This window comes from Cellulomonas sp. WB94, assembly GCF_003115775.1.
Taxonomy (GTDB): Bacteria; Actinomycetota; Actinomycetes; order Actinomycetales; family Cellulomonadaceae; genus Cellulomonas_A.
On sequence record NZ_QEES01000004.1, the window covers coordinates 57,672 to 114,097 of the forward strand.

Below are 56,426 nucleotides of genomic sequence, written 5' to 3' on the forward strand. Positions count from 1 at the left end.
GTGAGCACGACGACCAGCACGACCAGTCGACGACGCGGACCGCTCCGCCCCGGGGCAACGGTCAACTCATCTGCTGGCATGGACGACATCGGAGAAGAGTCTACGGGCGCGTCAGCGACGCTCTTCACGCTGCTTGCACTCCACGCACAGGATCGCGCGCGGGAACGCCTGGACACGCGCCTTGCCGATCGCCTTGCCGCACGACTCGCAGGCACCGAACGTCCCCGCGGCGATGCGGGTCAGCGCGTGCTCGGACTGCACGAGCAGGTCCCGCGTGTTGTTGACGAGCGTGAGCTCCTGCTCGCGCTCGAGCGCGCTCGACCCCGAGTCGGCCTGGTCGTCGCCTGCACCGTCCCCGGAGTTGCGCAGGAGCTCGGAGAGGTCGGCGTCGGCCGACGCCAGCTCCGACCGGAGCCGACGCACATGCCCGATCAGCTCGTCCGCGATCGCCCGGACCTCCCGGGCAGTCCATGGCTTCTCGCCGTCACGGACCGGGAACTGGCGGACCGTCTTGGCGAGGTCCGGCAGGTCGAAGGCGCCGGGCTCGGCGCTGAGCGATTCGTTGATGGTCACGAGCACCCTCTCTGTGGGAGTCACGTGAGGGTAGGTGACCCCGTGAAATGACACAACACACCACGCAGGAAGAACCTGCGTGGTGTGTCGTGAGGTGACTGCTGGTAACGCTGTCGGTCAGATCCGAGCGCCGTCGCCGGACGGCTGCGCGTTCTGCCCGCTGCGGGGCGGGAGCGCACTGCCGCGGTTGTCGAGGTCGCCGAGAAGGTTCTCGAGGTAGCTCTTCAGGCGCGTCCGGTAGTCACGCTCGAAGACGCGCAGCTCGTCGATCTTGCGCTCGAGGAGCGACCGCTCCTGCTCGAGCTGACCGAGCGTGCGTGCCGACGTCTCCTCGGCCTCCCGGACGATGCGCGCACCCTGCGACTTCGCCTCGGAGATGAGCCGGTCGCTCTCCTCCTGGCCGCTGCGCACGTAGTCGTCGTGCAGCTTCTGCGCCAGGGCCAGCATCCCCGTGGCCGACTCCGGCTCGTTGGTCCGCTGCGGGGCGACGGGGGCCACGACGACGGGCGCCGGTGCGACGACCGCCGGCGACACCACGCGCTCGGGCTCGTGGACGGGCTCCGGCTTCGGGGCGGGAGCAGCCTGCTGGGCACCCGCCCGGCTGAGCTCGGCGATGCGCCGCTCGGCGGCGGCGAGCTTCGTCTTGAGGTCGTCGTTCTCGCCCTGGACGGATCGCAGAGTGTTGACGACCTCGTCGAGGAAGTCGTCGACCTCGTCCTGGTCGTAACCCTCGCGGAACTTCGTCGCCTGGAACTTCTTGTTCAGGACGTCGTCTGCGGTCAGCAGTGCCATCGTCGTCACCTCTTCGGTCGAGCTTGGTCAAGCCGGTGGGCAGTCACCGACCGCCACGGCTCACGGTAGCGGACATTGGCGGTCTCGCATGCGACCCGCCAGGACATTCGCGCCTCCCGGACCTGCTCCGCGCGCACCACCGAGCTCACGCCTCGGGGTGCATTCGGGGCGAATCAGGCGAGAACGGACAGCAGGATCGAGCACGTCAGCATCAGGACAAGAAACGCCAGATCGAGACGTACGTTGCCGATCGCGAGCGGCGGCAACAGCCTGCGCAGGAACCGCAGCGGAGGGTCTGTGACCGTGTAGGTGGCCTCGGCGACGACCAGGACAGGTCCGCTCGGCCGCCAGTCGCGGACGAAGAACTGCACCCAGTCCAGCACGAGCCGCACGAGCAGCAGCAGGAAGAACGCCAGGACGACCAGGCGCAGGATCTCCGTGATCAGGCGCACGCGTCAGCTCTGGTTGAAGAATCCGGGGCGTGCCGGCTCGGCAGCCGGCGGGGGCTCCTCGCCGATGATCTCGACGTGCGACGGCGACAGGAGGAACACCTTGTTGGTGACCCGCTCGATCGCGCCGTGCAGACCGAAGATCAGGCCCGCAGAGAAGTCGACGAGCCGCTTGGCGTCCGCGTCGTCCATGTCCGACAGGTTCATGATCACGGGCGTGCCCTCGCGGAACGCCTCACCGATCTTGCGCGCGTCGTTGTACGAGCGCGGGTGGATCGTGGTGATGCGTCGCAGCTCGCCCGTCAGGGGTGCCGGGTTCGCGACCCGTGCGACCGGCCGGTGCAGCGGTGTGACCTGAGCCTCGTACTCGTGCGGCACCGTTGCCTCCTGGTCGTCGTACTCGTCGACGTACTCGTCGTGCTCGCCCCGGTCGTCGGCAAGGCCGAGGTACAGCATCGTCTTGCGCAGTGCTCCGGCCATCGCGGTCTCCCCATCCCGTACAGATATTCCCAGCGAAATCACGCTAGCAACGCCGATCGGCACTCCCGGCGCGACACGCGCGGGCTGCCCGGATTGCGTCGAGTTCACCCTTCGAGGCGAATGACCCCGGCGAACCGGCCCGTCGTGCCACCGTGGCGTGCGGCCAGGCGGTGAGAGTAGAACCTCTCGTCCGTCGTCGTGCAGATGCCCACGGTCCGAACGTCCCGCACCCCGGCGCGCGCCAGTACGGCCGCCACGCCGGCCGGGAGGTCGAGCGCAGGCGTCCCCCAGGCCGTCGTCGCCCACGTCTCGGGCAGCGCGGCCGCGACCTCGTCCCGCATCGCTGCGGGCACCTCGTAGGCGGCGCCGCTGATCGACGGACCAACGACGGCACGCAGCCGGTCACGGTACGCCCCAGCGGCCTCGAGCGCGTCCACCGCAGCCTGGACGACCCCCGCCACGAGCCCGCGTCGCCCTGCGTGGACCGCGCCGACGACGCCCGCCTCGACGTCGGCCAGCAGGACCGGCACGCAGTCGGCCACCAGGACCGCCACGGCAACCGACGGCGAGGTCGAGACGAGGGCGTCGTAGAGCCCGACGGAGGTGGCCGAGCTCGCGGGCGGGCCCGACAGCACCCGGACGCCGGTGCCGTGCACCTGGGAGGCGAACGCGACGCGGGCCCCGACCCAGCGCTCGACGACCTGTCGGTTGGCGAGCACGCGCGCCGCCGTGTCGCCGACCTCGAGCCCGAGGTTCAGCGCATCCCACGGTGGGACGCTCACACCGCCCGACCGGGTCGTGAATCCCGCGCGGACCCCGGGGCCGAGGTCGGCCTCGACGACGGGCACCACGCCAGGGCCGACCGGCACGGCTACTTGAGGAAGTCGGGGATGTCCAGGTCGTCGCTCGCGCGACGCGCGGACGGGTCCTCGTCGAAGACTCGCGGCACCTCGAGCTGACCCGTCTCCGGGGCCGCCTCCGGGTCGCTCGACAGGAATGCCGGCACGCCGCCGCTGTACCCGGTGTGCGACGAGGTGCCGTTCGGCGCGGCGGTGCCGACCCGCACGAGGTCGTCGTCGGGGTCGACCGGGCGCGGCTGGGAGATCGCGTGCGACGGGATCGACGGCGCCGTGGCCTGACGCGGGACCGACGTCGAACCGCTGACCTGGCCGAGGCCACGTCCCTCGCGGCGGGTGAGCGGCGCGCCGCCGTCGAACCCCGCGGCGATGACCGTGACACGGACCTCGTCGCCGAGCGCGTCGTCGATGACCGCACCGAAGATGATGTTGGCCTCGGGGTGCGCGGCCTCCTGGACCAGGCGCGCGGCCTCGTTGATCTCGAACAGGCCGAGGTCCGAGCCACCCTGGATCGAGAGCAGCACGCCGTGCGCGCCGTCGATGCTCGCCTCGAGGAGCGGCGAGGAGATCGCCAGCTCGGCGGCCTGGACCGCACGGTCCTCGCCGCGGGCGGAGCCGATGCCCATGAGTGCCGATCCGGCGCCCTGCATGACGGACTTGACGTCCGCGAAGTCGAGGTTGATCAGGCCGGGGGTCGTGATGAGGTCCGTGATGCCCTGCACACCCGACAGGAGCACCTGGTCGGCCGAGTGGAACGCGTCGAGGACGGACACGGACCGGTCGGAGATCGACAGGAGCCGGTCGTTCGGGATCACGATGAGCGTGTCGACCTCGGCCCGCAGCGACTCGATGCCGGTGTCGGCCTGGACCGACCGGCGTCGGCCCTCGAACGTGAACGGACGCGTGACGACACCGATGGTGAGCGCGCCGAGCGAGCGCGCGATCCGCGCGACGACGGGTGCGCCGCCGGTCCCGGTGCCACCGCCCTCTCCGGCCGTGACGAAGACCATGTCGGCCCCGCGCAGGACGTCCTCGATCTCGTCGGTGTGGTCCTCGGCGGCGCGCTTGCCGACCTCGGGGTCGGCGCCCGCACCGAGCCCGCGCGTCAGCTCGCGGCCGACGTCGAGCTTCACGTCCGCGTCGGACATGAGGAGCGCCTGGGCGTCGGTGTTGATCGCGATGAACTCGACACCCTTGAGCCCGACCTCGATCATCCGGTTGACGGCGTTGACCCCGCCACCGCCGATGCCGACGACCTTGATGACCGCCAAGTAGTTCTGCGGAGCTGCCACGATGGGTGCCTCTCGTTCTTCGCCAGGTGCTGCCGGGGCCGTGCTCGACACGCCGTGCCGGCCGGTGAAACCTTCACCCTCAACTAGAGGGTTATAGTTATGTCAGATGGTGTCACTGCGTGACGCTAGGTGCGGCGAGCCCCCGGAGCAACGACCGCGCCGCGCGTGTCGGCGAGATCCTTGCGTGGCGGGCGTGTCGCGAGACCCCTGCGCGCCGGTTCGTGTCACTTCGTGACCGGGAGCGTCGGCGCCGACACGTCGTACACCTGCGCCCCAGCGCTCGACGGAGCCTTGCGCAGAGCCTGGAGCACCGCGATCTTCAGGGGAGCCTGCTGGGCGCTCCCCCACTCGACGCGCGCACCGTCCCGCAGCTGCATCGTGACGGTGTCCTGGGTCTGCGCCGAGACCTGCCCGACCTCCGCGAGGAGATCGGCCGGCAGCGCCTGGAGGACGGAGAGCACCGCGGCAAGCGTGCGCTTGTCCCCCACCGGCACCTCGACGACCGGCAGGCCGTCGGGCGCGGCGTCGACGCGACCGACCTGCACCCCGTCCATGTCGAGCAGCGCGAAGCCCGCCGCGGGTGCCGTCGGGTCGGCCGGCGCAGTCTCCGGGACGGCCGCGACCGGCTCACGCGCGACCAGCTCGACGACGATCCCGTGCGGCCAGTCGCGCGTCACCCGCGCCTCACGCACGCCGGGGACCTCGAGAATCGCATCGCGCAGACCGACCGTGTCCAGGCGCGGCAGCGGCGTGCTCGCGCGCGCGGCCACCACAGCAGCGACCTGGTCGACGGCCACGACCGTGCCCGCGCCCGTCACCGTCACGTCCAGCGGGTCCAGCGCCAGCACCGGCGAGACGAAGAGGAGCCAGCCGACCGCCGCGAGGCCGACCAGACCGCCGCCGACGCCGAGGACCTGGCGGCGCGCGATGGTGCGCCGCGCCCGCGCCCGTTCCGCGAACCGGGCCGCGGAACCGGTCGACACCACGGACGGACGCACCGGGACGACACCGCCGCCGCGTCCGGCCGCATACGTCGTGACCGACGGCTCGAGCAGAGCGGCGATGTCGCGCCCGGGACCTGCCCCGCGCCCGGCGCCGCGGGCGTTCCCGACCGACTTGCGATGCCCGGCGGCAGGCGTACCGCGCCCGGCCGACGGAGTGGCTCCCGTCCTCGGCGCCGATCCGGCACCGCCCGGCGGGGTGCGCAGCGGCGTCACAGCGGGCGGCGGGACGCGTCCAGGCGTCGCAGGTGTCGGCGCTGTGCGGGGCGCGTCGGGGGCCGGAGGTGCGGCGCGTGGTGGCGCCGGCCGCGGCCGCGCAGGGCGTCCCGGCAGCGGCTGCCGGGGGCGTGACGGACTCACGCCCGGCCTCTCCCGCGCGCGGCCAGGGCCGCCAGGATCTCGGGTGCGAGCTCCGTCACGTCGCCGGCACCGACCGTCAGGAGCAGGTCGCCCGGCCGCGCGGCGGCGGCGACCACTGCGGCTGCTGCGTGCCGGTCACCGACGAGCTGCGCCTTGCCGGGCGTCGGGACCTGGTCGACGATCAGCGCGCCCGTGACCGTGGGGTCCGGGTCCTCGCGTGCCGCGTACACGTCGGTCACCACGACCGAGTCGGCAAGGTCCAGCGCCGCACCGAACTCGGTCGCGAACGTCCGCGTGCGCGAGAAGAGGTGCGGCTGGAAGAGCACGAGCACGTTCCCGGTTCCGGCGACGCTCCGAGCGGCACGCAGGAGCGCGGCGACCTCCGTCGGATGGTGCGCGTAGTCGTCGACGACACGGACACCGTCCGCCGTGCCGCGCGCCTCGAACCGTCGCCCGGTTCCTCGGAACGCCGCGAGGCCCGCCGTCGCCGCATCGATCGACAGGCCCACGTGGCGCGCCGCGACGTAGGCCGCGGCCGCGTCGAGCGCGTTGTGAGCGCCGGGCACCGCCAGCCGCAGCACGGTGCCGCCGATCTCCGCCAGGGTCGTCGTGAGCCGCACGACCCACGCACCGTCGGTGGCTTCGAGCGGCCCGACGACCACGTCGGCGTCGTCGCGGGTGCCGTACGTGACGACCTGCACCGATCGGGCGGCCAGGTCGGTGCGCGTGCGCACCACGAGCCGGCAGGCGCCGTCGTCGTCCGCGCACACGACGAGGAGGCCGCCGGCGCGGATGCGTCCGGCGAACGCCACGAACGCGTCGTCGAACGCTGCGCGCGTCCCGTAGTGGTCCAGATGGTCGGGCTCGACGTTGGTCACGACGGCGACCGTCGGTGCGTAGTTGAGGAACGAGCCGTCCGACTCGTCCGCCTCGGCGACGAAGGCCCGCCCGGCGCCGCTGCGGCTGCCGCCCAGAGGACCGTCGTCGGACAGGACCGTGCCGCCGATCGCGAACGACGGGTCCGTTCCCGCCTGCACCAGCGCTGTCGCGATCATGGCCGACGTCGTGGTCTTGCCGTGCGCGCCCGCGACAGCGATCGCGTCGTAGCCGACCATGAGCGCCGCGAGCGCCTGCGAGCGGTGCAGGACGCGCAGACCGGTCGCCCGGGCCCGTGCGAGCTCCGGGTTGGACTCACGGACCGCGGTCGACACGACGACCGTGTCGACGCCGTCGACGTGCGCCGCGTCGTGACCGACCCACACACGGACCCCGGCGGACCGCAGCTGGCCGAGCACCACCGAGTCCTTGGCGTCCGACCCGCTGACCGGGACGCCGCGCGCCGCGAGCAGGCCCGCGATGGCCGACATCCCGGCTCCCCCGACGCCGATCAGGTGCGTGCGCCCGAGATCGGCGATCGCCGGGATCACGGCGGTCATGAGCCGACCTTCGCCGCGGGCGGCAGGTGGGCCTCGACGAGATCGGCCAGGCGTGCCGCCGCATCGCGCACGCCGACCGACGCCGCCGCAGCGCCCATGCGGTCGCGCAGCCCGGCCGCGTCGGGGCCGACGAGCAGCGGGAGCAGGTGCGTGCGCAGCCAGGCTGCGGTCAGGTCGTCGTCCGCCACGAGGAGGCCTCCGCCGGCCGCCACGGCCGGTGCGGCGTTGAGACGCTGCTCGCCGTTGCCGACCGGCAGCGGGACGTACACGGCCGGCAGCCCGAGCGCGGTGAGCTCGCACACGGTCCCGGCACCCGAGCGTCCGAGCACGACGTCTGCGCACGCGAGCGCGAGCTGCATCTCGCTGAGGTACTCCCGCACGTGGTAGGTCGTGGCGCCCGGGAGCTTGTCCACGACCGCGCGTACGGCGGCGGCCTTGCCCGCACCCGTCAGGTGCAGGACCTGCACCCCCGCTGCGACCAGGTCGGCCGCGGCGGACGCCACCGCGGTGTTGACGCTCACCGCGCCCAGCGAGCCACCGGTGACGACCAGCGTGGGCAGCGTGGGGTCCAGACCGAGCTGCGCTGCTGCCGCCGCCCGCGTCCCCGGCCGGTCACGCGCCAGGTCCGCGAGGAGCGTGGCGATCTCCGGCCGCAGCGGGAGCCCGATCAGCTGGGCGCCGCGCAGCCGAGTACCGGCGAACGTCACGGTGACGTCGGCCGCCCAGCGGGCGCCGAGACGGTTCGCCAGCCCGGCGCGCGCGTTCTGCTCGTGCACGACCACGGGGATCCCCCGCCGGCGTGCCGCGAGGTAGGCGGGCGTCGAGACGTACCCGCCGAAGCCGACCACGACCTGCGCCCCGGACGCGTCCAGGGCGCTCCCGGCCGCACGCACGGCCGCCCGCAGCCTGCCGGGCAGGCGCAGCAGGTCAGCAGAGGGCCGTCGTGGCAGCGGCACGCGGGGCACGGGCGCGAGCGTGAAGCCGCGCTCGGGCACGAGGCGCGCCTCGAGCCCCTCCGCGGTGCCGAGCACCGTGATGCGCAGCTCAGGGTCGCGGCTCCGCAGCTCCTCGGCGAGCGCGAGGAGCGGGTTGACGTGCCCGGCGGTCCCGCCGCCTGCGAGGAGGACGGACCGTCGCACCGGGTCGGCTCCGTTGCCCGGGTCAGCCACGCGTGCGACCGATCACCGCGAGCGACCGGCGCACCACACTGGCGCGTGCGGACAGAGCCTCGGCCGCACCAGGTTCTGTCCGGGCGAACGAGACGACGACCCCGAGGGCTGTCATCGTCGTGATGAGCGCCGACCCCCCGGCGGACACGAGCGGGAGCGGCACGCCGATGACCGGCACGAGCCCGATGACGACGCCGATGTTGACGAGCGCCTGACCGATGATCCAGCACACGATCGCGCCCGTCGTGATCTGGACGAACGGGTCGGGGTGGCGGCGGATGACCCGGAACATCGCGAACGCGAGCAGGCCCACGAGCGCCAGGACCAGCAGCGTGCCGATGAGCCCGAGCTCCTCGCCGATGATCGCGAAGATGAAGTCGTTGTGGGCCTCGGGCAGGTACGACCACTTCTCGCGGCTCTGGCCGAGACCGAGACCGCCCCACCCGCCGGTGGCCAGCCCCCAGCCGCCGTGCAGCGTCTGGTAGCAGCCGTTGCTCGTGTCGCAGTCCGACCCGAAGAGCGCCTCGAGCCGCTTGACGCGGTTCGGGCTCGAGAGCGCCAGCGAGATCGCGACCCCGAGGGCCGCGATCACAGACGCCCCCAAGACCCGCAGCGGGACACCCGCGATGAACAGTGCTCCCACCACGAGCATCATCAAGACCATCGCGGTGCCGAGGTCGTTGCCGATCAGCACGAGGCCGATCATCGCCGCCGCGACCGGGACGGCCGGGATGAGGGCGTGCTTCCACTCCCCCAGCAGCGGTCGCTTGCGCGCGAGGACCGCCCCGAGCCAGATCGCGAGTGCGAGCTTGACGGCCTCCGAGGGCTGCGCGGTGAAGCCGGCGACCCGCACCCAGTTCTGGTTGCCCTTGATCGCGAACCCCAGGCCCGGGATGAAGACCATGAGCTGGAACACGGTCGCGGCCCCGAGGATCGGCCACGCCATCGTCCGGTAGAAGCGCACAGGCAGCCGCGAGGCGACCCACATCAGCGGCAGCCCGAGGAGCGCGAACCGGGCCTGGTCGAGGAAGACGGCATACGGCGAGCGTCCCGCGGCCAGCGACTCGACGCTCGAGCTGGACAGGACCATCACGAGGCCGAGGACGAGCAGCAGCGCCGTCGCGCCCGTGAGCACGTAGTAGCTCGTCACGGCGCTGTTCCACTGACCGAGGATCGAGCCCGTCCTGGACCGGGCCGGCTCGCGTGCGGCGCGCGGCGCGGAGCTCGAGGCAGCGCGCGGCGGGATCGTCAGTGCCATGGCGTCGTCCTCAGCCCACGCTCGACGCGAGGGCGCGCGCCGCAGCGGCGAAGGAGTCCCCCCGCTCGGCGTACGACGCGAACTGGTCCATGGACGCGCACGCGGGCGCGAGCAGCACCGTCACCGGTCCCGCGGCAGCGGTCGCCAGCCGGCGGGCCTCGTCCACGGCACGGGTCATCACCGTCCCAGTGTCACCGGGATCGATCACGACCACGGGCACCTCGGGCGCGTGTCGGCCGAGCGCGTCGCGCAGCGGCGCCTGGTCGACGCCGATGAGGACGACCGCGCGCAGACGGTCACGGCGGGACGCGACGAGGTCGTCGAACGTCGCACCCTTCGCCAGACCCCCGGCGATCCACACGACGCTGCCCGGGGCGAACGCCGCCAGTGCCGCCGCGGCCGCGTGCCCGTTCGTCGCCTTCGAGTCGTCCACCCAGGTGACGTCGCCCGAGTGCGCCACCGTCTGCAGACGGTGGGCGCCTGGCGCGTACGAACGCAGGCCGTCGCGGATCGCGGCGGGCGCCACGCCGTGCGCGAGGGCCAGTGCGGCCGCAGCGAGCGCGTCGGCACGCACGTGCGGCGGCACCTCGCCGTCCGGACCGCCGAGGTGCGCCAGGTCGGCGCAGGTCGCGAGCTCGACGGCGTGCGTGTGACGCAGCTCGGCGAACCCGCGGTCGACGAGCACGTCCTCGACGAGGCCGACCTGGCCGACGCGCGGCGTCGCGAGCGTGAACCCGATCGCGACGGCACCGTCCTGCACGTCGGCATCCCGCACGAGGCGCTCGGTCACCGGGTCGGCCGCGTTGTAGACGCACGCGACCTCGGCCCGTTCGAAGATGCGCGCCTTGTCCGCGGTGTACCCCTCGAGCGACCCGTGCCAGTCCAGGTGGTCGGGGGCGATGTTGAGGACTGCGGCGGCCTCGGCGGCCATCGAGTGCGTGAAGTGCAGCTGGAAGCTCGACAGCTCGACCGCGAGGACGTCCAGGTCGGGGTCGGTCGCGGCAAGGACGACGGGGGTGCCGACGTTGCCGACGGCGAGCGCGTTCTCGCCACCCGCGCGCAGGATCGACTCGAGCATCCCGACCGTCGTCGTCTTCCCGTTCGTGCCGGTCACCGCGAGCCACGGTGCGGGGCCTCGGCCGCCGTCCCGTTCCACCCGCACCTGCCACGCGAGCTCGACCTCGCTCCACACGGGCACGCCGAGCGCGAGCGCCGCGGACAGCAGGGGGTTGGCCGGGGCCCACCCCGGCGACGCCACGACCAGGTCGACGCCGTCGAGCCCACCCGCGGCGACGAAGGCCGCGGCATCGCGGGCGTCGGCGTCCTCGGCCCTCGCATCGACGGTGACGACGCGGGCGCCACGGCCGGTGAGCACGCCGAGCGCCGCCCGACCGGAGACGCCGAGACCGGCGACGACGACGTGCGCGTGCGCGAGATCCACTACCCGGCCACCCACTCGGTGTAGAAGACCCCGACCCCCATCGTGACGAACAGCCCCGCGATGATCCAGAACCGGATGACGATCGTCACCTCGCCCCACCCGGACAGCTCGAAGTGGTGGTGCAGCGGTGCCATCTTGAAGACGCGCTTGCCGGTCAGCTTGAAGAACCCGATCTGGATCACGTCGGACATCACGATGACGACGAACAGGCCGCCGATGATCGCGGCGAGGACCTCGGTCCGGGACAGGATCGAGATCCCGGCGAGCGCGCCGCCCAGCGCGAGCGACCCAGTGTCTCCCATGAAGATCTTGGCGGGGCTCGCGTTCCACCACAGGAACCCGAAACAGGCGCCCGTGACTGCGGCGGCGACGACGGCGAGCGACAACGGGTCACGGACCTCGTAGCAGCGCGGACCTGCCGTGGCGATGGCCTGGCACGTCTGGTTCGTCTGCCACACGCCGACGATGACGTAGGCGCCGAAGACGATGAGCGAGGCACCCGCCGCGAGCCCGTCGAGCCCGTCGGTGAGGTTGACGGCGTTCGACCACGCCGTGATGAGGAAGTTCGCCCAGAGGACGAAAAGGATGAGGCCCACGGTGGCGCCGGCGAACGCGAGGTTGAGGTTCGTGTCCCGGATGAACGAGACGTAGGTCGACGCGGGGGTGCGGAACGAAGAGTTCGGGAACTGCAGCGCCGCGACGGCGAACGTCACCCCGATGATGCCCTGGCCCAGGATCTTCAGGCGCGGGCTGAGGCCCAGGCTGCGCTGCCGCGAGATCTTGATGAAGTCGTCGAGGAACCCCACGATCCCGAGCCCCGTCATGAGGAACAGCACCAGGGCGGCCGACACGCTCGGCGGCCTGCCCGTCATGAGCAGCGCGCCCAGCCAGCCGATGAGGGTCGCGCCGATGATGACGACGCCGCCCATCGTCGGCGTCCCGCGCTTGGTGAAGTGCGCGGTCGGCCCGTCCTGACGGATGAACTGGCCGTACTGCTTGCGCACCAGGTAGCGGATGAACAGCGGGGTGCCGAGAAGCGCGACCAGCATCGACAGACCGCCGGCGATCAGGACCGCTCTCACGGGGCGACGTCCTCAGCGACGGCAACAGTGCCGCCGGCCAGGAGCCGGTCCCCGAGGCGCCACAGCCCCGCGCCGTACGACGACTTCACGAGCACCACGTCGCCCGCGCGCAGCTCGCCCTCGAGCAGCTCGACGGCCGCCTCGATGTCGTCGACGACGGCAACCTCGTCCCCCCAGGACCCTTCGAGCAGGGCGCCGTCCGCGATCGCCCGGGCACCGCGCCCCACGACGACGGTGAGCGCGACGTTGAGACGCACCACCTGGAGCCCGATGGACTCGTGCGCCGCGCGCGCGTCGGGGCCGAGCTCGAGCATCTCCCCGAGCACCGCCACGGACCGCCGCTCCCGGCCCGCGAGCACGGCGAGCGCGCGCAGCGCCGCCCGCATCGAGTCCGGGTTCGCGTTGTAGGAGTCGTCGATCACGGTCACGCCGTCGGGCCGGTCGACGACATGCATGCGATGCGGGCTGAGCGCGTCCGCGCCCGCGAGCCCGAGTGCGACGGCGTCGGGCGCCAGTCCGACGGCGACCGCTGCGGCCGCTGCCGCCAGCGCGTTGTGGACGTGGTGCTCGCCGACAAGCCGCAGCGCGACGCACTCGTCGTGCGTGCCGCCGTGGGGTGCGGGCGTCTGCAGCGTGAACGACGCGCGACCGGACCGGTCGAGCCGGATGTCGCTCGCGCGCACCTGCGCGCCGACGGACTCGCCGAACGTGAGCACCTCACCCGGCGCGAGGTCGCGCATGGCCATCACGCGCGGGTCGTCGGCGTTGAGCACCGCGACACCGTCCGCCACCAGGCCGACGACGAGCTCGGACTTGGCCCGCGCCACCCCGTCGACACCGCCGAACTCACCGAGGTGCGCGCTGCCGACGACGAGCACGACCGCAACGTCGGGCGGTGCGATCCCGGTCAGGTACGTCAGGTGGCCGTGGCCGCTCGCGCCCATCTCGAGCACGAGGTAGCGCGTGCTCTCGTCGGCGCGCAGCACCGTCAGCGGCAGGCCGATCTCGTTGTTGAAGGACAGCACCGGCGCGACGGTCGGCCCGGCTGTCGAGAACATCTGCAGGAGCAGGTCCTTGGTCGTGGTCTTGCCGACCGACCCGGTCACGGCGATGACCTGCAGGCCGGCACCCCCGGGCTCGCTCGACGCCTCGCGGAGCCGGGCGAGCACCTCGCGCGCCAGGTGGCCGAGCGCGACCTCGACGTCCGGGACGACGACGGTCGGGAGCGGGGTGCCGTCGGGCGCAGCGAGCGGTCGGGCGGCCAGCACGAGGGCCGCCCCGCCCGCCGCGGCCGCGGCGGCGAAGTCATGACCGTCGGAGTGCTCACCGGCGAGCGCGACGAACAGCGCACCGGGCTGGGCGAGCCGGGAGTCGATCACGACCGGTCCGGTCACGAGCGTCGACGGGGCAAGCGTGGACGGGTGGAGGATGCCGCCGGTCGCGGTCGCGACCTCGGCCGCGGTGAGCGCGATCACGCGGGCAGCCCCTGCGACGCCCGTCGCGCGTCCGCCGCCCGCAGCACGTCACGGTCGTTGTACCGGTGGAAGACCCCGGCGATCTCCTGGGTCGGCTCGTGGCCCTTGCCGGTGATGATGATGGTGTCCCGATCCGTCGCGAGGTCGAAGGCGTCATGGATGGCCTGGGTCCGGCTGCTGGCCTCGTGCACGTCGGCCAGCCCTGGGCGCTCGGCGCGCACGCCCGCGAGGATCTCGGCCCGGATGGTCGCGGGCTCCTCCGACCGAGGGTTCTCGTCGGTGACGACGAGCACGTCGGCGAGGCGGGCAGCGATCTGGCCCATGATCGGGCGCTTGCCCTTGTCGCGGTCGCCGTCCGAGCCGAACACGAGAATGAGCCGGCCCGGGGTGATCGGGCGGACGGCCTCGAGGGCCAGCACGAGCGCATCGGGCGTGTGGGCGTAGTCGACGATCCCGAGCGGACGACCGTCCCCACGCTCGACGACCCGCTCCATCCGGCCGGGGATCGCGTGCGCCGTGGCGACGGCGTCGATCGCGACCTGCAGGTCGATCCCGGCGCGGTGCGCGAGGACGATCGCGAGCGCAGCGTTCGAGACGTTGACGAGCCCCGGCAGGGGGCTCATCGCCGGGTGCTCCGTGCCGTCCGGGCCCCGCAGCGTGAACGTCGACCCGACGCCGTCGAGCCCGATGTCGGCGCTCGTCACGGCCCAGTCCGCGGTGGCACCCTCGGGCGACCCGACGTGCGTCGCGACGGACTCGACGGGGATCTGCGCCTCGGCGACCAGCCGTCGTCCCCAGTCGTCGTCGACCACGACGACCCCGCGCCGTGCCTGACCGGGCGCGAACAGGCGGGCCTTGTCGTGGAAGTAGCCCTCCATGTCGCCGTGGAAGTCGAGGTGGTCGCGCTGGAGGTTCGTGAAGCCGACCACATCGAGCTCGAGCCCCCGCACCCGACCGAGCGCGAGGGCATGGGACGAGACCTCCATCGTGCAGGCCGTCGCGCCGCGCTCGTGGGCCAGGGCGAGGATCGACTGCACGACGGGCGCCTCGACGGTCGTGCGGGGCTCTCGATCGCCTCGTCGCCGATCCGCAGCTCGACCGTGCCCATCACGACTGTGCCGGCGTGCGCCGTGCGCAGGGCCGCATCCACGAAGTACGTCGTCGTGGTCTTGCCGTTCGTGCCCGTCACGCCGACCGTGACGAACCCCTCCGCGGGGTCGTCGTTCGCCCAGGCAGCAACGGGGCCGGCGAGCCCGCGCGGATCCGCGGCCACGAGCACCGGGACACCGGCGGCTGTCGGCTCGTCCGCGACGATCTGCGCACCGCGCTCGTCGGTCAGAACGGCGACCGCACCACCCGCGACCGCCTGCGCCGTGTACGTCGCACCGTGCGTGTGCGCGCCGTCCAGCGCGATGAACACGTCTCCGGGCTGCACGTCGCCGCTGGCGACCGACACACCCGTCAGGCCGAGCCCCGGAGCGATGTCGCCACCGCGTGCGTCGAGCGCGAACGTGGCGAGGAGGTCGACGACCCGGTGCTCGGCGGGATGCAGGGGGCGCATCCGACCCTGGGGGGACGTCATGGGGAGAATCTACCCCGGACGGGCGCCGCTCCCGGGCGCTCCGCCTGCCGATCGGCACCCCGACGCGTGGCCGGCGGTCTCACTCCCACGTCGTGGCGAACAGCTGGGCCGTCGTCCCGCTCGGCGCGATCCCGAGCTCCTGGAGCGCATACCCGGCGACGTCGCTGAAGACGGGGGCAGCGACCGCGCCGCCGTAGATCGAGGTCTTCGGGTTCTGCAGGATGACGCTCACCGCGATGTGCGGGTCGTCCGCCGGGACCACCCCGATGAACGACGCCGTGATGCCGTCGGGGTTGAACTTCTGCGCGGTACCCGTCTTGCCCGCGACGCGGTAGCCGGGGATCGCCGCGCTGCTGCCCGTGCCACCGTCGACGACGCTCTCGAGCATCGTCATGACCGTGTCGGCCGTCGTCGGGGAGATCACCTGCGTCGAGGCCGCCGCGGTCGAGGGCGTGAACGTGCCGTCGGGCGCCGTCCAGCCCTTGATCAGGTGCGGCTGCACCCGCACCCCGTGGTTCGCGATCGTCGCGAAGACCTCGGTCGCCTGCAGCGCCGTCACGGAGACGGACTGGCCGAACAGGACCGCGTACTTGCTGCGCCCGTCCCACTCGTCACTGGGGTGCAGGATGCCGGGCGACTCGTCGGGCAGCTCGATGCCCGTGCGGGTCCCGAACCCGAACTTCTCGAGGTAGTCGTAGCGCACCTGCTGGGGGATGTTCTGGCCCAGCATGACCGTGCCGGCGTTCGACGACTCCGACAGGATGCCGGTCATCGTGAGCTTCAGCGTCGCGTGCTCGTGCGAGTCGTGGAAGGTCTGGTTGTTCGCCGTCGTGTACGAGTAGGGCACCTCGAACGGCGTCAGGGGGTTCGCGACGCCGGTCTCGAGCGCCGCGGCCATCGTGATGACCTTGGCGGTCGACCCCGGCTCGAACACGTCCGAGATCGCGCTCGACCCGCTCAGCTTGCCGTCCTTGGGGTCGTTCGGGTCGACCGTGCCCGAGTCCGCGAGCGCAAGGATCTCGCCCGTACGGGTGTCGATCGCGACGATGACGCCCGAGTCGGACCCGGTCGCCGCCACCTGGCTGTCGATGGCCTCCTCGGCCTTCCACTGCAGGTCGCCAAGGATCGTCAGCTGCACGCTCGAGCCCGGGACCGAGTCGGTCTGCTCCTGGTAGCCGCCGGGGATCTCCTGACCGCCGCGACCGTGCTCGTAGACCACGGTCCCCGGTGTGCCCTGGAGCTTCGCGTCGAGCAGCGCCTCGAGGCCCGTGGCTCCGACACCTTGGGAGTTGACCCAGCCGAGCAGGTTGCCGGCGAGCGTCTTGTTCGGGTAGATGCGCTCGGAGGTCCGTTCGGCGAGGATCCCGTCGATCCCGAGCTCGCGGATCGCACGCCACTGCTCGGGCAGCACGCCCTTGGCGACGACCTTGTACCGGCTCTCGCCCGCGAGCTTGGCGCCGAGCTCTGCGGCGTTGAGCCCGAGGATCGGCGAGAGCAGCCCGGCCGCACCCGACGGTCCGGACACGAGCGGGTCGCTCCCCCGGACCTTCCAGGCCGCCAGGACCTTCTGGTCGACCGTCAGCGTGTACCGCTCGACGGACGTGGCGAGCTGGACGCCGTTGGCGTCGGTGATCTCACCCCGGGCCGCCAGGAGCGAGGCGGTGCTGAGCCGCTTGGCGAGAGCCTCCTGCGCCACCGCCTCGCCACGGAACCCCTGGATGTACACGAGCCTGACGGCGAACACGGCGAGCAGGACCAGCACGGCGACCGTCAGCAGCGCCTGGCGCCGCCGCGGGTCTCCGGTCGCGGGGAGCCGGGTCGGCCCGGGACCCCGCGGCCCTGCGGGCAGACGGCCGCCGGGACGCGTCGCGACCGGCCGCGGACCGGGCGCCTGGCGCGACCGCGGAGCCTGCTGCGCCCGCAAGGCGTCACGCCCGGGACCGGGGGTCGTCCGAGCTGCGCGCACGGGAGCGCGGCGGGAAGTGCCCGCCTGCCCGTTCTCCGGCCCGCGCAGGGTCATCCGGCCGCCCCCACCGCCGGACCGCCCTGAACCGTTCCGTCGGCGAGCCTGAGCCACCCGGTGCTGCGGGCCTGGACCATCCCGAGGGCGCGCGCCGACGCCGCCAGCTCGGCGGGCGAGGAGCGCCGATCGAGCGCGGCGGACAGGTCCTGCTGCGTCGAGGCGAGCCGGGCCAGCTCGAGGTCGAGGTCGTGCTTCTCGTAGGCCCCGCGGGCCATCGTCGTGTTGAGCAGCAGCGCGGTCAGGAGAGCCCCCGCGAGGATCGCCATGCACGCGACGACGAACGGCACCCGCGTGCGCGCCTGTGCCGGTGCACGCACGAGCCGCAGGCGCGGCGCCGGCTGCGGGGCGACGGCCGGGCGTGCTGGACGCGGGACTGCACCGACCCTCGCCGCTGCCTGTGCGCTCATGCTGTTCTCCTCGGTGCGCCGCTGCTGCGGAGGTGGTCCGGTGTGGGTCTGAGTCGTTCTGCGGCACGCAGCCGCACGGAGGCCGATCGCGGGTTGCGCGCGAGCTCGGCCTCGTCCGCCTCCTCGGCGCCCCGGGTCAGCAGGCGCAGGTACGGGCGGTGGGTCTCGGGCTCGATCGGGAGGCCGGGCGGTGCGCTCGACGTCGCACCGGCCGCGAGCGCGCGCTTGACGAGCCGGTCCTCGAGGGACTGGTACGCCTCGACCACGATGCGGCCACCGACCGCGAGGGCCTCGATCGACGCGGGCAGGGCGCGCTCGAGGGCCTCGAGCTCGCCGTTGACCTCGATCCGCAGCGCCTGGAACGTGCGCTTGGCCGGGTTGCCGCCGGTCTTGCGGGTCGCGGCCGGGATGCTGGCGCGCAGGATGTCGACGAGCTCGCCCGTGCGGGCCAGCGGTGCCTTCGCACGCTCGGCGACGACGCGCCGGGCGATCCTGCCGGCGAACCGCTCCTCGCCGTACTCACGCAGCACGCGGGCGATGTCCCGCTCGTCGTACGTGTTCAGGACGTCCGCGGCGGTCAGCCCGGTCGTCGCGTCCATGCGCATGTCGAGCGGAGCGTCCTGCGAGTAGGAGAAGCCGCGCTGCGTCTCGTCGAGCTGCAGCGAGGACACACCGAGGTCCATCAGCACGCCCTGGACCTCGCTGATGCCGAGGCGCGCGAGGACGTCGCCGATCTGGTCGTAGACCGAGTGCACGCCCGTGAACCGCGCGCCGAAGGGTGCGAGCCGACGGCCGGCGAGCTCGAGCGCCTGGGGGTCGCGGTCCAGGCCGACGACCCGGACGTGCGGGAACGCCTGCAGGACGGCCTCGGTGTGCCCACCCATCCCGAGGGTCGAGTCGACCAGCACGGCACCGTCGCCCGCGAGCGCGGGCTCGAGGAGCTCGACGCAGCGCGCGAGCATGACGGGCATGTGGCGGGAGGCGGCGTCGAGCTCGCTGTCTGACGCGTCGTCGAACCCGTTCATCGCCCCTCCTCTCGCCGCGTGCCGTTCGCTCGCTCGTTCTTCGTCCGCCCGGTGCTTGCGGCGGTCCTGGTGTGGTCGGACGGCCCCTCCGCCGTCCGACCAGATCCCCCACCGACGTTCTGACACCGGGGAAGTGAGTCAGAACGGACGGGAGGAGATCTCGCCGGGCGGTCATGCGGCCTAGTTCGTGCGGGTCGTGCGGGTCGTGCGGGTCGTGCTGGTCCTTCGGGTCGTGCTGGCGTGCGTCGGCGGCTCAGAAGGGACCGTTGGGGAAGACCTCCTCCGCAGTCGCGGCATACCCGTCCTCCTGCTCGGCCAGGTACGTCTCCCACGCGGTGAGGTCCCAGATCTCGACGCGCGTCCCGGCGCCGATCACGGCGACGTCGCGGTCGAGACCGGCGTACGTGCGCAGCATCGGCGGGATCGAGATGCGCCCCTGCTTGTCGGGCAGCTCGTCGCTCGCGCCCGAGAGGAAGACGCGCAGATAGTCGCGGGCCTGCTTGCTCGTGACGGGCGCCTGCCGGATCTGGTCGTGCATGCGGCGGAACTCGTCCATCGGCATCAGGAACAGGCAGCGCTCCTGGCCCTTCGTCATGACGAGGCCCGGAGCGAGCTGCCCGCGGAACTTCGCGGGCAGGATCAGCCGGCCCTTGTCGTCGAGCCGCGGCGTATAGGTACCGAGGAACGGCACCGTCGAGCCGTACCCGACGAGGGTCGACTCCACGCTCATGCCGCCCCCCGTTCGTGGTGCCAGATCGTGCTGCCAGTGCCCGTGCCGGGTGCCCTCACCCAGTTCTCACCAAGTGCCTCCACGGTACTCCACTTTCCTCCACCCACAAGGGGAGAGACGCGTGTTTCACCGGCCGCCTGGGGCATATCCCCAGGTCAGCGCGGTGGAGTGAGGTGGAGGGCGTTGCGTGGGGAATGAGCCTCGCGCGTGTCGCCGCCGCGATCAATCGCCCCGCCGATCCGATTTGCGGTGCTTTCTCGACCGGCATTCGGGACGATCCGGACATGCGCTGGGCGCGCTGTCGACAGGACGGACCGCAGGCCCGGGGCACGGGGAGCGAAGTGGAGGGCGCGCACGGGCCTCGCGCGCAGCGCCCGGAAGCGCTCGCTGAACACCGCCCGGAGCCGTGCCTCGCCACGTAGGCTCGTGCCAGTCCGCCGAAGGAGACGCCCATGCTTCAGGCCGTGCCCACGTCCACCGAGCTCGAGGAGCTCGTCGGGACCAGCGAGCGGGTCCGTGCGTCGATCGAGCGGGTCGTCACCGGACGCAGCGAGCTCGTGCGCGTCACTGTCGGAGTCCTGCTCGCCGAGGGTCACCTGCTGCTCGAGGACGTTCCCGGCGTCGGCAAGACCACCCTGGCCAAGGCACTGGCGCGCAGCATCGACTGCACCGTGGGTCGCATCCAGTTCACGCCGGACCTGCTCCCGAGCGACCTGACCGGCGTCAACATCTTCCGGAGCCAGACGCACGAGTTCGAGTTCCGACCGGGTCCGCTCTTCGCGCACATCGTCATCGGCGACGAGATCAACCGTGCGTCGCCCAAGACCCAGTCGGCGCTGCTCGAGTGCATGCAGGAGGGACAGGCCACGGTGGACGGCCACACCTACCCGCTGCCCCACCCGTTCCTCGTGATCGCGACACAGAACCCTGTCGAGATGGAGGGGACGTACCCGCTGCCCGAGGCGCAGCGCGACCGGTTCATGGCGCGGCTCGCAGTCGGCTACCCGAGCGTCGAGTCCGAGCTCGACATGCTCGACCTCCAGGAGACGTCCGACCCGCTGGCGTCCCTGCAGCCCGTCACCGACGCGGCCCAGATCGCACGCCTCATCACGACCGCCAGGTCGCTGTATGCCGCCCCCGCCGTCAAGCGCTACATCGTCGACCTCGTGACCGCGACCCGGCAGGACCACGGCCTGCGCCTCGGTGCGTCCCCCCGCGCGGCGATCCAGCTCCTGCGCGCCGCCAAAGCCATCGCGGCGATGGCCGGACGCGACCACGTGCTGCCCGACGACGTCCAGCAGCTGGCCGAGCCCGTGCTCGCCCACCGCGTGCTCGCGAGCACCGAGGCTCGCCTGTCCGGGCGGACGACCACCGAGACCGTCCGGGAGATCGTCGCCCGCGTCCCCCTGCCGACGTCGGGGAGCGCGATCCCCCGCGAGCGGCGGGCGACCGGCTGATGCGACTGCGTCCGACCGTCCGGGGGGTCGGCCTGGCGATCGGCGGAGTCGTCGCCGTGCTCGCCGGGGTCGCGGTCGGCGCCGTCGACCTCGTCCGTATCGGCACCCTCCCCCTCCTCCTCGTGATCGGCGCGCTCGTGGGGATCGGGCTGCTCGACCCGGGCCGTGGCCGCCACCGCCTCGCGGTCGAGCGAGGGGCGTCGCCGAACCCCGTGCATGCCGGGTCGACCTCGGTCGTCGGGGTCGTCATCACGGCCACCGATGCCGCAGGGCGGGCGCGCCTCGCGGGGCTCCGGTTCCGCGAGCAGGCGTCGGCGGAGCTGTCGGGCGGGCGACCCCTGCGCGCCCACGTGGCCCGCACCCCTGGCCGCGTCACCATCACCTACCCCGTCCTCGCCGCGCGACGCGGCCGATGGACGCTGGGCCCGCTCGTGGTCACGCGCATCGACCCCTTCGGCGTCGCCAAGGCCACGACGAGCCTCGGCGAGGGAGCCCACATCTCGGTCTGGCCGACCGTCACCGAGCTGCAGGTCCCGCCGGGGGTCCTCGTCGGCGACCCCGATCGGGTCGCGCTCGGCGCGCGGACCCCGTCCACGGACGACGCCTCGCTCCGCGACTACCGGTTCGGTGACGACCTCCGGCGCGTCCACTGGGCCACCAGCGCGCGCCGCGGCGAGCTCATGGTCCGGTCGGACGAGCGGGCCGGCATGCGGCCCGTCAGTGTCCTGCTCGACCTGCCGACGCGATCTGCCTCGCTCGAGTGGAGCATCTCGCTCGCCGCCTCGATGACGCTCGCCATGCTCGACGCCGGCCATCCCGTCCGGCTCCTGTGCGGTCCGGCCCCCGCCGCCGTCGCTGCGCGCCACGACGGCGCTCTCACCGAGCGCCCGATGTCGATGCGGCACGCGCACAACCGTCCGGGCGACATGGCACGCGCAGACATCCTGGACCGCACGATCGATCTCACCATCGCCGAGTCGCCGGCCGCGGCCGAAGAGCGGCTCCTGGTCGACGCCCGGTTGCTTCTCGCCACGGACGACGTCGGCGAGATCGTGCTCGCCGTGGTCGGCCCGCTCACCGCCCGCGCCCGCACCGCCCTCGCGCGAGTCGCCGACAACGCCCAGGGGTGGGCCGTGGTTCGCTCGGGCGAGGGGTCGCACGCGCAGCGGGGGGATGCGGCGAGCACCGTCGAGGCCTTGCACCGCGCCGGGTGGCGGGCCGTGACGGCTGAGCCCGGAGAGGACATCGCGCGGAGCTGGATGCGTCTGCTGGAGAGCGCCCTGTGATAGCCGGGCGCGGGTCTGCCGGGTTCCCGCGCGGCGGACGATCGATCCTGGGGTCCGTCCTCGTCGCCGCCGCAGCCTGCGCGAGCCTGCTCGCACTGTCCGGGCTGCTCTCCCCCGGTCGATGGCTGCGCGCGGGTGTGCTCGCGGTGGTCGTCCTCGCCGTCGTGACTGCCGCGGTCCGCTCGGTCGCCCGGTCCCGGTGGACCCCGACCATCGTCGGGGCGATCACCGCCGCGCTCGGCCTCCTCGTCGTGTACGGCGCACCTCCGGGGCGCGTGCAGGTGCTTCCGGACGCCGCGTCGTTCGAGCGGCTCCTCGCCTCCGTGCGCGCGGCGGCCGAGCTCATCAACGCGTCGGTCGTCCCCATGAACGCCGCACGGCCGGTCGAGATGCTCGTGGTCGCGGGCGGCATGCTCGTCTTCCTGTTCGCCGACGCGCTCGCTCTCGGCCTCGACGCGCCCGCCTGGTCCGGCTTCGTGCTGGTCACGATGTGGCTCCCCGCCATCGGCCTCGCCTACCCCGCACCAGCGGGCGCGCTCGGATGGACCGCGTTCGCCTACCTCCTGCTGCTCGCGCTCCACGCCGCACCCCACGGTGACCACGCCGTCGGTGCCCGGCGCACCACGTCGACGGTGGCGGTCGCAGCAGCGCTCGTGGTGGCCACGCTCGCCGCCGGACCCGTCGTCGCGGCCGCTCCCGGATGGGCCTCGCTGACGCTCCCGAGCTTCGGGAGCGGGCCGATCGGTCCGCTCCGGCTCAGCGACGACCTGGACCTGCGACAGAGCCTCGGTCGCCGGTCGGGCCAGGTCGTGCTCCACTACACGGTCGCTCCGGTCGGTGCAGCCGACCCGGCCTCGCCGACCGATGGCGGCTCGGCCGCTCCCGGTGCGCCCGAGGCGGCCAACGCGCGCGTGGTCGGCCCGCTGCGTGCCTTCACGCTCCGCGACTTCGACGGCCGGAGCTGGCAGCGGACCGACGCCACCGACCTGCAGGACTGGGCGCCCGGCACGTTGCTGGCCTCCGACACGTCGGTGCAGGGCACGCTCCTCGACCCGCAGGCCGGAACCCTCGCCCGCGTCGACGTGACGATCGACGGCCTGCGTGAGCTCCGGCTGCCGGTGAGCACCTTCCCCCGCACCCTCGAGATCGCCGGCCCGTGGCGGTACGACGCCGAGCGCGACGAGGTCGTGGGCGACCGGGCGACGGGCAGCGGCACCACCTACGCCATGACCGTCGAGATCCCGACCCTCACCGCCGACGACCTCAAGGCCGCCAGCAGCCGGCTGCCTGCGGGGCTCGAGCCGTACCTCGCGGTGCCACAGACCGCTCACACCGAGGACATCCGGGCGCTCGCGGTGCAGCTCACGGCCGATGCCAGCGGCGCGTACGACCAGGCGCTCGCCCTGCAGACGTACTTCCGCGACATGAGCAGGTTCGTGTACGACACCCGGGTCGCGCCGGCCCGGACGGACGACGCCGTCTGGGACTTCCTGACGAACCGGCACGGCTACTGCGTCCAGTTCGCGACCTCGATGACCATCATGGCGCGCTCGCTCGGCATCCCCGCCCGACTGGGGGTCGGGTTCCTGCCCGGTGTCGCCGACGACAACGGCGTCTACACGGTCACCGGCCGGCTGTCGCACACGTGGCCCGAGCTCTACTTCCCTTCGGCCGGCTGGGTCAGGTTCGAGCCCACCCCCGCCGTGCAGTCGGGCTCGCCGCCTCGATGGAGCGACCCGTTCGTCTTCAGCACCGCGGCACCGAATGCGGGCGAGATACCGGACAACCTCGGGGGGAACGCCACAGGGGGTGCCACGGCGGGGGCGACTTCGCCCGGCGGCGCCGTCACGGCCGACGAGTCGACCAGCCGGTTGCCGGTCGTCGCGGGAGCCGGGTTGCTGCTCCTGCTCGCCGTCGGTGGCCTGGTGGTCGCACGACGACGCTCGACCCGTCACGCCGCGGTGGACCCTGAGGTGGCCTGGAGCCGGCTCCGAGAGCGCCTCGCGGCTGCCGGGATCGAGTGGTCCGACGCTCGGACTCCTCGGCAGTGCGTCGACATCGTCCGCGCCCGGGTCGTCGCGCTCCGCGCAGTGCCCCTGGGCGAGCCCGCGGATGCAGCGCTCGTCCAGCTCGCCGATGCTCTCGAGCAGCTTCGCTACGCGCCGGCTCCGCCGACGCGCACGCCCGAGGAGCTCGAGGTGTGGATCGCGACGGTCCTGACCGACGTGACGTCGCCGCTCAGCGATCCGAGTCGCGACGCTTCTGCCAGCGCTCTTCGAGGCGGTTCATGAAGCCTGCCGACCGGGACTTCTTGGCCTGAGGCTTCGGTGACCGGGTCACGCGCCCGTCGGGGCGGACCACGCCGGCCGGCCCGGTGGCGCGCGGACGTGCGACCGCGTAGGTGACCGCGGCGAACATCACGATGAAGCCCAGCACGCCCAACCATGCGCGTGATGCGACCACACCGAAGATCAGCAGGAGCAGACCCACCGCCACGCCGGCGGCACCCAGGACGTAGCGACTGACGGATCGACGCCCGCGGGACGTGAGCGTGTTCGCGAGCCTGGGGTCGTCAGATGTGAGCTGTCGCTCCATCTGCTCCAGTACGCGCTGCTCGTACTCGGACAGAGGCACTGCTACCCCCGTACTTCCCTGTCGGGCTTCCCTGTCGGGATCCATTGGGGTCAGGATAGATCGCGCCGGGCGAAGTCGGTAGTCGGACGTCAACCGACTCGCGGAGCCGTCGCCGCTGCACCGATCGCCCCCGCACCGAACCGCTCCCGGACGCGGTCCATGGCGCGCTCGGCGTCGCGCTGCGAACCCTCACCGTCCCCGGACACCTCGTCCAGGGTCGGCTGGCGGATCGTCGACGAGGCGGCGCTGAGACCTTCGGCGCGCACACCGACGAGGCGGACCGGCAGGCCGCCGAGATCGACTCCTGCGAGCAGCTCCCGTGCGGCGAGATACACCTCGCGACCGACGTCGGTAGGGGTCACGAGGGTCCGGGAACGCGTCAGCGTCCGAAAGTCCGAGGTCCGGACCTTCACGGCGATCGTCCGAGCGACAAGGCCCTGCGCACGAAGCCGCCCGGCACACCGGTCGGCGAGCTCGAGCGCCTTGGCCTGGACGACCACCGGGTCGGCGACATCCACCGGGAACGTCACCTCGGCGCCGATGCTCTTCTCGTCGCGACCCGGCTCGACCGGGCGCGGGTCCCGGCCCCAGGACAGGTCGTAGAGGTGCGCGCCGGAGGTCCGTCCCACTGCTCGCTGGATCGTCCCGACGTCACTGTCGGCGAGCTCCGCGACGGTGCGGATGCCCCACCGCGCGAGCGCAGCCTCGGTGCGCTCCCCCACGCCCCACAGCGCACCGACCGGCAGCGTGCGCAGGAACGGAACCGTCGCGTCCTTGGGCACGAGGAGGACGCCGTCAGGCTTGGCGTGGCCCGACGCAAGCTTCGCGACGAACTTCGTCGACGCGATCCCGACCGAGCAGGTGATCCCGTGCTCGGTCAGCACCCGGGCGCGGATCAGCTCCGCGATCCTCGTCGGTGGTCCGAGCCGCCGCCGTGCTCCCGACACGTCCAGGAAGGCCTCGTCGACGCTCACCTGCTCGACGAGCGTCGTGATGTCGCGCAGGACCTGCATGACACCGCTCGACACCGCGCGATAGGTCGCGATGTCCGGTGGGACGACGACGGCGTGCGGGCACAGTCGCCGTGCCGCGGCCATCGGCATCGCGGAGTGCACCCCGAACGCCCGCGCCTCGTAGGTCGCGGCCAGCACGACGGCGCGCTCAGAGCCGCCCACGATGACGGGAAGCCCTCGGAGCTGAGGTCTCCGGGCGATCTCCACGGAGGCGAAGAACGCATCCATGTCGACGTGGAGGATCGAGCAGCCGTCCTCGTCGGCCCCCCAGTCGCGTCGAGCGGTGCCAGACCGCGGGCTCCGGCTCACGACGCACGCAGGCCGAGTCCTCGCGGCGCGGCACCCCGCACCGGCGCCGTCGGCGAGGCGTCGGCCGTGAGCAGCGCCCGGAGCTCGTCGATGAAGTCCTCGGCGGCGCACAACGCCTGCTCGGCTCGCGCCTCCGACACCGCGTCGAACCGACCTGCCTCGATGGCCGACCGCAGGCTCGCTCCGCCGGCGAAGTAGTCGATCCAGTCCGCAAGCTCGGGAGCGACGACGCGGAGCATGTCCCAGACCGTCCGGGGGGGACGCCTGCCGCCGGGCCGCCCACGCACGGCGAGCAGCGCCGCCCCGCCCCGCAGGGCTGCGAGGTGGGCGTGAGAGAACCGTTCCCATGCCTCCGAGGAGAACTGCGCCGCGACGAGCTCGGCATCCGCGCGCTGCAGGAGCTCGTGCGAGCGGGTCGGCAGAAGGTCGGTACCTGCGGCTGTCGCCATGAGCTTTCCCGTCCCCTCTCCTCGTCGTCCGGCTCTCAGTATCGAACACCTGTTCGACTCCCGTCAACCTCCGCCCCGGCCGGCACCGCCTGCGGGCCTCTGCCCGCGAGCCTCTACGGTAGGCAGGTGGCTGCCCGCGACCGCTCGGGGCGACGAGCCCCAGCCTCACACCGACCTCCGACATCCCCGACCTGGCCGTCGGGGCCCGTTGCCATCTCCACCGGGACCGTCGAGGTCGTCCGCGCCCCGGACGACCCGACCGGTGTGACCGTCCTGGTCAACGGCGTCCCCAGCTCGCACCTCGACCTCGTCGACCCGACCCGGCTCTCGTTCGAGTACATGCAGCAGATGGCCGCCGTGGTGGACAGGCTCATGCCGCGTGAACCACTTGCCGTCGTGCACCTCGGAGCCGCCGGCTGCGCGATGGCCCGCTATGTGCACGCGACCCGGCCGGCATCCCGTCAGATCGCGATCGAGCTCGACGCGACCCTGCCCGAGCTCGTCCGTGCGTGGTTCGACCTGCCGCGCGCGCCCGCGCTCCGGATCCGGGCCGGCGACGCGCGCAGCGAGCTCGCGACGCTGCCGGACGCCAGCGCGGACATCGTCATCCGGGACGTCTTCGCGGGCGACAGCACGCCCGAGCACGTCACGACGCTGGAGTTCACCGCCGACGTCGCGCGGGTCCTGCGGCCTGGAGGTCTCTACGTCGCGAACTGCGCCGACCGACCCCCGCTCGCCCGGGCGCGCGCGGAGACCGCGACCCTCGCGGCGGTGTTCGCCGACGTCGCCGTCATCGCCGAGCCCGGCCAGCTGCGCGGTCGTCGCTACGGCAACCTCGTCCTTGCCGGCACGAACGACCCTGCGCTGCTGCGGTCAGCCGACCTGGATCGCGCGCTGCGCTCCCTGCCTGCGCCGTCGAGGCTGCTGCGTGACGCCGACGTCGTCGCGTTCGTCGGCTCGGCACAGCCGATCCTCGACGCGGCACCGCAACCGGCTGCGGCTGCCTCTGCCGCCGCACGCAGCAAGGCCGCACCCCCGTCTGAGGATGCGGCCTTGCGCTGAGCTCATCGCGCCGAGTCAGCCGATGGCCGGCTCAGCGAGAAGCTGAGGTCAGAGTGCCTGAACCTTCTCGGCCTGCGGACCCTTGGGTCCCTGGGTGATCTCGAACTCGACCCGCTGGCCCTCGTCGAGCGACCGGTAGCCCTGCGTGTCGATGGCCGAGTAGTGGACGAAGACGTCGGGGCCGCCGCCGTCCTGGGCGATGAACCCATAGCCCTTCTCAGCGTTGAACCACTTGACAGCACCCTGTGCCATGTTCTTGTCCTTCTGTTCCAACCGGTGACGGTGACGAGCATGTGCCCGCGCCGTGCCGCAATGCCTTGTCCCACGTCCTGCACCGGGCAGACCAGCCGGAGCTGGAGATGCCCTCACCAGGAGGTCAGGGCGCCGGTCGAGCGTCAGTACGTCACTGCAACATTCGTCATCCTGCCACGCGGCCGCATTCGCGCGCCACGGTTTCTGATCACGTTTGGGTGGATGTTCGACGGCCATCTGGTCGCCGATTCGTCATCCCAGATCAGTGCGTGACGACTCGAGCGCTCAGAGCCGGACCTCGGGGTGCGCCACCCGCGTCTGGCGGCGCGACACGAGCAGCCCGGCGACTCCGACGACCCACGGCACGGCCACGACCGACAGGCCCTGGCGGTAGGCGTCGAGGTCACGCGTCGCACCCAGAGCCACGTGGTCGAGCACGACGCCGATCGCGAGCATCGTCGACAGCGCTGCGACGAAGCTGCCGGTGTTGACGAACCCCGTCGTCGCCCCCAGCCGGTGCGCGGGCGTGCAGTGCCGCGCGACGTCGAAGCCCACGAGGCTCGTCGGGCCACCGACAGCGACCGCGACGACGAAGATGGCCAGCACTGCCAGCGGTCGCGGCCCGGGCGGCACGAGGACGACGAGCCACGCGACACCGATCGCACCGGCGATGATCAGCACGGTCCGGGTGCGTCGCTCCGGATGACGCGCGGACGCCTCGCCGAGCAACGGTCCGGCGACCACGGCGGCGACCACGTTGAGCGTGAGCAGCGCGCTCGCCTCGGCGGTGCTCCGCCCCTGGCCCTCGACGAAGAACGAGAACCCCCACAGGAGCACGATCACGTTCGTGCTGAAGGCGCTGAGGAAGTGCACCCAGAACCCCAGCCAGGCACCTGGCTCGCGCGCGACGGCACGCAGTCCCACCAGGACGCCCTCGCGCGGGGTCGTGCTCGCGACGCCGGGCGCCGGTGCGCTGCGGGTGACCGCGGGGTCGGCCGGCCCGGACGCGGGCGAGTCGCGCACGACGACGACGACGAGGATGCCCGCGAGCAGTCCGACGGCCGCCAGACCTCCGAAGGCCGCGCCCCATCCGGCGCCCTGCAGCACCGCGACGAGCGGCACCGCCGCGAGCACCTGACCGAGCTGGCCGATGGACCCGGTGAGCTGCGTCATCAGGGGCACCCTGCGCTGCGGGAACCAGGCCGGGATGAGCCGGATCACGCAGACGAAGGTCATCGCGTCCCCGGCACCGATGAACATCCGGCCCAGCAGCGCCGCGGGCACGACCGTGGCGGTTGCGACGACGAGCTGGCCCACCGCCATCAGGAACGCGCCGCCCGCGATGATCCGACGCGGCCCGAGCCTGTCGAGCAGCACACCGACCGGGATCTGGAACGCGGCGTAGACGATGAGCTGGGCCACGGCGAGGCTCGCCAGCACCGAGGCGCTCACGCCGAACCTGCTGGTCGTCTCGAGACCCGCCACCCCGAGCGAGGAGCGGTGGAGCACGGCGATCGCGTAAGCCGCGACAGCGGCTCCCCAGACGATGAGGGCACGCGCTCCGGGCGGAGAAGTCGTCACGGACGACCATTGTGCTGCTCACGACGAGCCAGGACGGCGCCGGCCGCACGACGCGTGTCGTGCGGCCGGCGCCGTCCTGGCGAGTCGGGCGTGTCGCTGCGGATCAAGGTCGATCCGCAGAGAGCAACGTCACAGTCCGGGACCGTCTCCGGTCTGCTGCGCCAGGAACCGCTCGAACTCCTCGCCCAGCTCGTCCGCCGTGGGCAGCTGCGCGCTCTCGGCGAGCAAACCCGTCCGGCCGAGGTTGTGCGTGAACGCGTCGTACTGCTCCTCGAGGGCGTGGACCACGGCGGCGACCTCCTCGGAGCCGTTGACCTGGCGCTCGATCTCGAGCACGGTCTCGTTCGCTGCCTGCGTGAGGCTCGCGAGCTGCAGGTCGAGACCTGTCACGCGCTGGAGGTTCTCGAGCGCCGTGATGCTCGCCTGCGGGAACGACGACTGAGCCAGGTAGTGCGGGACATGCACCGCGAAGCCCATCGCGTCGTGCCCCGACTGACCGAGCCGGAGCTCGAGCAGTGCGCTCGCGCTCGCCGGGACCTGGACCGTGCCGAACCACGACTTGTGGTCCGAGATGAGCTCCGGCCGCGTCGCGTGCGCCGTGACCGACAGCGGGCGGGTGTGCGGGATGCCCATCGGGATCCCGTGCAGGCCGATGGTCAGCGGCACGTCGAACCGCTCGACGATCTGGCGGACGGCCGACGCGAACCTCTCCCACTGCACGTCGGGCTCGAGCCCGTGCAGCAGCAGGAACGGCACACCGGCCGCGTCGTGGATCACGTCGACGACCAGCTCGGGTTCGTCGTAGTCGCTCCACGTCGACGAGTCGAACGTCATGATCGGCCGCCTCGAGCGGTAGTCGATCAGCTGGTCGACGTCGAACGTCGCGAGCCTCGTCGCCGGGAGCTCCTCGGTCAGGTGCTCGACGGCCAGCTGCCCGGCGCTGCCTGCGTCCATGAAGCCGCGCAGCGCATGCACGAGCACCGGACCCAGTCCGCCGGCAGACCGCGTCTCGACCTCGGCCGCGACCTGCGGGTCGACGTCGTAGATGTCGTTGGGGTCCTGCATGGGTCCTCACCTCTTCCGTTGGCCGCACCCGGAGCACGCGGCCTCGATCTCGACAACACCTGGACGGGTCCAGGTCTTCCCCGACGCGCCTGCCCGGCAGAGCGGTGCTGCACACGACAGCCCTGGCGAGGCGGATAATGGACGGCCGCTCCGCGCGTGTGCACGGAGGCATCCGGTGGTCGTTCGACCACCCTGGGGGAACAGGAGCGCCGACGTGGCGGGAAGCGAGTCGGAGCTGCGCGGTGAGCAGGAGACCGTCGACAGGCTGTACCGCCGGCTCGACCAGCTCCGCGCGCAGACACGCGCACGGCTCGCCGAGGTCCGTCGCGAAGGGCCGTCCGGCTCGCCACAGAACCGCAGCGAGCGCGATGCGTTCGCGACCCTGTACGAGGACCGGATCGCTCAGCTCGAGGCGGTCGAGGACCGCCTCGCGTTCGGCCGGCTCGACCTGACCGACGGCGCGGCGCGCTACGTCGGGCGCATCGGCCTCGCCGACGAGGACCACGCCTCGATCCTCACGGACTGGCGTGCGCCCGCCGCGCAGGCCTTCTACCGCGCGACCGCGGCCCGGCCCGACGGCGTCGTGCGGCGCCGTCACCTGGTCACGCGTCGACGCTCGGTGACCGGCATCGAGGACGAGATCCTCGATCTGGACGTGCTGGCGTCGGTGGTCGAGGCCGACGGCTCCGACGCTGAGGGAGCCCGCCACGACGGGCTCACGCTCAGCGGCCTGTCCGGCGAGGGCGCGCTGCTCGCCTCCCTCGCGGCCGGTCGCACGGGCCGGATGAGCGACATCGTGGCGACCATCCAGGCCGAGCAGGACGCCATCATCCGCTCGGAGCTGCAGGGTGCGCTCGTCGTGCAGGGCGGGCCGGGCACGGGCAAGACGGCCGTCGCGCTGCACCGGGCTGCCTTCCTGCTGTACGCGCACCGGCGCATGCTCGAACGTTCGGGGGTCCTGCTCGTCGGGCCGAGCCGGACGTTCCTGCACTACATCGACCAGGTGCTGCCGTCGCTCGGCGAGACCGGCGTCGTGACGACGACCGTCGCCGAGCTCTTCCCGGGCGTGAGCCCGACGGGGGTCGAGGACGACGTGGTCGCCGAGATCAAGGGGCGCACCGTGATGGCTCAGGTCATCGCCCGTGCGGTGCGCCAGCGCCAGCGCGTCCCCGCGCAGCCGACCGAGGTGCGCATCGACGGCACGACCATCGTCGTCACGCCGTCGGACGTCTCCGCGGCGATCGCCCGTGCACGGCGCGGCAACCGTCCGCACAACCAGGCCCGCGTCGCGTTCGTCCGCGACATGCTGGCGCGGCTCGCTGAGCAGTACGTGGCGCAGCTGGGGTGGCCGGTCGCCCCCGACGAGCGGGGCGAGATCCTCGAGGAGCTCCGCTCGACGCGGGAGATCCGGATCGCGCTCAACCTCGCGTGGATGCCGCTGACCGCGCAGGGCCTCGTCACCGACCTGCTCACGAAGCCGCACCGCCTCGCGGCGGCCTCCCCCGAGCTGTCGGCCCGGGACCGCACGCTCCTGCAGCGGTCCCCCGACGCGCCGTGGACCGCGGCCGACGTCCCGCTGCTCGACGAGGCCGCCGAGCTGCTCGGGGACGACAACCAGGCGGCGCGGGCACGGGAGAAGGCAGACGCCGCACGTCGTGTCGCCGAGGTCGACTACGCCCGCCGGGTGCTGGAGTCGAACGGCGGCGACGGCCTCGTCTCCGCGGAGCTTCTGGCTGACCGCTTCGCGGGTTCGGGGCCGTCCCTGACGACCGCCGAGCGGGCTGCGGCCGACCGGAGCTGGACCTATGGTCACGTCGTCGTCGACGAGGCCCAGGAGCTGTCCGCGATGGCGTGGCGTGCGCTCCTGCGGCGGGTGCCCACCAGGTCGATGACGATCGTCGGCGACGTCGCCCAGACGTCGTCGAGCGCCGGCGCCCACTCGTGGCGCGGCACCCTCGAGCCGGTGCTGCGCTCGTCGTGGCGCCTCGCGGAGCTCACGGTCAACTACCGCACGCCCGCTGCGGTCGCCGACGCCGCCCAGCGGGTCGCCGCCGAGGCCGGGCTCCCGGTGAGCCGGCTGACCTCGGCCCGCGACGTCGTGGGCGCGCTGACGTTCGACCGCGCCGCGCCAGGGTCGCTCGCGACGGCCGCGGTGGACCAGGTGCGGTCGCTCCTCGCCGAGGTGCCCGACGACGCCGGCGCGGGGCGTGTGGCCGTGATCGGACCGCGCCGCCTGCTCGACGACGTCCGTGCGGCGCTGCGTGACGCCGGCCTCGAGGCGGTGCTGCGTGCGCCCGGCTCGACCTCGTCGTCGAGGGCGACCGACCTCGACGCGCCCGTCTCCCTGCTGACCCCGCGCGAGAGCAAGGGCCTCGAGTTCGACGCCGTCGTGCTGCTCGAGCCCGCCGACGTCCTGGCGACCACCGCGGGCGACCTCTACGTCGCGATGACCCGACCGACCCGGGCGCTGCGCGTCGTGCACGAGCGAGATCTTCCGGTCGGGCTCGACGGCGCCGCGGAGCGGCCCGGGTCCTGAGTGCTCAGACGCCGTCGCACGGCACCTGGCCGACGAGCGCCAGCCCGGCACGGTCGCCCGGACCGAGCTCCGTGAGCGGACCCATCGTCGGCGCCATGAGCTCTCCCGCGTCGGCCACGTGGTCGAGACCGACGACGTGCGCGACCTCGTGCACGACGACGGCACGAGCCCGCGCATACCCGTCGGGGCTGGCGAGGATCGTCGTGAGGTCGGGGGCATCGAGCAGCACCCGCCCGCCGGCCAGGAACTCACCCGGTCCGGTCGCCGCCGGGACGACGGACGCACCGCCCAGCCCGGCCGTCGGTCCCGCCAGCTCGGGATACGTGCCCTCGTCCGACCAGCCGAAAAGCACCGGCGCCCAGCCGTCCCCGTAGCGGGCCTGCACCAACGGACGGTCGAGCACGGGCTCTTCGCTCGTGTACCCGGCGTCGACGAAGGCGAGACCGGTCGCGGCCGAGATCGTCGCGACCGCCTCGGCGATCAGCTGGTCGCCCGCGGCGGGTGCGCCGTCGGGCCGGACCACGTAGCGGATGGGGCGGCAGGGGTCGAAGCCGATGGGAGCGCCCGACGCCGTGACGTCGAGGAATGCGTACGACCCGCTCGTCGCGACCACGACGCCCGGCAGGACGCGCACGGCGTCCTTCGCCGGCACGGGGACCGCAACGAGCCGACCCTCGACCGAGATGAACGTCGGTGGCCGAGGGACCGGAAGCCATTCCGGCAGCGCGCCCCGGGACCACGCGAGGCACAGCAGGGCCGCGACCAGGCCCACCGCCAGGATCGGGTTCAGCCCGGCCCTGGTCGCAGCCGCACCGCCGCGCCTCTCGATGCGCTCGGCCTGCCGTCGGTAGCGGCGCATCGACAAGGTCACGCCGCAGTGTCGCAACCGAGCCGCCGTTGGCGCGCCATGCTTCCGGGTGAACCTGTGTGGGCGGCAGCCCGACCGCCCCCAGCACCTGTCCGAGGGACGGGACCGGCTTGGTCTGCCGACCACAAGGGCGCACGATGTCTCCCGTGCGCGCACTCCTCCTCGAGAACCTCCACCCCGACGCCGTGACGAACCTTGAGCAGGCCGGCTACGAGGTGATCACCCGCACCGGCGCCCTCGACGAGGACGAGCTCATCGACGCCCTGCAGGGGGTCGCCCTCCTCGGCATCCGGTCCAAGACGACCGTGACCGCTCGCGCGATCGAGAGCTCGCCGGACCTGGTCGCGATCGGTGCGTTCTGCATCGGCACCAACCAGATCGACCTCGCCTCGGCCGCCCACCACGGGGTCGCGGTGTTCAACGCGCCGTTCTCCAACACGCGATCGGTCGTCGAGATCACGATCGCCGAGATCATCGCCCTCACGCGACGGCTCACGGAGTTCGACCGGTCGATGCACGAGGGTGTCTGGAACAAGTCGGCGATCGGCGCGCACGAGGTGCGCGGCCGGACGCTCGGGATCATCGGGTACGGCAACATCGGCACGCAGCTGTCGGTGCTCGCCGAGAACCTCGGCATGTCGGTCATCTTCTACGACACCGCCGAGAAGCTCGCGCTCGGCAACGCGCGCCGGGCCTCGACCATGGACGAGCTGCTCGAGTCGGCCGACATCGTCACGCTGCACGTCGACGGTCGCCCTGGAAACGCCGGGATGTTCGGAGGCAAGCAGATCGCGCGGATGCGACCGGGGGCGATCCTGCTCAACCTGTCCCGCGGCTTCGTCGTCGACCCGGCGTCCCTCCGGGAGGCGATCGTCTCGCAGCACCTGAGCGGTGCGGCGATCGACGTCTTCCCCGTCGAGCCCAAGCGCAAGGGCGACCCGTTCGAGTCCGAGCTGCGCGGCCTGCCCAACGTCATCCTCACACCGCACACGGGCGGCTCGACCGAGGAGGCGCAGGAGGCGATCGGCAACTTCGTGTCCCACAAGATGCGGGACTACCTCCGGACGGGCACGACGACCCTCAGCGTCAACCTGCCGAACCTCGCGCTCGACCAGGCGCCCGGCGTGCACCGCCTGGCCTACCTGCACCGGAACACGCCCGGCGTCCTGGCCGCCGTCAACGCGACGCTCGCCAAGCACGGCGTGAACATCGAGGGGCAGCTGCTGGCGACGCGTGGCGAGATCGGCTACGTCGTGACGGACGCCGGCGCACCGGTCGAGCAGGCTGTCGTCGAGGCGCTGCGGGCGCGACCCGAGTCGGTCCGACTGCGTCTGCTGTCGTAGGCCGCACCCGGTCCGGCAGACGACACGATCACGACATGACGACGGCGGCCAGAGGAGACATCTCCCTCGGCCGCCGTCGTCGTCGAGCCGGTCAGGCGGAGCCGGACTTGCGCCGGAACTGCCGCTGCACCGGTCCCGTCGTCTCAGCGCTGTGCACCGAGCCCGTGTTCTTCGAGCCGTCGGCCGTCCGGTGCCCCGCCGCCTTCTTGCGGTCGAGCGCCTCCCGGAACTTCGCCTTCGCGTCCTCGGTCGCCGTCGGTGCGCTCGGCGTGTCGTCCTGCTGCGCCATCGCGGTGCCTCCTCGTCGTCGTCAAGCCCTTGACGGGCGCTGCGCGGGGTTGTCCACCGCGCCGCATGCCCAGCGTACGGTCGTGTGATGCACGTCGCCGACCCGCAGCGCCACGCCCGGCTCCCGACCCGTCGTGCAGGACGGTCCGGGCTCGCGCTCGGGGTGGCCACGCTGGGCCTGTGGCAGAACTTCGGAGCGGCGCGACCCTTCGCCGAGCAGCGCGAGCTCGTGCTGCGCGCGATCGACCTCGGGATCACGCACCTCGACCTCGCCAACAACTACGGCCCCCCGGCGGGTGCCGCTGAGGAGAGCGTCGGGCGGCTCCTTGCGCGCGATCTGGCCCCCTACCGGGACGAGCTCGTGATCGCCACCAAGGCCGGGTACCGCGCGTGGCCCGGCCCGTACGGCGAGCACGGCTCGCGCAAGTACCTGCTCGCCTCCCTCGACCGCTCGCTCGCCCGGTTGGGGCTCGACCACGTCGACGTGTTCTACAGCCACCGCTACGACCCGAAGACGCCTCTCGAGGAGACGCTCGGCGCGCTGACGACGGCGCTGGACTCGGGGCGCGCACGCTACGTCGGGGTGTCGTCGTACTCGGCCGTGCGCACGGCGCAGGCGGCCGAGCTCGCGCAGTCGATGGGCCTCGAGCTCACCCTCCACCAGCCGTCGTACTCGATGCTGAACCGCTGGGTCGAGCACCCCGACGCCGCCGCCGACGGACGATCGCTGCTCGACGTCGCCGCCGACGTGGGGCTCGGCGTCGTGGCGTTCTCGCCGCTCGCCCAGGGCATGCTCACGGGCCGCTACCTCGACGGGGTGCCGCCGGACTCGCGCGCCGCGCGTGGTGGACCGCTGCGTCCGGAGTACCTCAGCGCCGACAACCTCGCACACGTCCGGGGGCTCGCCGAGGTGGCTGCCGGACGCGGGCAGAGCCTCGCGCAGCTCGCGATCGCGTGGGTCCTGCGTGACCCGCGGGTCACGTCAGTCGTCCTGGGACCGCGGACGACAGCGCAGCTCGAGGACAGCCTGCGCGCGATCAGCGGGCCCCCGATCACCCCCGACGAGCTCGCCGCGATCGAGCGCCATGCCGTCGATGCGGGCGTCAACCTCTGGGGCCCCCGGTCGAGCGAGCTGTAGCCGTCGCGGGCGATCTCACCCGACCTACTGTGCAGTAACTTACGGGCCCGTAGGTTAGGCTTGAGCCGTGACTCTGACGTCCGACCGGCCCTGGCTCGCCTCCTACGCCGACGGCGTGCCCGCCGTGATCGAGGTGCCCGACGAACCCCTGACCGCCGGGCTCAGCCGCACCGTGGAGCGTCACCCTGATCGGGTCGCCCTCGTGTTCGAGGGCAGGACGACGACCTACCGAGAGCTCGCACGCGAGATCGAGCGCGCCGCTGGTGCCCTGCACGGTCTCGGAGTCCGAGCGGGCGACCGGGTCGCGATCGCCCTGCCGAACTGCCACACGCACGTCGTCGCATTCTGGGCCATCCTGCGACTGGGCGCCGTCGTGGTGGAGCACAACCCCACGTACGCAGCCGCCGAGCTCGAGCACCAGCTCGCGGACTCCGGCGCCGTCGTCGCGATCTGCTGGGAACCGACCGCGGCCCGCGTCGTCGAGGTGCAGGCACGCACCGCCGTCCGCACGGTGCTCGCCGTCGACCTCACGCGCGACCTCCCGGCGATCAAGCGCTTCGCGCTCTCCCTCCCGGTCGCCAAGGCGCGCACGCTGCGCTCCGAGCTGCGCGGCGACCCGGGGCCGACGGCCCTCGACTGGCGTCGTGTCGTCGCGCGCGCCACGCCGCTGCCACCGAACCATCCCCAGGCCGTCGCCGACGACATCGCTCTCATCCAGTACACCGGCGGCACGACCGGCACCCCCAAGGGCGCCGTCGTCACCCACCGGTCGCTCGTCGCCAACGTGCTCCAGAGCAACGCCTGGGCCCAGCTCCGCGACGGCGAGGAGACGACCTTCGGGGCGCTGCCGTTCTTCCACGCGTTCGGACTCACCCTCTGCCTGCTCTACGCGGCCCACATGGGCGCCACGCTCATCGCCTTCGGCAAGTTCGACCCTGAGGCGATCCTCAAGGCGCAGCGACGACGGCCCGCCACGTTCATGCCCGGCGTCGCTCCGATGTTCGACCGCCTGGCGCGCCTCGCCGAGGAGCGCCACGCCGACCTCAGCTCGATCCGGATCGCCTTCGCGGGTGCCATGCCGATCTCCAAGGAAGCGGCCGACCGCTGGGAGCGACTCACCGGCGGTCTGCTCATCGAGGGCTACGGCATGACCGAGACCTCGCCGATCGCGCTGGGCAACCCGTGCTCGGCCGACCGCCGCCCGGGCTCGCTCGGCCTGCCCTGGCCCAGCACCGACATCCGCATCGTCGACCAGGACGACCCGTCCAAGGACGCGCCCGTGGGCGAGCGCGGTGAGCTGCTCATCCGTGGCCCGCAGGTCTTCCAGGGTTACTGGAACCGGCCCGAGGACACCGCCGACCAGCTGCTTCCCGGCGGCTGGCTCCGCACCGGCGACGTCGTGACCATGGACGACTCCGGCTTCGTGACCCTGGTGGACAGGATCAAGGAGATGATCGTGACCGGCGGCTACAAGGTGTACCCGTCTCAGGTCGAGGACCAGCTGCGCGCGATGCCCGGCGTCGCTGACGTCGCAGTCGTCGGCGTGCCCCACGGTGACATGGGCGAGACGGTCGTGGCCGCGGTCGTCCTGGACGAGGGATCCGCCGGGCTCGATCTCGCCGCCGTGCGCGCGTGGTGCGAGAGCCGCGTCGCCCGCTACGCGTTGCCGCGACAGCTCGTCATCGTGCCCGACCTGCCTCGATCGCAGATCGGCAAGGTCATGCGCCGGGTCGTCCGCGAGCAGGTGCTGACCAGCTCAGCCGTCTGACGCTCAGCCTTCTGACTCGCAAGCCGTCAGACTCGCAGCCGGAGTCGGTTCGACTCAGCTGCCGTCCGTCGAGGTCACTGCGTCGCTCGTCGTGTCGCGGTCGCCCGCGCCCGCCTCCGCCGCAGCGACCTCGTGCTCGGCGCGCAGCACGGTGATGGCCGCCTCGAAGTCCTCGAGCGAGCTGAAGGCCTGGTAGACGCTCGCAAATCGAAGGTAGGCGACCTCGTCGAGCTCACGAAGCGGCCCGAGGATCGTCAGTCCGATCTCGTAGGCGTCAAGCTCGGCGCTGCCGCTCGAGCGGATCGTCTCCTCGACGCGCTGAGCGAGGAGGGCCAGGTCGTCCTCGCTCACCGGACGTCCCTGGCATGCCTTGCGGACGCCGTTGACGATCTTTTCGCGGCTGAACGGCTCGGTCGCGCCCGAGCGCTTCACGACCGACAGGCTGGCGGTCTCCACCGTGGTGAACCGTCGGTTGCAGGCGGGGCACTGACGCCGACGACGGATCGACGATCCGTCGTCCGATGTCCGAGAGTCGACGACGCGTGAATCAGCGTGTCGACAGAAGGGACAGTGCACGGACTCCTCCTCGCCAGGTGCGAACGGCACCCGGCGGGTGCCGGACGGCGACCGGTTCACGATCGTCGGGCACATCAGCGAACCGACCCGACTCCTGCGACGAAAGTAAGCCTTGCGCGTGCGAACAGCAAACACCGCACGACGTTGACCATCATGCGGGGGCGACCGCTGCGGGTCAGCGGTGCGCCGGCAGCACCAGGTGCTGCCCCGCGGTCAGCTCCGCTCGCGGCAGACCGTTGAGGTCCTGGAGCTCGACGATGACGTCGCGCACGTCCTCCCCGGGGACCGCGACGTCTGCCGCGATGCGCCACAACGTGTCACCCGGCTGCACGGTGTACCCGACGACCTCGAGCGCCTGCGTGGGACCAGCCGCAACGGCCTGACCACCGACGATCCCCGTGCCGACGGCGACGGCCGACGCGACAACCGCGAGGACCCACCGCCCTCGCCGCGTCAGGCGCAGTTCGCCGGTGTGGCCTGCGCGCGCAGCAGTGGCCGGTGCGCCACCGCGGACCCGGCGAGCTGCAGGGATGCGCGCGCCCGACGGCCACCGCAGCGCGCTGCCGAGGTCGAGGTTGTCCATCGCCATCGCGCTCATGAGTGCCGCCTTCCGATTCCGCAAGTTCGAACGTGTGTACGTCGAACGCTTGTACGATGTCTACCACGAGCCACCCGCCGGCGTCGAGACACGCTCGAACAGGTGTTTGATCCGGTCGCGTCGCTGACCTAGGCTGGCGACGCAGGACAAGGTCACCACGAGCCACTGACACGCAGTCCGTGTGGGGCGTTCGGGGGTCGACCGGGGCGTACGACCAGGGCGCACAGACGCGCGACACGAGGCACGCAGAAGCGAGGAGTCGACGGTGGCGAGAGACCGCGGGACCGGCCATGGTCCGGAGAACGGGACGACCGCGCACGTCGACGAGGCCGGGCTCGCGTCCGTGCATGCCCTGCCCGACAGCCCGCCTGACGCCGACGGGCTCACCACGCGCCAACGCATGGTCCTCGAGACGATCCGGTCCTCGGTCGAGTCGCGCGGCTACCCGCCGAGCATGCGCGAGATCGGCGAGGCCGTCGGGCTGACGAGCCCCTCGAGCGTCAAGCACCAGCTCACGACGCTCGAGCGCAAGGGGTACCTCCGGCGCGACCCGAACCGCCCACGTGCCATCGAGGTCGTGCAGGCCGACGACTCGCGCAGCGTGCAGCAGTGGTCACCGTCAGGCGCGTTCGGCTTCGGCGACGAGGATGCCGCCCAGCGCGACGGCAAGCCGACGCCCTCCTACGTGCCCGTCGTCGGGCGTATCGCCGCGGGTGGACCGATCCTCGCCGAGCAGGCCGTCGAGGACGTGTTCCCGCTCCCCCGGCAGCTCGTCGGCGACGGCGACCTGTTCCTGCTCAAGGTCGTCGGCGACTCGATGGTCGACGCGGCGATCTGTGACGGCGACTGGGTGGTCGTCCGGCGTCAGCCGGTCGCTGAGAACGGCGAGATCGTCGCCGCGATGATCGACGGCGACGCGACGGTCAAGACGTTCAAGCGGATCGACGGTCATGTCTGGCTCATGCCGCACAACCCGGCGTACGCCCCGATCCCGGGCGACGAGGCCCAGCTCCTCGGTCGCGTCGTCACCGTGCTGCGGAGCCTGTGAGGTCCAGCGCCACCTGAGCCCGTCGAGGTGCGGCGCCGATCGAGCTGAGCGACGCTGAACGGTGGCGTCACCCGCCGGCGGCACGACCCACGGTGGCGCCACGACGGAAGGAGCGAGACATGCCAGGACGACTTCGAGATCCGGGCCCCAGCGTCAAGGACGCTCGGCTGTACGAGGCGCTGCGCGAGGACGGGAACAGCAAGGAGAAGTCCGCGCGCATCGCGAACGCGGCCGCTCGCACCTCACGCAGTGCGGTCGGTCGCAAGGGCGGCAGGTCGGGCGACTACGACGACTGGACCGTGACCGAGCTGCGACGCAAGGCGGCCGAGGTCGGTATCGCCGGCCGTTCGCGAATGCGCAAGAGCGAGCTCATCTCCGCGCTCCGCGAGCACTGAGCCCAGACTGAGCTCCCAGGCGGACCCGAGTACCGAGGTCCGTCCAAGCCGGACGTGCCCGGTCTGGGTACGCCCGGTCAGAACCCGAGGCGCCGCGCAACAGCAGTGAGCGACTCGGCAGACCGCCGCAGCCCCGCGAGCTCCTCGGCGGACATCGGCACCTGGAGCCGCTCCCCCGCCCCGTCCCGACCGACGAGGGTGGGGACGGACAGGCACACGTCGCTGATGCCGTAGTAGCTGTCGAGGAGCGAGGAGATCGGCAGGATGCGCTGCTCGTCGTTGATGACCGCCTCGATGATGCGCGAGCTCGCGAGGGCGACCGCATAGTTGGTCGCGCCCTTGCCGGCGATGATCCGGTAGGCCGACTCGACCACCTCATGGGCGATCTGGTCCCGCGCCTCCGCGGTGAGCTGCCCCCGTCCCCTGATGCCGTGCCAGTCGAGCAGCGGGACCGCCCCGATCGTCGCCGAGCTCCACAGGGGCAGCTCGGTGTCGCCGTGCTCCCCCGCGACGTACGCGTGCACGTTCTGCACCGCGACGCCGGTGTGCTGCGCGATGAGGTAGCGCAACCGGGACGAGTCGAGGACTGTGCCCGAGCCGAAGAGCTGGGCGGGCGGCAGCCCCGAGATCTTCAGCGCGGCGTACGTGACGATGTCCACGGGGTTGGTGACCATCAGGTAGACCGCGTGGGGCGCGACCTCCACGAGCGGCGGGAGCATCGTCGAGATCAGGGAGATCGTCGCCTCGGCGAGGTCGATGCGCGTCTGCCCGGGCTTCTGCTTCGCGCCCGCGGTGATCACGACGACGTCGGCGTCAGCACACACGGCCATGTCGTCCGAGCCGACCACCTCGGCCATCGGCATGAACTGCACGCCGTGCCCGAGGTCCAGCGCCTCGGCCTCGACCTTGGCCGTGTTGATGTCGTAGAGCGCCACGGTGCGCGCTGCTCCGCGCATCAGCGCCGCGTACGCGATGGTCGAACCCACCGCGCCTGCACCCACGATCGCGAGCTTGGTCCGGCGGTGCAGGCCGGCCGTGGTTCCCGGCAGGCCCAGCTCGTCGCTGTCGACGTTCTCGCTCATGGGGTGCTCCTTGTCGCGGTGCCGCACCCGGATCAGGCCAGGCGTCGGGCAGGTCGGTCAGGCAAGGTCGGTGGGGCAGGGTTCGAGAGGCAACGTCGGTCGGGTCAGGCTAACCGGACGTGGCGAGACGGCGCAGCGCAGCGAGGGCGACCTCGCGGTCCGTCGTCCGCCAGAAGTCGGGGAGCGACCGCGCGAGGAACTCGCCGTACCGCGCCGTGGCGAGCCGCGGGTCGAGCACAGCGACGACCCCGCGGTCCTCGGTGGTCCGGATGAGCCGACCGGCACCCTGCGCGAGCATGAGGGCGGCATGGGTCGCCGAGACCGACATGAAGCCGTTGCCGCCCGCGGCAGCCACCGCCTCCGAACGCGCGGAGCGCACCGGGTCGTCGGGCCGCGGGAAGGGGATGCGGTCGATGATCACGAGACGGCAGGCCGCACCGGGCACGTCGACGCCCTGCCACAACGAGAGCGTCCCGAACAGGCACGTCGACTCGTCGGCGGCGAACTCGCGCACCAGCGTCGGCAGCTGGTCGTCTCCCTGCGCCAGGACCGGCAGGTCGAGCCGGTCACGCATCGCCTGGGCCACGGCGTCCGACGCCCGCCGGGACGAGAACAGCCCGAGCGTGCGGCCGCCCGCGGCCGTGATGAGTTCCGCGATCTCGTCGAACTGCGCCTCGGTTGCCGGCTCACGACCCGGCGGGGGTAGGTGCCGCGCGATGTAGAGGATCCCTTGCCGGGGATAGTCGAAGGGACTGCCCACGTCGAGCCCGTGCCACGGCTGCACGTCGCCGATCGCAGCAGCGGGGGCATCCGACCCAGGGACGGCCGTGGCAGCCGGAGCCAGCTGCACGGGACCCTGCGCCTCGGCATCCGCCCGAGCGTCCAGACCGACGGAGCGCGCGATCGGAGCGAACGACCCGCCGAGGGCCAGCGTGGCCGACGTGAGGATGCCGGACCGGCCCGCGAGCAGGTTCGTGCGGATCAGTCCGTTGACGGCGAGCGGCGCGGCGAGGAGCCGGGTCATCGTCGGGCCCCGGCTGCTCCCGTCACCGCGTTCGCACCACAGCACGCTCTGCCGGTTCTGCTCCGGGTCGGCGGCCATGCGCTCGGCCGTCTCGAACAGCAGCAGCATGGCCGAGACCGCCATCTTCAGGCCGCCCTCGACCGATCCCGCGCCGTTCGATGCTGACGTCCCGCCGGGCTTGAGCGCCGTCAGCAGTCCTCGGGCCGCGTCGCGTACGGCGCCGACCGCAGCGCGCGCGTCGGAGGGCAACCCCGTCGGGAACCTGCCCTCGGGCAGCGCGGCGAGGACGGCACCCAGGACGGCGCCGGCGGTGTCGAGATCGGTGGTGGGGATGCCCCCGTGGCGGCGCGCGAGGCGGGCGGCGTGCTCGACGGTGGCGATCGACAGCTCGGCGGTCGCCTGCGCGGTGACCCGGTCCGTCAGCTCGTGCGCCTCGTCGACGATGACGACCTTGTGCTCGGGCAGGACACCGGGCGACCCCGACGCGGCGATCCCGAGCATCGCGTGGTTCGTCACGACGACGTCGGCCTCCCGCGAGTGGGTGCGCGCGCGCTCAGGGAAGCAGTCGGCGATCATCGGGCACTTCGGGCCGAGACACTCCATCGCGGTGACCGAGACCTGGCGCCACGCGCGCTCGCTCACGCCGGGCACGAGGTCGTCGCGGTCGCCGGTGTCGGTCTCGGCGGCCCACTCGCGCAGGCGGACGACCTGGTCGCCGAGGCTCTCGTCGGAGCCGCGCCTGCCACGGGCTCCCTTGCCGACCACCGGCTCGGGCGCGGGGTGCTCCGCGGCGCCGGCGTGGTCGCCCAGGTCGAAGAGCGTGCCCGGCTCGTCCTGCGGGTAGCCGCCGGCGACCTTGTGCACGCAGAGGTAGTTGTGCCAGCCCTTGAGCAGCGCGATGTCGGGCATCCGTGGGAGCCGGGGCGCGAGCGCCTGCGCGACGAGCGGCAGGTCACGCGTGACCACCTGGCGCTGCAGCGCCAGGGTCGCCGTCGAGACGACCACCCGCTCGTCGTTCAGCACCGCGTGCCGCACCGCGGGCACGAGGTAGCCGAGCGACTTCCCGGTGCCGGTCCCGGCCTGGACGAGCAGGTGCTCACCCTTCTCGATCGCCCCGGCGACGGCCCGGGCCATCTCGTGCTGACCGTCCCGTCGAGCCCCGCCGAGCGCGGCGACCGCGAGGTCGAGCAGCTCGTCGACAGAGGCGGCGGGGTCGGGCACCGCGTCAGCCTAGCCGCGCCCGCGGACCGCCCCGACGGCAGCACTCACCGTGCGGGCCCACGGCCACGCCGGGATCTCACGCCGGTCGCACCGCCGCGGACGCGAGCTCGGCGGCGAGGTTGGCGTCGACACGTCCGCGCAGCGCGGTCCCCGCGGCCGTGTGCTCCTCGGCCTCGATCTCGCCGTGGAGGTGCACGCGGCTGACGAGGTCGCCCCGGTCGTAGGGGATGACGACATCGACGCTGACCCCGGGTCGCGGCAGCTGGTCGGCGATGAGCGCCTGGAGCTCGTCGATGCCCTCACCCGTCCGGGCCGAGACGACGATCGCGCCGGGTTCGCGCGAGCGGAGCCGGGCGATCGCCGCGGGGTCCGCGAGGTCCGCCTTGTTGAGCACGATCACCTCGGGGACGTCCATGGCCCCCGGGATGTCCGCGAACACGTGCCGGACGGCGGCGATCTGCCCCTCGGGGTCGGGGTGCGAGACGTCGACGACGTGGATCACCAGGTCGGCGTCCGCGACCTCCTCGAGCGTCGAGCGGAAGGCCTCGACGAGCTGGTGCGGCAGCGACCGGACGAACCCGACGGTGTCGGTGAGGGTGTAGATGCGCCCGTCGGCGGCCTCGGCGCGACGCACCGTCGGGTCGAGCGTCGCGAACAGCGCGTTCTCGACCAGCACGCCCGCCCCCGTCAGCCGGTTCAGCAGCGAGGACTTGCCGGCGTTGGTGTAGCCGGCGATCGCGACCGAGGGGATCGCGTTGCGCTTGCGGGACGCGCGCTTGGTGACCCGGGCGGGCTCCATCGCGGCGATCTCGCGGCGCAGCTTGGCCATACGGTCGCGGATGCGACGCCGGTCGAGCTCGATCTTGGTCTCACCGGGTCCACGCGATCCCATGCCGGCTGCCGCTCCACCGACCTGCCCGCCGGCCTGGCGGGACATCGAGTCGCCCCACCCGCGCAGGCGCGGGAGCAGGTACTGGAGCTGCGCGAGCTCGACCTGCGCCTTGCCCTCCCGGGACTTGGCGTGCTGGGCGAAGATGTCGAGGATCAACGCGGTGCGGTCGACCACTTTGACGCGCACGACGTCCTCGAGCGCGCGCCGTTGCGAGGGTGCGAGGTCGCCGTCGACGATCACGGTGTCCGCGCCCACGGCGGCGACCATGGTCGCGAGCTCGGCGGCCTTGCCGGAGCCGAGGTAGGTGCTCGGGTCGGGAGTGCGTCGCCGCTGCAGCAGGGCGTCGAGAACGAGCGAGCCGGCGGTCTCCGCGAGGGCCGCAAGCTCACGCAGGGAGTTCTCCGCATCCTGCGCGGTGCCCGCCCCCCACAGGCCGACGAGCACGACCTTCTCCAGCCGAAGCTGGCGGTACTCGACCTCGGTGACGTCCTCGAGCTCGGTCGACAGGCCCACGATGCGGCGGAGCGAGGCGCGCTCCTCGAGCTCGAGCTGGTCGCCGTCGTACGACGAGCGGTCCGTGCCGCCGTCGTGCACCGTGGTGCCCGCCCTCGCGAGCACACGTGCCACGACGTCGTCCGCGACCTCCTGCGCACTGCGTGGCGCGACGACCTCGTCGGCTGTGCCCTCGTGCGTGCTGGGGTGCTGCGGGTCGTTCACGCGGTGCCTCTCATTCGTCCTGCTCATCCGTCCTGCCAGGGTCGACCGACCCTCGTGCGCCGCCATCCGAACCGTCGGACGTGCCACGGACGACCGCGGCGCTGCCTCAAGCCTGACACGCCGGACGCGCGAACCCGCAAGGTATTCGCTGCAAGCGCACGCATCGCGCGTCGGCCGGAGGCGGATAGGGTCGCGGACGTGACCACGAACGACCACTACTTCACGGCGGAACCCGCCTCGCCCGACGAGCGCCGCGAGGTCAAGGTCCACCTCGCCGGACGCGACGTCGACGTCGAGACGGCCGGCGGCGTGTTCTCCCCGGGCCACGTCGACCTCGGGACCGATGTGCTGCTCCGCGCCGTGCCCGCGCCGCCCGCGACCGGCGACCTCCTGGACCTCGGCTGCGGCTGGGGTCCCCTCGCGCTGAGCCTCGCGCTCGCCTCGCCTGACGCTCGGGTCTGGGCGGTCGACGTCAACGAGCGGGCTCTCGACCTCGTCCGCCGCAACGCCGAGCGGCTCGGCTGCGCGAACGTCGTCGCGGCGCGGCCGGACGAGGTCCCGGACGACGTGCGGTTCGCCGCGTTGTGGTCGAACCCGCCGATCCGGGTGGGCAAGGAGTCGCTGCACGAGCTCCTGCTGCACTGGCTCCCCCGCCTCGCCGTCGGCGCGAGCGCGCACCTGGTCGTCGGCAAGAACCTCGGCGCCGACTCTCTCCAGCGATGGATCGCCGAGCAGCTCGGAGACCGCGCCGACGTCGAGCGCGTCTCGACCTCGAAGGGCTTCCGCGTGCTGCGGGTCACCGCCCGCTGAGCGCCGCCAGTGCCGCGCGCGCCTGCGCGAGCGTCGGGACGCCGGCGGCCCTGACGCGGTCGACGCCCTCGGCATCCAGGACGAGCACCGTCGGAGTCGCGGTGATCCCGAGCCGCTCTCCGAGCGCGAGGTGGTCGGCGATGTCGACCTCGACGTGCACCACACCCTCGGAGGTCGTGGCGACGCGCTCGAGCACGCGCCGCGTGGTGCGGCACGGCGCGCAGAACGTCGAGGAGAACTGCACGAACGTGGCACGCGTGCCGGTCGGGAGACCGAGGTCGCGCGCCAGGTCGAGCCGGGCAGCAGGTTCGGCGGGCATGCCGCGCTCGTGGCTCAGGCGCCCAGCGCGGCGAGGGCCACGTCCGCGTCGGCGACCAGGACGGCCGGGCCCGCGAGCTCGACGTGACCGCCCGGCAGGACGCTGACCCGCACCGTCCCGCCCGGCACCTCGACCAGCCAGACGTCGGGGGCACCGTCGCCCGCCCACGCCCGCACGGCGAGCGCCGCCGCGCAGGCACCGGTCCCGCAGGAGCGCGTCTCGCCAACCCCGCGCTCGTGCACGCGCATCCGCACCCGGCCGACGACCACGCCGTCGGGACCGGTCCCCTCGCCGAGCGGAACCACGAGCTCGACGTTCGTGCCGTGCGGGGGCACCGGCACGACGACGGGCGCGCGTGTCAGGTCCGCGGCGTCGAGCTCCGCCTGCCCCGCCAGTGCGAGGACCGTGTGCGGGTTGCCGACGTCGACGCCGAGTGCGGGGCGGACCTCGGCGAGGCCCACCACCGCGACCTCGGCGTCATAGCCGGCCTCGATGGCCCGCGGACCGCCCAAAAGGCTCCACGGACCCATGTCGACCGCGTACCACGGGACGTCGTCCGCGCTCGAGACTCCCGCCGCCGGGATCCGACGGACCCAGCGCACACCGGCACGGGTGCCGACCGCGAGCTCGCCGCCGAAGGGGTCCCACAGCCCCAGTCGCTCCAGATACGCGGCGAAGACCCGCACCCCGTTGCCGCACATCTCCGCGACGGAGCCGTCGGCGTTGCGGTAGTCCATGAACCAGCGCGCGGACGGGTCGGCGGCGAGCACCGCGGCGCCCTCGGGGACCCGCGAGCTCTCGATGAGCCTGATGACGCCGTCGCCGCCGACCCCGGCGTGCCGGTCGGCCAGGGCGCGCACGAGCGGACCGGACAGGTCGAGCGCACCGTCCCGGTCGTCGAGCAGCACGAAGTCGTTCTCGGTGCCGTGGCCCTTGGTCACGTGCAGGCTCGCGACCCGCTCAGCGGCTGCGGGGCTGGGTGTGCCGGTCATGAGCCCAGACTACGGCGCGGCGCCGGGTCGGCCGTGGCCGGGTCGAGCGTGCCCGCGTCGGCAGCGGCCACGAGCTCGAGCGCGCGGTCGACGAGGGTCGGGTCGCGCGCGTCCAGCCAGTGCACGCGGGGGTCCCGCCCGAACCAGCCCATCTGCTTGCGGGCAAGCCGCCGGGTGCCGGCCGCGATGGCGGCGCGGGCCTCGGGCGCGCTGAGCTCGCCGCGCAGCAGAGCGAGGACCTCGGCATAGCCGACAGCCCGCGACGCGGTACGTCCGATGCCGTGCGCGGCGAGCGCCCGGACCTCCTCGACGAGCCCGGCCTCCCACATGTGCTCCACGCGCGCCTCGATCCGCGCGTCGAGCACGGCACGGTCGCAGTCGAGACCCAGCTGCAGGGCGGGCACCTCGTAGACGTGCTGCGGGAGGCTCGCCGAGTACGGCCGCCCCGTGAGGCCGATCACCTCGAGCGCCCGCACGATCCGGCGCGCGTTGCGGGGACCGATCCCGGCCGCCGCGACAGGGTCGAGGCGCTCGAGCTCGGCGTGCAGAGCGCGCGACCCCTCGACCTCGACGCGCTCCTCGAGCTGTGCTCGCGCGTCGGGGTCGGTGCCGGGGAAGTCCATGTGGTCGAGCAGCGTGCGCACGTAGAGTCCCGAACCGCCCACCGCGACGGCCCGCGCACCCCGCGCGTCGATCGCGGCCAGATCGGCCCGCGCCGCGCGCTGGTAGTCGGCGACCGAGGCGTCCTGGTCCACGTCCAGCACATCGAGCTGATGGTGCGGGATGCCCCGTCGCTCGGCCGGCGGGAGCTTCGCGGTCCCGATGTCCATGCCGCGGTAGAGCTGCATCGCGTCGGCGTTGACGATCTCTCCGCCGAGCCGCTCGGCGAGCGCCAGCCCGAGGTCGGACTTGCCGGTCGCCGTGGGGCCGACGACCGCGATGACGAGGCTCATGACCCCTCGCCCGTCCGCACCGGTCGAGGGAGCCAGGTCGCGACGACGTGCTGCGCACCGAACGGCGCGCTCGCCGCCAAGACCACTGCCTCGACCGCGTCGTCCCCGACCGCACCCAGCATGACCTGCCAGGGACCCCACCCGCTCACGGCGAGCTCCGCCGCGACGCCCTCGTCGAGGCTGCCGAGCCGCTCCCGGGCCGCCGGGCCGCCGTCGGCCAGGTCGGCAAGGACGGCCGCGTCGTATGCGCGAGCGCGGTCGTCGTCGGCGAGCGGTGCGTCAGGCCCGTGCCGCGCGCTCAACGAGCCGACGACCAGCAGCCCGACGCGGCCGCCGGCCGCCCCCGCGCCGGAGTCGACCAGTCGCGATCCCCGCCCGCGCAGGTCTGCCCCTCGGTCGGTCATCGCTCGGGCCACGGGCGCGGTGTCAGGCGGACCCACCTCGAGGACGCGCACCGGCCCGGCCCAGCCCGACCGCGCGAGGAGCAGCAGACCGACGCTCGCGGCGACACCGGCAGTCGGGGCACCGACCTGAGCGGCGACGGACGTCGGGGGCGCTGCCGGGAACGACCAGGAGAGCCGGTCGTCGGGGACCCCCGCGGCCGCGAAGCCGGCCCGCACCGGACCGTCGACGTCGTGGTCCGCGCGACCAGGCGCGACGACGACCACCCGCTCAGATCCCGCGGCAAGCAGCGAAGCCACGGCGTCGAGCGCCCGCGCGCGCAGGTCGACGAGCACCTCCGCGCGGCCAGCAGCGCCGGGGACCAGCAGGGCCGTCGCAGGGACGAGGCACGCGGCGACCATCATGACCTGACCGTATCCGGTCAGCCGGGACGGCCGAGCCGTCAGTGATCCGCGGCGCGCAGGGCCGCGATCTTCGCCTGCGCGGCCTCGACCGCCTGGGGGTACAGCTCGTCGAGCCGGCCGAAGAACTGCAGACCGGTGCTCACGGCGCACGACATGTGGAGGTCGAGCTGGTCGTCGGAGATGCCGCGCTCGTAGTCCACCGTGTGCTCCGCGTACACACCCACGTCGTCACCTGCGACCCGCACGTAGACCTTCGGCCACAGCGTCGTGAGGTTCCACTCGTTCAGCACGTGCGTGAGCGCGTCGACCTCGGACGGCGGCAGGTCGCGCGACCACCGCCCGCGGACCTGCAGGTAGTCACCGTGGGCACCCTGACGGAAGAAGTAGAAGACGTGGTCCTCCCAGCGCCCGCCGATGTCCCCGTCGGCGTCGACGGCATACACGAGGCCACGCGCCTCGAGCCGGTCGACGATCCGCTGGTGGGTCAGCGGTGGCAGCGTGGCGCCCTCGGCCATGGTGGTCGTCCCTTCGTCGGTCGGATGCGGTCACGGTCCTGCCTACCTTGCGACCTCGGGCGAGACTAGCCCCGGACACGGACGGCGCAGACGGCTGTCCGACGTCGGGGTTAGGGTTTCCGCATGGGCTTCTTCCCCGGCCGTCGGCTGAGCCGCTGGTTCGGGCTGCGAGCCGCCGACACCGGTGCCGGCGCGCACCCGGTGTCCGGCCTCGTCCCGGCCGATGCGAGTGCGCGTGCGCTTCCGGACGACGAGCTCCACGACCGCGTCGCCGAGCTCCTGGTCCGCGAGCTGGGGGCGACGCAGATCGTCCCCGATGCCCCGACCCCCGTGACACCGGAGCGCATCACCGCCTGGTTCCGCCGGAACGAGTTCAGCTACTTCGTCGACAACGACGGCGATCTCGGCGGCCTGTGGCGCGGGCGGCTCTACTACTTCTTCCTCTTCGGCGAGGACTCCGAGATCCTGCAGATCCGCGGCCAGTGGCACCGGGAGGTGTCGATCGAGCGCCTCGAGGAGGTTCTCGACGCCTGCAACGAGTGGAACGCCGAGCGCATCTGGCCCAAGGCGTACGTGCGGGTGAGGGACAACGGCATGGTGCACGTCATCGCCGAGGTCGCCACGGACCTCGAGCACGGGGTGACCGACGACCAGCTCAACCAGCTGCTGTTCTGCGGCCTGAGCACGGGCAGCATGTTCTTCGACTCGATCGACGAGCTCTACCCCGACCCCGCGGCGATGGCCCCATGACCGAGCCCGTGCGCCCCGGCTGGCTCTCGCGCGTCCTCGGCGGGTTCACCAAGCCGATGAAGCACGACCCGACGGTCATGTTCGAGAACCCGACCCCGCTCACCCGCGGCAGGATCGCGGGCTACCTGGACTCGCGCGGCTACCGCTATCTCGTCGACGACGACGGCGACCTCACCGGCACGTGGGACGGCAGCCGGTTCTGGTTCCTGCTGCTCGGCGACGACGAGGAGATCCTCCAGGTCCGCGGGCGGTGGCACCGAGCGCTCCCGCTCGAACGGCGCAGCGCGGCGGCGCTCGCGGTCAACGACTGGAACCGCGAACGCATCTGGCCCAAGGTGTACGTCCGTGAGGAGGACGGCCTGCTCGCGCTGTACAGCGAGGTGTCGGCCGACCTCGAACGCGGGGTGACCGACGACCAGCTCGCCCAGCTCGTCGCGTGCGGGCTGGGCACAGGCGTGCAGATGTTCAGCGCGTTCGACGAGATCCTGCCGAACGACGACTCGCCGCCACCGGGGACCCCGAACAACTGAGTCACCGAGCACCGCGGAGCAACGAGCACCGCGGGGTTACCGCGCACAGCGGGGTCACCGGTCTCTGCGGGGCGCTGGGCTGGCGCCCGGATCAGACGGGGCGCGACCCGAGCGTGGGGAGTCCCAGCAGGACGGGCCCCGCCGCCCCGACCGACGTCCCGCAGCCCGTGGGCTCCGCGCCTGGCCCGACGACGTGCGAGTGCTCGGCCGCACCGGACTGCCGGGCCGACCATGCGTCGCCCGCCCGGGTCCGGCGCACCTCGAACACCCCGCCCGGCACGAGTCCCGAGTCCGCGACCAGGTAGTGCGGCGCGGCGCGCGTGACCGTCACGGCGACCAGGTCGCCGGGACGCGGCGCAGCGGGTGCTCCGTCGTCGGGAGGCGTGGCGCCGGTGATCGTCGCAGCGCGCGTCCCGGAGGGCAGCGCGAGGTGGACGAGGCGGTTGTCCGCCGCGCGACCGGAGACCCGGTGCGACGCCTCGTCCTTGCGCCCCTCGGAGTCCGCGACGAGGACCTCGACGACCCGCCCGACCTGAGCCTGCATCTCCTCGAGCGCGATCCGGTCCTGCAGCGCCGTGAGTCGCTCGTACCGCTCCTGCACGACCGCCTTGGGCAGCTGCTCGGGCAGGTCGGCCGCGGGCGTACCGGGGCGTGGGGAGTACTGGAACGTGAACGCGGACGCGAACCTCGCGGCCTCGACGACCCGCAGCGTCTGGGCGAAGTCCTCCTCGGTCTCACCGGGGAAACCGACGATGATGTCGGTCGTGATCGCGGCATCGGGCATCGCGGTGCGGACCCGGTCGAGGATCCCGAGGAACTTGTCCGACCGGTAGGAGCGCCGCATCGCCCGCAGGATGCGGTCCGACCCCGACTGGAGCGGCATGTGCAGCTGCGGCATGACCGTCGGCGTCTCGGCCATCGCGGCGATCACGTCGTCGGTGAACGACGCCGGGTGCGGCGACGTGAACCGGAGCCGCTCGAGCCCCTCGACCGCCCCCGCGGCGCGCAGCAGCTTGGCGAACGCGCCACGGTCGCCGAACTCGACGCCGTAGGAGTTGACGTTCTGGCCGAGCAGCGTGACCTCGATGGCGCCCTGGCCCACGAGTGCTTCGATCTCCGCCAGGATCGCCCCGGGACGACGGTCGCGCTCCTTGCCGCGCAGGTGCGGGACGATGCAGAACGTGCACGTGTTGTTGCACCCGACACTGATCGAGACCCAGCCCGCGAACACCGACTCGCGTCGGGTCGGGAGCGTCGAGGGAAACACCTGGAGCGACTCGGCGATCTCGACCGCGGCCCGCTCGTTGTGCCTCGCCCGCTCGAGCAGCACCGGCAGCACGTCGAGGTTGTGGGTGCCGAACACGACGTCGACCCATGGCGCCCGCTCCACGATGCCGGCGCGGTCCTTCTGGGCCAGGCAGCCACCGACAGCGATCTGCATGCCGGGGCGCGCACGCTTGATCGGGACGAGGCGACCGAGGTTGCCGTAGAGCTTGCCGGCGGCGTTCTCGCGGACGGCGCACGTGTTGATGACCAGGACGTCGACGGCCTCCGCGGCCGCGTCCTGCGGGCTCGCCGCCACGTAGCCCGCCTCCTCGAGCAAACCGGCCATGTGCTCCGAGTCGTGCACGTTCATCTGGCAGCCGAGCGTCTTGACGAGGTAGGTCCGTCCGGCGATCGACGACGCGACCGGCGCCGCAGCCGGCGCAGGCTCTGCCGCGTCGATCAGGGCAGGTTCGGGGGAGGTCAGAGTCGTGGACATCACCGTCAAGGGTAAGACCCGGCTCGCTCGACACCATCCCGCAGGCCCGTCCTGATCCATGCTCCTGCACGCGAGGGGTGGCCGTCGGACCGAATCGCCCCTACGTTCGGTCAATGGACCAGCCCCTCGCACCCACCGACGCGCCCGGTCCGCTGACCTCGCCGCGGCCTCACGAGCCGCTCGTCGTGCTCGACCGGGTCAACAAGCACTTCGGCTCGCTGCACGTCCTGCAGGACATCGACCTGACCGTCAACCGCGGCGAGGTCCTGGTCGTCATCGGCCCCTCGGGCAGCGGCAAGTCGACGCTGTGCCGCACCATCAACCGCCTCGAGACGATCGACTCGGGGACGATCACGATCGACGGGGCCCCGATCCCTGCCGAGGGACGCGCGCTCGCGCACCTGCGCGCCGACGTCGGGATGGTGTTCCAGTCGTTCAACCTCTTCGCCCACAAGACCGTCCTGCAGAACGTCACCCTCGGGCAGGTCAAGGCCAAGGGTGTGGCACCGCGCGAGGCGGAGGCTGTCGCGCGCGAGATCCTCGAGCGCGTCGGTGTGGCCGACCAGGCGGACAAGCTGCCTGCGCAGCTGTCGGGTGGCCAGCAGCAGCGTGTCGCGATCGCACGAGCGCTCGCGATGCGGCCTAAGGTCATGCTCTTCGACGAGCCGACCTCGGCGCTCGACCCCGAGATGATCAACGAGGTCCTCGACGTGATGGTCGCGCTCGCCAAGGACGGGATGACCATGGTCGTGGTCACCCACGAGATGGGTTTCGCTCGCAAGGCCGCTCACCGTGTCGTGTTCATGGACGCCGGCCGCATCGTCGAGGAGGCCGACCCGGAGACCTTCTTCACCAGCCCCCGCAGCGATCGCGCGCGCGACTTCCTGTCCAAGATCCTCACCCACTAGCAGCAGGGCCGTCCCGGCGCTGCCGACACGAAGGAGAACCCGATGCGCAACCGTCCTGCAGGGCTGCTCGCTCTGCTCTCCGCCGCGGCGCTCACGCTCGCCGCATGCTCCGGCAGCACCCCCGAGCCCGCCGCGACGCCAGCGGGGACCGGCTCGTCGGCCGCCACCACCGAGGCCGCGTTCGCGGCGGGCTCGACGATGGCGAAGCTTCACGACGCCGGGTCCATGACGATCGGCACGAAGTTCGACCAGCCGCTCTTCGGCCTCGTCGGACCCGATGGTGTCCCCGAAGGCTTCGACATCGAGATCGCCAAGATCATCGCCGGCAAGCTCGGCATCAGCCCCGACAAGATCACGTGGAAGGAGACGGTGTCGGCGAACCGGGAGTCGTTCATCAGCTCCGGCGCGGTCGACATCGTGGTCGCGACCTACACGATCAACGACAAGCGCAAGCAGGTCGTCTCGTTCGCGGGTCCGTACTACGTCGCCGGTCAGTCGATCCTCACGCTCGCGTCGAACACCGACATCCAAGGTCCGGACGACCTCGTGGGCAAGAAGGTCTGCACCGTGTCCGGGTCGACCCCCGAGGCGAACCTCCTCGCGAAGTTCCCGGACACGACGGTCGTCCCGTTCGACACCTACTCGGCGTGCCTCGACCCGCTCCGCAACGGGCAGGTCGACGCCGTGAGCACCGACAACGTGATCCTGGCCGGCTTCGCCGCCGACAACGCCGACCTCGAGGTGCGCGGCGAGCCGTTCACCCAGGAGCCCTACGGCATCGGGCTGAAGAAGGACGACACCGAGTTCCGGTCATGGATCAACGACACGCTCGAGGCGTCGTTCGCCGACGGCACCTGGACGGACGCGTGGAAGAAGACCGCCGGGACGGTGCTGCCGACCCCCGAACCGCCGACGGTCGACCGGTACTGAGCCCACCGCCGTCGGGTCCGCGGCCGCATCGTCCGCGGACCCGACGGCCGGCTCGCAGCGCCACCCCCAGGAGAAGAGTCCCGTGAACGTCATCGCCGACAACCTGCCGACGTTCCTCGCCGGCTTCCGCACGACGCTGCAGCTCACGGTGGTGGCCGGCGCGATCGCCATGACCTGGGGAACCGTGCTCGCGGGGCTCCGCGTCGCCCCGCTCCGCTCGTTGCGCGCGTTCGCCACGACGTATGTGGAGCTCCTGCGCAACACCCCGCTCACGCTCGTCTTCTTCTTCATGGTGCTCATCGCACCGCAGTTCGGCGTCATCGCGCCGCTCGGCTTCTGGACCGCGGTCATCTGCCTGTCCGCCTACACCTCGGCGTTCGTCTGCGAGGCGATCCGCTCGGGGATCAACAGCGTCGGAGTAGGTCAGGCCGAGGCCGCCCGCGCGGTCGGGCTGACGTTCGCGCAGACCCTGTCTCAGGTCGTCCTGCCGCAGGCTGTCCGGTCGGTCATCCCCCCGCTCATCAACGTGCTCGTCGCGCTCACGAAGAACACGTCGGTCGCCGCCGGGTTCGCCGTGGTCGAGCTGACGGGCACCGGCCGACGGCTCTCGCTCGCGAACCCGGGCGACAGCCTGTGGGTCCTCGTCGGCGTCGCCGCGTTCTATCTGCTCATCACCGTCCCGTCCGGCATCGCCGCAGGGGTCGTCGAACGGAAGGTGGCGTTCTCGCGATGAGCTCGATCCTCTACGACTCCCCCGGGCCGGTCAGCCGCCGACGCGAGCTCATCGGATCGATCGTCGGCGGTGCCGTCCTGCTCGCGCTGGTCGGCGCCGGACTGTGGTTCGCTGCGGGGCGCGGCGTCTTCTCGTCGAGCCGATGGGACGTCCTCTACGCACCACCGAAGCGGCAGACCGCGTCCGACGTCTGGCGCTCGTTGCTCGTCGTCGGTCTCGGGGCGACCCTGCGCGCTGCTGTCGTTGCCGCGCCGCTCGCGCTCGCGCTCGGGCTCCTGCTCGCCGTCTGGCGCAGCGCACGTACGCGGTGGCTGCGGTTCCCGGCGGTCGTCACCATCGAGCTGTTCCGCGGCCTGCCCGTGCTGCTCATGATGTTCTTCGGGC

55 protein-coding genes and 1 pseudogene (2 of these 56 cut by a window edge) are annotated in these 56,426 nt (G+C 72.5%); 17 read left to right on the forward strand and 39 right to left on the reverse strand.

The annotated features are described in order from the left end of the window. The 20 genes and pseudogenes from DDP54_RS14905 to mraZ all read right to left on the reverse strand — a co-directional run. A protein-coding gene (locus DDP54_RS14905; protein WP_109132793.1) for a signal peptidase II crosses the window boundary here: on the reverse strand, positions 1 to 80 show its 5' end (the start). The gene continues 484 nt to the left of window position 1, outside the view; only the first 80 of its 564 coding nucleotides appear in the window; its start codon is at positions 78 to 80; the stop codon falls past the left edge of the window. Between the two features lie 31 nt (positions 81 to 111). Further along, complete coding sequence (locus tag DDP54_RS14910; RefSeq protein WP_109132874.1) at positions 112 to 573, reverse strand: TraR/DksA family transcriptional regulator; 462 nt, start codon at positions 571 to 573, stop codon at positions 112 to 114. 117 nt (positions 574 to 690) lie between these two features. Further along, positions 691 to 1,365, reverse strand: coding sequence for a DivIVA domain-containing protein (locus DDP54_RS14915; RefSeq protein WP_109132875.1), 675 nt, complete (start codon positions 1,363 to 1,365; stop codon positions 691 to 693). A 173-nt stretch (positions 1,366 to 1,538) separates the two neighbouring features. Beyond that, entirely contained in the window at positions 1,539 to 1,817 is a 279-nt protein-coding gene (locus tag DDP54_RS14920; protein WP_109132794.1) for a YggT family protein, read from the reverse strand. Between the two features lie 3 nt (positions 1,818 to 1,820). Continuing rightward, positions 1,821 to 2,294 (reverse strand): cell division protein SepF, encoded by a 474-nt coding sequence (gene sepF / locus DDP54_RS14925; RefSeq protein ID WP_109132795.1) that lies wholly within the window; start codon positions 2,292 to 2,294, stop codon positions 1,821 to 1,823. A 104-nt stretch (positions 2,295 to 2,398) separates the two neighbouring features. After that, positions 2,399 to 3,163, reverse strand: coding sequence for a peptidoglycan editing factor PgeF (pgeF, locus tag DDP54_RS14930; RefSeq protein ID WP_242448507.1), 765 nt, complete (start codon positions 3,161 to 3,163; stop codon positions 2,399 to 2,401). 2 nt (positions 3,164 to 3,165) lie between these two features. Next, positions 3,166 to 4,443 (reverse strand): cell division protein FtsZ, encoded by a 1,278-nt coding sequence (ftsZ, locus tag DDP54_RS14935; RefSeq protein WP_109132796.1) that lies wholly within the window; start codon positions 4,441 to 4,443, stop codon positions 3,166 to 3,168. Positions 4,444 to 4,667: 224 nt separating this feature from the next. After that, positions 4,668 to 5,660 carry a cell division protein FtsQ/DivIB gene (locus DDP54_RS14940; protein ID WP_242448508.1) on the reverse strand — a complete coding sequence of 331 codons (993 nt, stop codon included), beginning with the start codon at positions 5,658 to 5,660 and terminating at the stop codon, positions 4,668 to 4,670. A gap of 140 nt (positions 5,661 to 5,800) precedes the next feature. Continuing rightward, positions 5,801 to 7,240: a UDP-N-acetylmuramate--L-alanine ligase gene (gene murC / locus DDP54_RS14945; RefSeq protein WP_109132798.1), complete on the reverse strand. Its 1,440-nt coding sequence runs from the start codon at positions 7,238 to 7,240 to the stop codon at positions 5,801 to 5,803. Continuing rightward, positions 7,237 to 8,409 carry an undecaprenyldiphospho-muramoylpentapeptide beta-N-acetylglucosaminyltransferase gene (murG, locus tag DDP54_RS14950; protein ID WP_242448509.1) on the reverse strand — a complete coding sequence of 391 codons (1,173 nt, stop codon included), beginning with the start codon at positions 8,407 to 8,409 and terminating at the stop codon, positions 7,237 to 7,239. Before murG ends, murC begins: the two co-directional genes overlap by 4 nt. Next, complete coding sequence (gene ftsW, locus DDP54_RS14955; protein WP_109132799.1) at positions 8,402 to 9,667, reverse strand: putative lipid II flippase FtsW; 1,266 nt, start codon at positions 9,665 to 9,667, stop codon at positions 8,402 to 8,404. The genes murG and ftsW overlap by 8 nt, the downstream gene beginning before the upstream one ends. Positions 9,668 to 9,677: 10 nt before the next feature. Then, the gene (gene murD, locus DDP54_RS14960; RefSeq protein ID WP_109132800.1) at positions 9,678 to 11,108 is read right to left on the reverse strand and encodes a UDP-N-acetylmuramoyl-L-alanine--D-glutamate ligase; all 1,431 of its coding nucleotides are present in this window, start codon (positions 11,106 to 11,108) and stop codon (positions 9,678 to 9,680) included. Beyond that, positions 11,108 to 12,190, reverse strand: a complete 1,083-nt coding sequence (gene mraY, locus DDP54_RS14965) for a phospho-N-acetylmuramoyl-pentapeptide-transferase (RefSeq protein ID WP_109132801.1) — start codon at positions 12,188 to 12,190, stop codon at positions 11,108 to 11,110. Before mraY ends, murD begins: the two co-directional genes overlap by 1 nt. Continuing rightward, complete coding sequence (murF, locus tag DDP54_RS14970) at positions 12,187 to 13,665, reverse strand: UDP-N-acetylmuramoyl-tripeptide--D-alanyl-D-alanine ligase (protein WP_109132802.1); 1,479 nt, start codon at positions 13,663 to 13,665, stop codon at positions 12,187 to 12,189. Before murF ends, mraY begins: the two co-directional genes overlap by 4 nt. Then, entirely contained in the window at positions 13,662 to 14,702 is a 1,041-nt protein-coding gene (locus DDP54_RS14975) for a UDP-N-acetylmuramoyl-L-alanyl-D-glutamate--2,6-diaminopimelate ligase (protein WP_242448510.1), read from the reverse strand. The genes murF and DDP54_RS14975 overlap by 4 nt, the downstream gene beginning before the upstream one ends. A gap of 90 nt (positions 14,703 to 14,792) precedes the next feature. Next, positions 14,793 to 15,247: pseudogene (locus tag DDP54_RS18720) on the reverse strand (Mur ligase domain-containing protein); the annotation flags it as partial. Between the two features lie 79 nt (positions 15,248 to 15,326). Then, complete coding sequence (locus DDP54_RS14980; protein WP_109132803.1) at positions 15,327 to 17,267, reverse strand: penicillin-binding protein 2; 1,941 nt, start codon at positions 17,265 to 17,267, stop codon at positions 15,327 to 15,329. Further along, on the reverse strand, positions 17,264 to 17,677 hold the full coding sequence (locus tag DDP54_RS14985) for a hypothetical protein (RefSeq protein ID WP_109132804.1): 414 nt from the start codon (positions 17,675 to 17,677) through the stop codon (positions 17,264 to 17,266). Before DDP54_RS14985 ends, DDP54_RS14980 begins: the two co-directional genes overlap by 4 nt. Further along, entirely contained in the window at positions 17,674 to 18,702 is a 1,029-nt protein-coding gene (gene rsmH, locus DDP54_RS14990; RefSeq protein WP_109132805.1) for a 16S rRNA (cytosine(1402)-N(4))-methyltransferase RsmH, read from the reverse strand. Before rsmH ends, DDP54_RS14985 begins: the two co-directional genes overlap by 4 nt. A gap of 253 nt (positions 18,703 to 18,955) precedes the next feature. After that, positions 18,956 to 19,432, reverse strand: coding sequence for a division/cell wall cluster transcriptional repressor MraZ (gene mraZ / locus DDP54_RS14995; protein WP_109132806.1), 477 nt, complete (start codon positions 19,430 to 19,432; stop codon positions 18,956 to 18,958). Positions 19,433 to 19,884: 452 nt separating this feature from the next. Here mraZ and DDP54_RS15000 point away from each other — a divergent pair, with 452 nt between their 5' ends. From DDP54_RS15000 to DDP54_RS15010, 3 genes are read left to right on the forward strand one after another with little or no spacing between them, the layout of a single operon-like run. Beyond that, positions 19,885 to 20,889, forward strand: a complete 1,005-nt coding sequence (locus DDP54_RS15000; RefSeq protein ID WP_109132807.1) for an AAA family ATPase — start codon at positions 19,885 to 19,887, stop codon at positions 20,887 to 20,889. Next, entirely contained in the window at positions 20,889 to 22,175 is a 1,287-nt protein-coding gene (locus DDP54_RS15005) for a DUF58 domain-containing protein (protein WP_109132808.1), read from the forward strand. Before DDP54_RS15000 ends, DDP54_RS15005 begins: the two co-directional genes overlap by 1 nt. Next, positions 22,172 to 24,466: a transglutaminaseTgpA domain-containing protein gene (locus DDP54_RS15010; RefSeq protein ID WP_109132809.1), complete on the forward strand. Its 2,295-nt coding sequence runs from the start codon at positions 22,172 to 22,174 to the stop codon at positions 24,464 to 24,466. The genes DDP54_RS15005 and DDP54_RS15010 overlap by 4 nt, the downstream gene beginning before the upstream one ends. Here the strand turns inward: DDP54_RS15010 and DDP54_RS15015 are convergent. The 3 genes from DDP54_RS15015 to DDP54_RS15025 all read right to left on the reverse strand — a co-directional run bounded on the left by DDP54_RS15015 (position 24,414) and on the right by DDP54_RS15025 (position 26,580). Then, complete coding sequence (locus tag DDP54_RS15015; protein ID WP_109132810.1) at positions 24,414 to 24,809, reverse strand: DUF3040 domain-containing protein; 396 nt, start codon at positions 24,807 to 24,809, stop codon at positions 24,414 to 24,416. The two genes, DDP54_RS15010 and DDP54_RS15015, sit on opposite strands and share 53 nt — an antisense overlap. Before the next feature lie 89 nt (positions 24,810 to 24,898). Continuing rightward, entirely contained in the window at positions 24,899 to 26,131 is a 1,233-nt protein-coding gene (dinB, locus tag DDP54_RS15020) for a DNA polymerase IV (RefSeq protein ID WP_109132811.1), read from the reverse strand. After that, positions 26,128 to 26,580 (reverse strand): SAV_6107 family HEPN domain-containing protein, encoded by a 453-nt coding sequence (locus DDP54_RS15025; RefSeq protein ID WP_109132812.1) that lies wholly within the window; start codon positions 26,578 to 26,580, stop codon positions 26,128 to 26,130. The genes dinB and DDP54_RS15025 overlap by 4 nt, the downstream gene beginning before the upstream one ends. Positions 26,581 to 26,706: 126 nt before the next feature. Between DDP54_RS15025 and DDP54_RS15030 the strand changes: the two genes are divergently transcribed. Next, positions 26,707 to 27,642 (forward strand): fused MFS/spermidine synthase, encoded by a 936-nt coding sequence (locus DDP54_RS15030; protein ID WP_197711458.1) that lies wholly within the window; start codon positions 26,707 to 26,709, stop codon positions 27,640 to 27,642. Positions 27,643 to 27,690: 48 nt separating this feature from the next. On the opposite strand, the gene DDP54_RS15035 is transcribed toward DDP54_RS15030, so the two are convergent. The 3 genes from DDP54_RS15035 to DDP54_RS15045 all read right to left on the reverse strand — a co-directional run bounded on the left by DDP54_RS15035 (position 27,691) and on the right by DDP54_RS15045 (position 30,540). Further along, positions 27,691 to 27,894 carry a cold-shock protein gene (locus tag DDP54_RS15035; protein ID WP_109132813.1) on the reverse strand — a complete coding sequence of 68 codons (204 nt, stop codon included), beginning with the start codon at positions 27,892 to 27,894 and terminating at the stop codon, positions 27,691 to 27,693. Between the two features lie 285 nt (positions 27,895 to 28,179). Beyond that, entirely contained in the window at positions 28,180 to 29,475 is a 1,296-nt protein-coding gene (locus DDP54_RS15040) for an MFS transporter (protein WP_197711459.1), read from the reverse strand. A 129-nt stretch (positions 29,476 to 29,604) separates the two neighbouring features. Beyond that, entirely contained in the window at positions 29,605 to 30,540 is a 936-nt protein-coding gene (locus tag DDP54_RS15045) for a PAC2 family protein (protein WP_109132814.1), read from the reverse strand. 214 nt (positions 30,541 to 30,754) lie between these two features. On the opposite strand from DDP54_RS15045, the gene DDP54_RS15050 reads away from it, so the two are divergent. Continuing rightward, complete coding sequence (locus tag DDP54_RS15050; RefSeq protein ID WP_242448511.1) at positions 30,755 to 33,076, forward strand: AAA family ATPase; 2,322 nt, start codon at positions 30,755 to 30,757, stop codon at positions 33,074 to 33,076. 4 nt (positions 33,077 to 33,080) lie between these two features. Here the strand turns inward: DDP54_RS15050 and DDP54_RS15055 are convergent, their stop codons facing one another. After that, positions 33,081 to 33,947: a matrixin family metalloprotease gene (locus DDP54_RS15055; protein WP_146192443.1), complete on the reverse strand. Its 867-nt coding sequence runs from the start codon at positions 33,945 to 33,947 to the stop codon at positions 33,081 to 33,083. 134 nt (positions 33,948 to 34,081) lie between these two features. Here DDP54_RS15055 and serA point away from each other — a divergent pair, with 134 nt between their 5' ends. Continuing rightward, entirely contained in the window at positions 34,082 to 35,287 is a 1,206-nt protein-coding gene (serA, locus tag DDP54_RS15060; protein WP_109132817.1) for a phosphoglycerate dehydrogenase, read from the forward strand. A 91-nt stretch (positions 35,288 to 35,378) separates the two neighbouring features. On the opposite strand, the gene DDP54_RS15065 is transcribed toward serA, so the two are convergent. Then, positions 35,379 to 35,576 carry a DUF5302 domain-containing protein gene (locus DDP54_RS15065; RefSeq protein ID WP_109132818.1) on the reverse strand — a complete coding sequence of 66 codons (198 nt, stop codon included), beginning with the start codon at positions 35,574 to 35,576 and terminating at the stop codon, positions 35,379 to 35,381. Positions 35,577 to 35,663: 87 nt separating this feature from the next. Between DDP54_RS15065 and DDP54_RS15070 the strand changes: the two genes are divergently transcribed. Next, positions 35,664 to 36,713, forward strand: coding sequence for an aldo/keto reductase (locus tag DDP54_RS15070; protein WP_109132819.1), 1,050 nt, complete (start codon positions 35,664 to 35,666; stop codon positions 36,711 to 36,713). A gap of 67 nt (positions 36,714 to 36,780) precedes the next feature. After that, positions 36,781 to 38,481, forward strand: a complete 1,701-nt coding sequence (locus DDP54_RS15075) for an AMP-binding protein (RefSeq protein WP_109132820.1) — start codon at positions 36,781 to 36,783, stop codon at positions 38,479 to 38,481. Between the two features lie 54 nt (positions 38,482 to 38,535). Here DDP54_RS15075 and nrdR read toward each other — a convergent pair whose 3' ends face one another. Both nrdR and DDP54_RS15085 read right to left on the reverse strand, forming a co-directional pair. Beyond that, positions 38,536 to 39,057 carry a transcriptional regulator NrdR gene (nrdR, locus tag DDP54_RS15080; protein WP_109132879.1) on the reverse strand — a complete coding sequence of 174 codons (522 nt, stop codon included), beginning with the start codon at positions 39,055 to 39,057 and terminating at the stop codon, positions 38,536 to 38,538. A 175-nt stretch (positions 39,058 to 39,232) separates the two neighbouring features. Beyond that, a complete protein-coding gene (locus DDP54_RS15085) occupies positions 39,233 to 39,655 on the reverse strand; it encodes a LysM peptidoglycan-binding domain-containing protein (protein ID WP_242448512.1) in 423 nt (140 codons plus the stop codon). 343 nt (positions 39,656 to 39,998) lie between these two features. On the opposite strand from DDP54_RS15085, the gene lexA reads away from it, so the two are divergent. Further along, positions 39,999 to 40,703, forward strand: coding sequence for a transcriptional repressor LexA (gene lexA / locus DDP54_RS15090; protein WP_242448521.1), 705 nt, complete (start codon positions 39,999 to 40,001; stop codon positions 40,701 to 40,703). A 119-nt stretch (positions 40,704 to 40,822) separates the two neighbouring features. Continuing rightward, the gene (locus tag DDP54_RS15095; RefSeq protein ID WP_109132822.1) at positions 40,823 to 41,098 is read left to right on the forward strand and encodes a Rho termination factor N-terminal domain-containing protein; all 276 of its coding nucleotides are present in this window, start codon (positions 40,823 to 40,825) and stop codon (positions 41,096 to 41,098) included. A 77-nt stretch (positions 41,099 to 41,175) separates the two neighbouring features. Here DDP54_RS15095 and DDP54_RS15100 read toward each other — a convergent pair whose 3' ends face one another. From DDP54_RS15100 to hflX, 3 genes are all read right to left on the reverse strand, one after another. Further along, positions 41,176 to 42,180, reverse strand: a complete 1,005-nt coding sequence (locus DDP54_RS15100; protein WP_109132823.1) for an L-lactate dehydrogenase — start codon at positions 42,178 to 42,180, stop codon at positions 41,176 to 41,178. Between the two features lie 109 nt (positions 42,181 to 42,289). Further along, positions 42,290 to 44,425 carry an ATP-dependent DNA helicase gene (locus tag DDP54_RS15105; RefSeq protein WP_242448513.1) on the reverse strand — a complete coding sequence of 712 codons (2,136 nt, stop codon included), beginning with the start codon at positions 44,423 to 44,425 and terminating at the stop codon, positions 42,290 to 42,292. 76 nt (positions 44,426 to 44,501) lie between these two features. Next, the gene (gene hflX / locus DDP54_RS15110; protein ID WP_242448514.1) at positions 44,502 to 46,034 is read right to left on the reverse strand and encodes a GTPase HflX; all 1,533 of its coding nucleotides are present in this window, start codon (positions 46,032 to 46,034) and stop codon (positions 44,502 to 44,504) included. Between the two features lie 198 nt (positions 46,035 to 46,232). Here hflX and DDP54_RS15115 point away from each other — a divergent pair, with 198 nt between their 5' ends. Then, positions 46,233 to 46,844, forward strand: a complete 612-nt coding sequence (locus DDP54_RS15115) for a methyltransferase (protein WP_109132824.1) — start codon at positions 46,233 to 46,235, stop codon at positions 46,842 to 46,844. On the opposite strand, the gene DDP54_RS15120 is transcribed toward DDP54_RS15115, so the two are convergent. From DDP54_RS15120 to DDP54_RS15140, 5 genes are read right to left on the reverse strand one after another with little or no spacing between them, the layout of a single operon-like run. Continuing rightward, positions 46,831 to 47,163: a thioredoxin family protein gene (locus tag DDP54_RS15120; protein ID WP_109132825.1), complete on the reverse strand. Its 333-nt coding sequence runs from the start codon at positions 47,161 to 47,163 to the stop codon at positions 46,831 to 46,833. The two genes, DDP54_RS15115 and DDP54_RS15120, sit on opposite strands and share 14 nt — an antisense overlap. A 14-nt stretch (positions 47,164 to 47,177) precedes the next feature. After that, the gene (gene dapF / locus DDP54_RS15125; RefSeq protein ID WP_109132826.1) at positions 47,178 to 48,155 is read right to left on the reverse strand and encodes a diaminopimelate epimerase; all 978 of its coding nucleotides are present in this window, start codon (positions 48,153 to 48,155) and stop codon (positions 47,178 to 47,180) included. Continuing rightward, positions 48,152 to 49,108 (reverse strand): tRNA (adenosine(37)-N6)-dimethylallyltransferase MiaA, encoded by a 957-nt coding sequence (gene miaA / locus DDP54_RS15130; protein ID WP_109132827.1) that lies wholly within the window; start codon positions 49,106 to 49,108, stop codon positions 48,152 to 48,154. Before miaA ends, dapF begins: the two co-directional genes overlap by 4 nt. Then, a complete protein-coding gene (locus tag DDP54_RS15135; protein ID WP_146192445.1) occupies positions 49,105 to 49,914 on the reverse strand; it encodes a hypothetical protein in 810 nt (269 codons plus the stop codon). Before DDP54_RS15135 ends, miaA begins: the two co-directional genes overlap by 4 nt. Positions 49,915 to 49,952: 38 nt before the next feature. Next, on the reverse strand, positions 49,953 to 50,429 hold the full coding sequence (locus DDP54_RS15140) for a YbjN domain-containing protein (protein WP_109132829.1): 477 nt from the start codon (positions 50,427 to 50,429) through the stop codon (positions 49,953 to 49,955). A gap of 123 nt (positions 50,430 to 50,552) precedes the next feature. On the opposite strand from DDP54_RS15140, the gene DDP54_RS15145 reads away from it, so the two are divergent. Together DDP54_RS15145 and DDP54_RS15150 are read left to right on the forward strand one after the other, a co-directional pair. Next, positions 50,553 to 51,179, forward strand: a complete 627-nt coding sequence (locus DDP54_RS15145; protein ID WP_109132830.1) for a YbjN domain-containing protein — start codon at positions 50,553 to 50,555, stop codon at positions 51,177 to 51,179. Next, a complete protein-coding gene (locus tag DDP54_RS15150) occupies positions 51,176 to 51,709 on the forward strand; it encodes a YbjN domain-containing protein (protein WP_109132831.1) in 534 nt (177 codons plus the stop codon). The genes DDP54_RS15145 and DDP54_RS15150 overlap by 4 nt, the downstream gene beginning before the upstream one ends. A gap of 91 nt (positions 51,710 to 51,800) precedes the next feature. Here DDP54_RS15150 and miaB read toward each other — a convergent pair whose 3' ends face one another. Next, positions 51,801 to 53,471 carry a tRNA (N6-isopentenyl adenosine(37)-C2)-methylthiotransferase MiaB gene (miaB, locus tag DDP54_RS15155; protein WP_109132832.1) on the reverse strand — a complete coding sequence of 557 codons (1,671 nt, stop codon included), beginning with the start codon at positions 53,469 to 53,471 and terminating at the stop codon, positions 51,801 to 51,803. Between the two features lie 113 nt (positions 53,472 to 53,584). On the opposite strand from miaB, the gene DDP54_RS15160 reads away from it, so the two are divergent. The 4 genes from DDP54_RS15160 to DDP54_RS15175 form a co-directional block, all read left to right on the forward strand. Beyond that, positions 53,585 to 54,379, forward strand: coding sequence for an amino acid ABC transporter ATP-binding protein (locus DDP54_RS15160; RefSeq protein ID WP_109132833.1), 795 nt, complete (start codon positions 53,585 to 53,587; stop codon positions 54,377 to 54,379). Positions 54,380 to 54,421: 42 nt separating this feature from the next. Beyond that, positions 54,422 to 55,309, forward strand: a complete 888-nt coding sequence (locus DDP54_RS15165; protein ID WP_109132834.1) for a glutamate ABC transporter substrate-binding protein — start codon at positions 54,422 to 54,424, stop codon at positions 55,307 to 55,309. A gap of 82 nt (positions 55,310 to 55,391) precedes the next feature. After that, entirely contained in the window at positions 55,392 to 56,042 is a 651-nt protein-coding gene (locus DDP54_RS15170) for an amino acid ABC transporter permease (protein WP_109132835.1), read from the forward strand. Beyond that, positions 56,039 to 56,426, forward strand: the 5' end (the start) of a protein-coding gene (locus DDP54_RS15175) for an ABC transporter permease subunit (protein ID WP_109132836.1). Its footprint extends 497 nt past the window's final position; only the first 388 of its 885 coding nucleotides appear in the window; its start codon is at positions 56,039 to 56,041; the stop codon falls past the right edge of the window. Before DDP54_RS15170 ends, DDP54_RS15175 begins: the two co-directional genes overlap by 4 nt.

Bases quoted from the DNA above. Each gene is read 5' to 3' on its own strand.
- DDP54_RS14980 (WP_109132803.1), bottom strand. From the start codon at position 17,267: ATGACCCTGCGCGGGCCGGAGAACGGGCAGGCGGGCACTTCCCGCCGC.
- miaB (WP_109132832.1), bottom strand. From the start codon at position 53,471: ATGTCCACGACTCTGACCTCCCCCGAACCTGCCCTGATCGACGCGGCA.
- murC (WP_109132798.1), bottom strand. From the start codon at position 7,240: ATGACCGCCGTGATCCCGGCGATCGCCGATCTCGGGCGCACGCACCTG.
- DDP54_RS15150 (WP_109132831.1), top strand. From the start codon at position 51,176: ATGACCGAGCCCGTGCGCCCCGGCTGGCTCTCGCGCGTCCTCGGCGGG.
- mraZ (WP_109132806.1), bottom strand. From the start codon at position 19,432: ATGAGCGTGGAGTCGACCCTCGTCGGGTACGGCTCGACGGTGCCGTTC.
- DDP54_RS15065 (WP_109132818.1), bottom strand. From the start codon at position 35,576: ATGGCGCAGCAGGACGACACGCCGAGCGCACCGACGGCGACCGAGGAC.
- miaA (WP_109132827.1), bottom strand. From the start codon at position 49,108: ATGAGCCTCGTCATCGCGGTCGTCGGCCCCACGGCGACCGGCAAGTCC.
- DDP54_RS15005 (WP_109132808.1), top strand. From the start codon at position 20,889: ATGCGACTGCGTCCGACCGTCCGGGGGGTCGGCCTGGCGATCGGCGGA.
- DDP54_RS15045 (WP_109132814.1), bottom strand. From the start codon at position 30,540: ATGCAGGACCCCAACGACATCTACGACGTCGACCCGCAGGTCGCGGCC.
- DDP54_RS15000 (WP_109132807.1), top strand. From the start codon at position 19,885: ATGCTTCAGGCCGTGCCCACGTCCACCGAGCTCGAGGAGCTCGTCGGG.
- rsmH (WP_109132805.1), bottom strand. From the start codon at position 18,702: ATGAACGGGTTCGACGACGCGTCAGACAGCGAGCTCGACGCCGCCTCC.
- DDP54_RS15095 (WP_109132822.1), top strand. From the start codon at position 40,823: ATGCCAGGACGACTTCGAGATCCGGGCCCCAGCGTCAAGGACGCTCGG.
- DDP54_RS14985 (WP_109132804.1), bottom strand. From the start codon at position 17,677: ATGAGCGCACAGGCAGCGGCGAGGGTCGGTGCAGTCCCGCGTCCAGCA.
- DDP54_RS15135 (WP_146192445.1), bottom strand. From the start codon at position 49,914: ATGATGGTCGCCGCGTGCCTCGTCCCTGCGACGGCCCTGCTGGTCCCC.
- DDP54_RS14915 (WP_109132875.1), bottom strand. From the start codon at position 1,365: ATGGCACTGCTGACCGCAGACGACGTCCTGAACAAGAAGTTCCAGGCG.
- DDP54_RS15160 (WP_109132833.1), top strand. From the start codon at position 53,585: ATGGACCAGCCCCTCGCACCCACCGACGCGCCCGGTCCGCTGACCTCG.
- DDP54_RS15025 (WP_109132812.1), bottom strand. From the start codon at position 26,580: ATGGCGACAGCCGCAGGTACCGACCTTCTGCCGACCCGCTCGCACGAG.
- DDP54_RS15165 (WP_109132834.1), top strand. From the start codon at position 54,422: ATGCGCAACCGTCCTGCAGGGCTGCTCGCTCTGCTCTCCGCCGCGGCG.
- ftsW (WP_109132799.1), bottom strand. From the start codon at position 9,667: ATGGCACTGACGATCCCGCCGCGCGCTGCCTCGAGCTCCGCGCCGCGC.
- serA (WP_109132817.1), top strand. From the start codon at position 34,082: ATGTCTCCCGTGCGCGCACTCCTCCTCGAGAACCTCCACCCCGACGCC.
- sepF (WP_109132795.1), bottom strand. From the start codon at position 2,294: ATGGCCGGAGCACTGCGCAAGACGATGCTGTACCTCGGCCTTGCCGAC.
- DDP54_RS15070 (WP_109132819.1), top strand. From the start codon at position 35,664: ATGCACGTCGCCGACCCGCAGCGCCACGCCCGGCTCCCGACCCGTCGT.
- DDP54_RS15085 (WP_242448512.1), bottom strand. From the start codon at position 39,655: ATGAGCGCGATGGCGATGGACAACCTCGACCTCGGCAGCGCGCTGCGG.
- DDP54_RS15140 (WP_109132829.1), bottom strand. From the start codon at position 50,429: ATGGCCGAGGGCGCCACGCTGCCACCGCTGACCCACCAGCGGATCGTC.
- DDP54_RS15035 (WP_109132813.1), bottom strand. From the start codon at position 27,894: ATGGCACAGGGTGCTGTCAAGTGGTTCAACGCTGAGAAGGGCTATGGG.
- DDP54_RS15100 (WP_109132823.1), bottom strand. From the start codon at position 42,180: ATGAGCGAGAACGTCGACAGCGACGAGCTGGGCCTGCCGGGAACCACG.
- DDP54_RS15145 (WP_109132830.1), top strand. From the start codon at position 50,553: ATGGGCTTCTTCCCCGGCCGTCGGCTGAGCCGCTGGTTCGGGCTGCGA.
- dapF (WP_109132826.1), bottom strand. From the start codon at position 48,155: ATGACCGGCACACCCAGCCCCGCAGCCGCTGAGCGGGTCGCGAGCCTG.
- DDP54_RS15120 (WP_109132825.1), bottom strand. From the start codon at position 47,163: ATGCCCGCCGAACCTGCTGCCCGGCTCGACCTGGCGCGCGACCTCGGT.